This window comes from Pseudomonas sp. REP124 (assembly GCF_020164475.1).
Taxonomy (GTDB): domain Bacteria; phylum Pseudomonadota; class Gammaproteobacteria; order Pseudomonadales; family Pseudomonadaceae; genus Aquipseudomonas.
Map to the genome: position 1 here is coordinate 1 of NZ_JAIQWX010000021.1, position 57,671 is coordinate 57,671.

Genomic DNA, 57,671 nt, shown 5'->3' on the forward strand with positions numbered 1-57,671 from the left:
CACGCTGAACCTGTAGGAGCGAGGCTTGCCCGCGAAGGCGTCCTCTCAGACAACATATCCCCCCTCGCTCTACGCCTGACGGTATATCCCCGCTATACTCATCGGCTTTTCCGAAATATTTGCCTATTAGGGTCCCGCCGCGCATGGATAAGACCTACCAGCCGCACGCCATTGAAACTTCCTGGTACAACACCTGGGAGTCCGAGAACTATTTCGCCCCGCAAGGCGCGGGCGAGTCCTACACCATCATGATCCCGCCGCCGAACGTCACCGGCAGCCTGCACATGGGTCATGGCTTCAACAACGCGATCATGGACGCCCTGATCCGTTTCCGCCGCATGCAGGGTCGCAACACCCTGTGGCAGCCGGGCACCGACCACGCCGGTATCGCCACGCAGATGCTGGTGGAGCGTCAACTCGAAGCCCAGGGCCAGAATCGCCACGATCTGGGCCGCGACAAATTCCTCGAGAAAGTCTGGGAGTGGAAGGATCAGTCCGGCGGCAACATCAGCCGTCAGATCCGCCGCCTCGGTTCGTCCGTGGACTGGAGCCGCGAGCGCTTCACCATGGACGACGGCCTTTCCGAAGCCGTTAAGGAAGCCTTCGTACGCCTGCACGAAGACGGCCTGATCTACCGCGGCAAGCGCCTGGTCAACTGGGACACCAAGCTGCACACGGCGATTTCCGACCTCGAAGTGGAAAACCACGACGAGAAAGGTTTCCTGTGGAACCTCAAATACCCGCTGGCCGACGGCGCCAAGACCGCTGAAGGCAACGACTTCCTGATCGTCGCGACCACCCGTCCGGAAACCATGCTCGGCGACTCCGCCGTCGCGGTGAACCCGAACGACGAACGCTACAAAGCCCTGATCGGCAAATTCGTCGAGCTGCCGCTTGTCGGCCGCCGCATCCCGATCATCGCCGACGATTACTGCGACCCTGAATTCGGCACCGGCTGCGTGAAAATCACCCCGGCCCACGATTTCAACGACTACGAAGTCGGTAAGCGCCACAACCTGCCGCTGCTGAATATCTTCGACAAGAACGCCAACGTTCTGCCGGCTGCTCAGGCATTCAACCTGGACGGCACGCTGAACGAGAGCATCGACGGCAAGATCCCGGCCGAATACGCCGGTCTCGAACGTTTCGAAGCGCGCAAGCAGATCGTTGCCGCCTTCGACGCCGCGGGCCTGTTGGTCAGCGTCGACGATCACAACCTGAAAGTGCCGAAGGGCGACCGTTCCGGCACCGTCATCGAGCCTTGGCTGACCGACCAGTGGTACGTGTCCACCAAGCCTTTGGCCGAGCCTGCGATTGCTGCCGTTGAAGACGGCCGCATCCAGTTCGTGCCCAAGCAATACGAAAACATGTACTTCTCGTGGATGCGTGACATCCAGGACTGGTGCATCAGCCGTCAGCTGTGGTGGGGCCACCGGATTCCGGCCTGGTACGACGAGTCGGGCAAGGTCTACGTCGGTCGCGACGAAGCCGAAGTGCGCGCCAAGCACAACCTCGGTGCCGACATCGCGCTGCAGCAGGACAACGATGTTCTCGACACCTGGTTCAGTTCCGGTCTGTGGACTTTCTCCACCCTGGGCTGGCCGGAAAAGACCGAGTTCCTGAAGAAATTCCACTCCACCGACGTACTGGTCACCGGCTTCGACATCATTTTCTTCTGGGTCGCCCGGATGATCATGCTGACCATGCACCTGATCAAGAACGAGGACGGCACCCCGCAGGTTCCGTTCAAGACCGTCTACGTGCACGGTCTGGTGCGTGATGGCCAGGGCCAGAAGATGTCCAAGTCCAAGGGCAACGTCCTGGACCCGCTGGACATCATCGACGGCATCGAGCTGGAAACCCTGGTGCAGAAGCGCACCTCGGGCCTGATGCAGCCGAAACTGGCGAAGAAGATCGAGAAAGCCACCCGCGACGAATTCGCCGAAGGTATCGCCAGCTACGGCACCGACGCCCTGCGCTTCACCTTCTGCTCGCTGGCGTCCACCGGTCGCGACATCAAGTTCGACATGGGCCGCGTCGAAGGCTATCGCAACTTCTGCAACAAGATCTGGAACGCCGCGCGCTACGTGCTGGACAAGGGCGAAGACTGCGGCCAGAACGGCGAAGCCTACGAGCTGTCGCTGGCCGACCGCTGGATCATTTCGCAGCTGCAACGCACCGAAGCCGAAGTGACCCGCCAACTGGATCAGTTCCGTTTCGACCTGGCCGCACAAGCCCTGTACGAGTTCATCTGGAACCAGTATTGCGACTGGTACCTGGAGCTTTCCAAGCCTGTGCTGTGGGACGAGAACGCACCGGTCGAGCGCCAGCGCGGCACCCGTCGCACCCTGGTTCGCGTGCTGGAAGTGGCCCTGCGCCTGGCGCATCCGTTCATGCCGTTCATCACCGAAGAAATCTGGCAGCGCATCGCGCCGCTGGCCGGTATCGAAGGCAAGACGATCATGCTGCAACCTTGGCCGGTGGCCAACGAAGAGCGCATCGATCAGGCAGCCGAAGACGACATCGAATGGCTCAAGGGCCTGATGCTCGGCACCCGTAATATCCGTGGCGAAATGAACATCGGCCCGGGCAAACCGCTGCCGCTGTTCCTGAAGAACGTCAGTGCAGAAGATCAGCGTCGCCTCACCGAAAACGAAGCGCTGCTGAAGAAACTGGCACGCCTGGAATCGATCACCGTGCTGACCGCAGGTCAGGAAGCACCACTGTCCGCGACCGCGCTGGTTGGCGAGATGGAAGTGCTGGTGCCGATGGCCGGCCTGATCGACAAGGGCGCCGAGCTTGCGCGTCTGGACAAGGAAATCCAGCGTCTGCAAGGCGAAGTGCAGCGTGTGGGCGGCAAGCTGTCCAACGCCGGTTTCGTCGACAAGGCCCCGGCTGAAGTCATCGAGAAAGAACGCGCCAAACTGGCCGAAGCCGAACAGGCTCTGGGCAAGTTGGCCGAGCAGCATGCGCGGATTGCCAGCCTGTAACGGCAGATCGCAATGAAAAAGGGAGGCCCGCAAAGGCCTCCCTTTTTTGTGGCTGCCATTTTTCTCATTACCGACACAGAACCCTGTGGGAGCGGGCTTGCTCGCGAAGGCGGAGTGTCAGATATCAATGATGTGACTGACACACCGCATTAGCGAGCAAGCCCGCTCCCACAGGGGATTTGTGTTGTCTTTGCAATTGGGTTCACACCCACAGGATGTGGGACAATGCCCGCCACTTTCAGCCATGCCCGAATCAACCGCCCATGACCACCCCTCGTACACCCAAACCCGCGCGCAAGAAGCCTGACACCAAGGCCCCGGCCAAGGCCGTGGAGCCTCGGGAGAAGGCCAGCCTGCATCCGCGCAACCGTCACCAGGGTCGCTACGACTTCCCGGCGCTGATCAAGAGCACGCCGGAGCTGGGCAAGTTCGTGATCATCAATCCGTACGGCAAGGAAAGCATCGACTTCGCCAGCCCCGAAGCGGTGCGGGTGTTCAATCGGGCGCTGCTCAAGGCGTTCTACGGCATCGCCCACTGGGACATTCCCGCCGACTACCTGTGTCCGCCGGTGCCGGGGCGTGCCGATTATGTGCACTTTCTTGCCGACCTGCTGGCCGAAGGCAATGAAGGCGTGATCCCCCGTGGCGCCGCGGTGAAGGTGCTGGACGTCGGCACCGGAGCCAACTGCGTGTACCCGCTGATCGGCCATAGCGATTACCGCTGGCACTTCCTCGGCTCGGACATCGATGCCACCGCCATTGCCGCGGCCAAGACCATCATTGCCGCCAACCGCCTGAACAAGGCGATCCAGATTCGCCAGCAGGCCAACCGCAAGCAGATCCTGCTGGGCCTGTTGGAGAGTGATGAGCGCTTCGACCTGACGATGTGCAACCCGCCCTTCCATTCCTCTCTTGAGGAAGCCACCCGTGGCAGCAGCCGTAAATGGCGGGCGCTGGGCAAGGCCGATCCGAAGCGCAAGCTGCCGGTGCTGAATTTCGGCGGTCAGGCGGCGGAGCTGTGGTGCGAGGGGGGCGAGGTGCGCTTCGTCACGCAACTGATCGGCGAGAGCGCGCAGGTGGGTCAGCAGGTGTTGTGGTTCAGCACCCTGGTGTCCAAGGCCTCGAACCTGCCGGCGATGCAGACTGCGTTGAAGAAGGCCGGTGCGCTGGAGAGCCGTGTGGTTGAGATGTCGCAGGGGCAGAAGCAGAGCCGGTTCGTGGCGTGGACGTTTCAGACGCCGGAGCAGCAGCAGGCGTGGCGCCAGCGCTGGAAATCCTGAACACTGTCCACTGTAGGAGCGAGCATGCTCGCGATGAACGTCCAGACAACGCTGGCAACCTGATGCCCCGCGTCATCGTTGACGACCATCGCGAGCATGCTCGCTCCTACAGTTGGTGCGCTGAAATTCAATAAATCGCAGACACAAAAAAACCGTGCCCGGATAGCTCCGTCGCACGGTTTTTTTATCGCTGCGTCTTACTTGTTCACAGCGTCGGTCAGGCCTTTGGCCACAACCAGCTTGATCACTTTCTTGGCAGGGATTTCGATGGCTGCGCCAGTCGAAGGGTTACGGCCGGTACGGGCAGGACGCTCAGTCACTTTCAGTTTGCCGATGCCTGGCAGGGTGATTTCGCCGCCGTTTTCCAGCTGATCGGCAACGATTTGGCCCAGTTGGTCCAGAGCGTTACGCGCGGTGGTTTTTGGCGCGTCGATGGCTTCAGCGATGTCGGCGATCAGTTGGTCTTTAGTAAGAGCCATTTAGTGTTCCTTCCCTATCAAATTTCATATGGATTGCAGAGTGCAGTGTCAGCCATCGAGCCCGATCTTCTGGATCTGGCACCCTCGGCGATAACCGCGACGAGTCGGGTTATAGATACCGAAATCAGGGTTTGGTTCGACCTGACATTTGCTGACTGCACGCTTAACGCAGTGACTACGCGTAAGACCGGGCAAAACTAGCACAGAGACGGGGAAATATCCGCCTCCGGCTGCCCTTTTGGTCAGCTTTATTGCTCTAAATCGGGAAAAAACAGCATATGCACCGTCGGTCGCCGTGCAATTGCCCTTCGAGCCGCGCCAAAAGCAGCGGTTGCGGTACACTGGGCGCTTTTTCGGGGAGCGGCGCTGCTCTCTGCAACCGCCGCTCAACAAGCCGCTCCAACCAGCCGAGAAGCCCATGCCGATCCGTCATTGCATCGTCCACCTGATCGACAAAAAACCCGATGGCACGCCTGCGGTTCTCCATGCCCGCGACTCGGAACTGGCCGAGTCCGCCGCCATCGAGAACATGCTGGCCGACCTCAATGAAAGCTATAACGCCAAACAGGGCAAAGCCTGGGGTCTGTTTCATCCGGAGTCTGGCGCCTTTCCGTTCAGCGGCTGGCTGAAGGAATACCTCGACGGCGGCCAGGACTTCACCGCGTTCAGTCGCGTGGCGGTTGAGCATCTGCAAAAACTGATGGAAGAATCCAACCTTTCGGTCGGCGGCCACGTGCTGTTCGCCCACTATCAGCAAGGCATGACCGACTACCTGGCCATCGCCCTCTTGCACCACAGCGAAGGCGTGGCGGTGACCGACGAGCTGGACGTGACCCCGTCCCGCCACCTGGACCTGGGCCAGTTGCACCTGGCGGCGCGGATCAACGTTTCCGAGTGGCAGAACAACAAGCAATCCAAGCAGTACATTTCGTTCATCAAGGGCAAGAACGGCAAGAAGGTCTCGGAGTACTTCCGCGACTTCATCGGCTGCCAGGAAGGCGTCGACGGCCCGGGCGAAACCCGCACCCTGCTCAAGGCGTTCAGTGACTTCGTCGAAAGCGAAGACCTGCCGGAAGATTCCGCTCGCGAGAAAACCAAGACATTGGTGGACTACGCCAGCAGCCAGGCCAAGCTCGGCGAGCCGATGGGCCTGGAAGAGCTGTCGGAGCTGATCGACGAAGAGCGCCCGAAAGCCTTCTACGATCACATCCGCAACAAGGACTACGGCCTGTCGCCGGAGATCCCGGCCGACAAGCGCACCCTGAACCAGTTCCGCCGCTTCACCGGCCGCGCCGAAGGCCTGTCCATCAGCTTCGAAGCGCACCTGCTGGGCTCGAAGATCGAGTACGACGAAGAAGCCGGCACCCTGATCATCAAAGGCCTGCCGACCTCGCTGACCGACCAGCTCAAGCGTCGTAACTGATGCTGGGCAGTGTGCTGAAGAAGGTTGCACTGGTCCTGCTGGTGGTTGTGGTCTATCAGAACTGGGGCAAGATCGAGCGGGTGTTCAACCCTTCGCAGATGGTGTCGGAGCAGACTCGCGCCAATGCCCGGGTCGTGCTGTACGCCACCGAATGGTGTGGCTACTGCAAACAGACCCGGCGCTTTCTCGATCAGAAAGGCATTCCGTACAGGGAATTCGATATCGAGAAAGACGCCGAGGCGCGCAAGGCCTACGAAGCGCTGGGCGGTGGCGGGATTCCGTTCGTAGACGTGAACGGCACGCTGATTCGCAAGTATGACCCGGAGGCGATCCTCGCCGCCCTGAAATAAACCCACCCCCCTGTAGGAGCGAGCATGCTCGCGATGGTCGTCAACGATAACGCTGGGTACCTGATACCCCGCGGTGTTCCGTCTACCATCGCGAGCATGCTCGCTCCTACAGGGAGCAGGTAGCGTCAGTGCCCTTCGAGGCGGAAGCCGAATCGCGGCACATGCACATGCACCACCCCGCCCCGCTCATCCTCACGCCGCACGATCAACTCCTCACTTCCTGCAAACACCAACTCCCCCGCCACCGGATCGCAGCCGTAGTCCGTCGCCGCAACGATCACCTGCTGCCCCACCTCAAACCCGTTCGGCTCCTCGAACTGCTCATCCGGCAACGCCGCCGGCGTAGCGTTACGCGCAACCTCCAATGCCTCCTCCGACGTCATCTCACTCGACGCCCCATGCCCAAACCCCAACACCCGCGCCAGCCACGCGGCAACCGCCGGGTAGTTATCCACAAGCGGCGCCGTCACAGGCGTGGCCTTGAGGAACCACATTGGATGGGCCAAGGCGAAGTCGGCGATCGACGGCTCACCGAACAGGTAATCGCCCTCCTCGCGCTGCAGCTGTTGCTCGAGCCGCGCCATGATCGTCGGCCATTGATGCTTCGCCTGCTCGGCACTCAACCGCGTGGAGCTGCCGCCGCTGAACAAACCGGCGCGATCTGCGAGGAACGCTTTGATCGCCTCCTGCGGCAGCTTGCCGAAACGCACGGCGATCGACTCCGGTTGAAACACCAGACTCACCGCATGCTGAAACATCACCGAATCGGCCCACGCGGCGAAAGCGGCGACGACCATTTCCTGGCCTTCAGGGAAAAACGCCGGCAGGGCCTTTTCCTGCTCCAGACGGCGGGCGATCAACGCGGTGTCGCAATAAATATCCGCGCCGATCTGCAGCACCGGCGTCTTGCGATAACCACCAGTCAATGCAGTGAGGTCAGGTTTCGGCATCACCGGCGAGATGTTTACCGAGCGCCAGGACAGGCCCTTGAAGCCCAGCAGCAAGCGCGCCTTTTCGGCGAATGGGGAGGTCGGGTAATGATGCAGGATCAACTCGGACATGCTCGGCTCCGCCGCACAAATATGAACTTGCAGCTTAGCGCGCAATGAACCGGCGGCCTACGGATCTGCCTGATAGGAACTTATCAGTCAGAGTGATGCTTGCGCGGCGAAGCTCGCCACCAGACATTCCTTGGCGCTTTTTCTGAGCTTCTTGATCAGCCGTTCCTGACGCAGCGCTTCGCTTTTGTCGCGGCAGACTTCGGTGTAGACCAGCGCCATGGCCGGGCTGGAAAGAAAGAACCGCGCGCCCTTGCCACTCTGGTGCTTGGCAAAGCGGCGCGCCGGGTCGTCACTGATGCCGCAGTACAGCGAGCCGTTTTCCGCGCGCACCAGGTACACATACCAGGGCTTGCTGACCGGCAACGGTTCAACGGTAATGACGGGGGATGGGCTTGAGGTGCTCACGTAACGATCAAGGCTTGGAGGAAACAAGCCGCGATCTTATCAGCGACCGGCCTGAAATGCCTTCAGCCCCTTCAACGCCTGGCCGCGAACGGCGTTTCTCACCACCGGTGTCCAGCCCAGCAGCAAACCCTTGAAGCCCAGCGCCTGGCGCGACCAGGTCCACAAATCGAAGCTGTCGTGGTGCTCGCAGATCTTGCCGTCGCGAAACACGAAGCGCGCCTGAATGTCGTTGACCACGGTGTTGCCGGTCTGGCTGAACAGATAGGTCGCGACCCAATGCGCGCCACCGCCGCGCTCGTCGCTACGCACGTTATCGAAGGTGAGGGAGAAGTCCTTGGCGCGGGTGGTGAGCATCCGCCACATGTCGCCGGCATCGCGCCCGCGCAATTCGCCGAACGCCGGATCGCTGAACACCACGTCATCGGTGTAGCAAGCCGCCATGGCCTCGGCATCCAGCCGCTGGAAAGCCTGGTAGAAGCGGGTGATCAGGGCGTTGTGGGCATCACTCATGGGCAGGCTCCGTGAAATCTTCATTAGGCCAGCACGATAGTCTGCGGGTGGGAGAATGACTATGGCCATTCACTATTTAAATAGTGGCACCGTCGCTTTCCGTGCCACTCGCCAAGCCATGCCCGGCGGGATTACAGGTAGACGATGTCCAGGGTGGCGCTGCCGTCCAGTGCGGTCTCGGCGGTGAGGACCCTCGGCTTGTTGATGGTTGTTGTCACCACGACATCAGTCGTGAATTTCTGCATGGCAATTGGCGCGTAGTCATGACCCGGTGCGTTGATTGTCCTCATCCAGCCGGGCTGCCAGATATGACCGGGGGATATCACGAACCAGCTGCGACCATCGAACGACTCCACGATGGGATGCACCACACCGTCAGCCAGCGCATTGGCCATCGACAATTGATAGATCCCGAGCTTGTGATTATTTTCACCCAGGCCCAAGCCAAAGGAAGAACGGCTGTTATCCGATTGGGTTCCCTCGCGGTTGTCGGTGACTTTGACTGCGAAAAAAGTCGATGCATCGCAATTGACGCTCAATTGAACGGCCACCGGTTGCAGCGGTTTGCTGGTGACATCCTTGATTGAAATTTTCCCGTAATCAACCACACCACCATTGGACAACTGCGGCACACAGGCCGATGGCGTGATTTTTCCAGTCACCGACAAGTCTGTACTGGACGCAGCATTAACGTTCGTGGAACCGAGAATAAGCAGGGCAGTAGCGATACAACTTGAACGCTTGTTCATTGATTTATATTCCATGAGTTACTTGGCTAATTGCGGTCGCTACAGGGGTATTCAAATATTAAATTCGAACCCTGTTTCCGACCGCCCCCTATGGGCGCCGCAATTTAAGCTCGCGGAAAAGCATGAAGAAATACAACTAATACGAAACTCGCCCTGTTTCAGATTTATCGAACAAACAGCGAAACCTAGTGCAGCATCCCGCTCTCACGGGCGTAGGCGAACAGGTCCACATCCGTGGAAATACCCAGGCGCTGCATGGCCATGATTTTCTGTTTGCTGATGGTCGAGACGCTGCGTTTGAAGTGTTCGGCAATCTGGCTGACGGTCATGCCGCTGGCGAGCATCCTCACCACTTCGTGCTCCTTGGCCGACAGCGAGGGGGTGCCCGACTGGGCTTCGGCGTCGGCCTGGGCCAGCACCGTCTGCAACGAATCGCTGATGAAGCGCCGGCCCTCGCGGACGCACTTGATCGCCATTGGCAGCTCCTTGGCCGAGCCGTCCTTGGCGATGATCGCCATCACGCCCTCGGCAAACGCGGCCTTGAGCGTGGTGACGTTGGCCAGCACCGTGACCAGGATGATCGACATCGCCGGGTGATGCCTTCGCACCATGCTGAGCATTTTCAAGCCATCGGCCTGGACGTTGCCCGGCATGCAGAAGTCGGTGATCAGAAGATCACAGGGGGTGGTCGACAGCAGGTTCAGCAGGCTGTCCGGCCCGTCGGCTTCCCCTACGATTACACAGGTGCCGCTCAGGTCGGTGAGCATTCGCAGACCGATTCGAACGACAGGATGGTCGTCAGCAATGATTACGCGCATTGTCGGATTAATCCTGTTGGGTGACTGAATGGTCGAAAAATAGCGCCATCTTCGTGCCATCACAACGGCAAAAATCCTGCAAAAAAACACTGCGCCCAATGTATTCGGGGGTGAAGTTCTTTGTCCTATAAAACAATAAGAAGCGCCCTACACCCCAAGTGTTAAATGGACCACATAAAGGGACTACAGATATTACTTTCAAGCAATACAAACTGTAGTTGCTTACACAGTTTCCTACATCACACCACCCGTTTTCGTATTAGTTGCATTCCTCATGGCGAATCTGATCGATAGATTTCGCCCCACCCACTCAGGGCAAGTACCAGCGCCGGACGATGCGCAGCCCGGGAAACTTTCAGACAACAAGTGGGCGCTTTTCGTATTTGTTGCATTTCGCCCCATGACCTCGATCGATAGATTGCGCCCTGCCCAAAAACGGGCACTCCCGACCATCCTTCTCAAGGAGAAGTGAACAATGGACAGACGTTCTCTTGCTCTATCAGGCGCCCTGCTGCTGGCCTTTACCCCTGCGGTATTGGCCGCCAGCAGCGCCGACCTGAGCGTCACCGGCTCAATCACGCCAAGCGCCTGCGCACCGACCCTGTCGGGCGGCGGCATCATCGATCACGGCAAGCTGACCTCGAAAAATCTGGCGCAGACCCTGCCGACCCGGCTGCCGCCAGGCGAAATGCAACTGCAGGTGGTCTGCGAAGGCCCGACGCTGTTCACCCTGACCACCCTGGACAACCGCTCCGGCACCTCGGCGGTCAACCCCAACTACCACGGCCTGGGCACCGTCAACGAAGATCAGAACCTGGGCAGCGTGGGCCTCGGCGTGTTCGAGCCACGGGCGGACAACAACCCGGTGATCACCATCATGTCCAGGGACAACGGCGCCAACTGGGCGCCTTCGTCCTATCTGGGGCACTCGGGCCTGACGGCGTTCGCCACCGCCGCCGATCCGCGCACGCCCATCCCCCTGCAGAACCTGAGTGCCCGCCTGCGCGCCAACACCATCATCGCGCCGGCCAAGGACCTGACCCTGCTGGACGAGTTGGCCATCGACGGGCACGTGACGCTGCAGATCACCTACTGACAGGCGCCGGGCCTTCAACTGATTTCAATAAAGGAGCTACACCGTGAAAACGACTTTCAACACCCTCTTCGGCGCCATGCTGCTGGCCGGCAGCGCCAGCGCTTTTGCCGCTTCCAGCGTCGATCTGACCGTGACCGGGATGATCACCCCGAGTGCCTGTGAGCCGACTCTGTCTCAAGGCGGGTTGGTGGATTACGGCAAGATTTCGGCGAAGGATTTGTATGCTGATCGGCCTACTCAGCTGCCTACGCAAGCGTTGCAACTGACGCTCACCTGCGACGCAGCGACCCTGGCAGCCATTGAAGCCAAAGACAACCGCGAAGGTTCGGCCCACGTCGGCGGCGACGCGGATTTGTTTGGCCTTGGGTTGATCAACGGCAACGAAAAACTGGGCGCCATGCACTTGAGACTGCTGTCACCGGTCGCCGATGGCGTAACCGTCAGAACCATCGACTCGGTAGATGGTGGTTCAACCTGGAACGCGAACACCTTCATGGCGACGAACAGCATTACTTCAGTAGCCGACGCCAGCACTCTTGCCCCCATCCCGTTCCAAACGTGGAGTTCCAGTCTGGAAATAATGCCGCGCATCGCCCCAACCAACTCCCTGACCCTCACCAACGAAGCCGCCATCGACGGCTCCGTCACCCTGTCCGTGCTCTCACCCAAACGTGCTGACAAGGACTTCAGACCTTTATGAAACACGCAACTTCACACCTCTTCGTCCTGCTGTGCCTGCTGAGTTTGAAACAACAGGCCATGGCCGCCACCGAGGTCGAACTGAATGTGGTGGGCCAGATCACGCCCAACGCCTGCGACGTGCTGCTGTCGGACAACGGCATCGTCGACCACGGCAAGGTGCCGGCCCGCACCCTCAATCAATACGAACTCAGCCCCTTGCCCGGCCGGCAACTGGACCTGAGCGTGAGTTGCAACGAAGCCCTGCTGTTCGTGCTGGTCGGTCGCGACAACCGCGCCGACTCGTCGCTCGGGCCGGGGTTTTATTACGGTCTGGGCTGGAACGTGAACGCACCGGATGAACGCCTGGGCGCGGTGAGCCTGGCCTTTCGCGGTGCGGTGGCAGACGGTCAGCCAGCGCTGGTGCTGGCCTCGAGCAACCTGGGCCTGACCTGGTTCCCGGAAAACAACATCTACCCGAACAACTACATGGGCTTCGCCAAGCCCGGCACGCTGGTGCCCGAACCCCATCGCCTGTTGACGGCCACGCTGAGCATCAACACCTCGATCAACGCAGCGAGTTTCCTGACCCTCAATCAGGAGGTGCCGCTGGACGGCGCCATCGTCCTCGACCTGAGATACCTCTAGCCATGTCGACTCTCTCCAATTCCCCTTTCATACAGGGCCTGAACATGAAATTTTCCAACGGCGCTCGCTGCCTGAGCCTGTACCTGGGCACCCTGGCCTTTCTGCTGTGCGGCCACGCTCTGGCCGACGGCATGGTGCCGGACACTTCAGTGGTGATCGTCAACGAAGCCGACGGCGAAGCCTCGGTGTCGGTGACCAACACCGACGCGACCCTGGCCCTGCTCCACGTCACCCTCGAAGACATCCCCGAGGACAAGGAACCGCTGCTGTTCGTCACGCCACCACTGGCCCGGGTCGAACCGTCCAAGAGCCAACTGGTGCGTTTCATCATGCAGTCCTCCACGCCGCTGACCACCCAACGCCTGAAGCGGGTGATTTTCGAAGGCATGCCCCAGGACCGTCCGCCGGCGCAGGCCGGACACGCGCGGGTCGGTGTGACGGTGCGCCAGAACCTGCCGGTGATCCTCCATCCCAAGGGCCTGGCGCCCAATCGCACACCGTGGACGGGACTGGCCTGGAGCCTGAAAAACGATCAGCTCAGCGTGCACAACCCATCGCCTTACGTGGTGCGCCTGGCCCAGGAACTGACGCTGCTGCCGGGTAACGGTCCGGCCTTGCTGCCACGTACTTACGTGTTGCCGGGGGAAACCCTGAGCGTCGCGGTCAACGGCGCCACCGGCACCCGCGTGCGCATGCAGCCGGCCACGGTGTACGGCTTTGCGGTGCCGCATTACGAGGCGCCGATCGAGTCCTGACATCCACTACCACCGCGCGACGAAGGAACGCCAAGCGCCGAGCTTCCAGGCCACGGTTTTTCAGCCGTAGCCACGGCGTGGCTGACCCGCAACCCAAGGTCAGCACGCCGGCATAACCCCAAGTGAATCCCATGAACACAGTATCGATTTACCGTGATGGCGAAGCCATGCCCGCTGTTCGGCCAACCGCCCATCCGCTGTTGCGACGCGCTCTGGTGCTGGCCCTGCTGCTGACCAACGCGCTGGTGGTGCTCGACGCCCACGGTGATGAGTTATTGCTGGCGCAATTCGACGTCAGCACCCTGCGCCAGCGCGGCATCGACCCGGCCCTGGCGACCATGATGATGAAAGCGCCGCGCTTCAACGCCGGCCGGCATTCGGTGACGCTGACCGTCAATGGCCAGCGTCACGGTCGCGTCGACGTGGCCTTCGACCGTTCCGGAGCGCTGTGCTTCGATCGCACCCTGCTCGACAAGGCCAACCTGATCGTCCCGGAACGGACTCTGGACGATGGCCGCTGCTACGACTTTCTCGGCAGCTCGCCGCAAACCGCCATCGAGCAGGACCCGGCCAACCTGGCCCTGGCGTTGATCGTGCCCACCGACGCCATCCGCCCTGTGGTACGTGATGTGTCCGGCTATCAGACCGGTGGATTCGCCGCGCTGCTCAATTACGACGTGACCGGTCAGCACAGCCGTTTCGCCGGTGATTCGAGCCGCTATTCCTCGGCCAATACCGAGCTTGGGTTCAACGCCGGCGACTGGATTGTGCGCAGCCGCCAGGTGCAAACCTGGCAGGACGACGTGTCTCGCACCACGCATATCGCTGCTTATGCCCAACGCACTTTCGCCAGCCATGAAGCGGTGCTGCAGGCCGGGCAGATCAACCTATACAACCCGGTGCTGGCCGGCGCGCAGATCACCGGCGTGCAGGTGCTCAACGAACAGGCGCTGCAAGTCGAAGGGCAAAGCGCGGTCATCGAAGGCATCGCCAACAGCCAGGCCCAGGTCGAGGTGCGGCAGAACGGTTCGCTGATCTATTCCACGGTGGTGCCCGCCGGGCCCTTTGCCCTGACCAACGTGCGTCGTCTGAACAACCGTTCCGACGTCGACGTCACGGTCAAGGAAGAAGACGGCAGCCAGCGCACTTTCACCGTGCCCGCCGCCATGCTCGGCATTGGTCTGCCGGCCGCGGGCTTCTCGCTGGCGGCAGGTACGGTGCGCAGTGTCGGCAATGACGAGAGTGGCGATCCGTGGGTGATCAGCGGCGGCTGGAGCGGCGCGTTGCATCCGCAGGTGCTGCTCAGCGCAGGTCTCACCGGTGCCGAAGACTACCGCGCGGCAGGCGCCGGCCTTGGCTTGTTGCCTTCGCCGGAAACCCAGATTCAAGCCACGCTGACCGGAGCCGACGCCAGCGGCCGCCAGTCGAGCCAGGGACTTCAGGCGGACCTTAATGTCTCGCACCGTTTCAGCGAACGCTGGGCGTTCAATGCCGGCAGTTCCTACCGGACCCTGGGCTACCGGGAACTGGAAGACGCGGTGTTCGACACCAGCAGCGACGACCGCCAATCCCGCTACCGCGACCAGCAAAGCGCCGCATTGTCCTGGTCGCATCCCTGGGCCGGCGCCTTCAGCGGCGGCTTCAGCCAGTCGAGCTCCTTCGACGGCCAGAGCACCAGCCGCGCCCTCGCCTCCTGGGGCACCACCATTGGCGGCGTGTCGGTCTCGGCCACTGCCGAATGGCAAGTCAGCGGCGCCGACCGCAACGACGACAGCGTCTACCTCAACCTCAGCATTCCCCTGGGCGAAAACCGCCGGGCGCGGACCTGGGTGCGCAGTTCCGCCGGCGATCACCGCAGCGGCGTGGGCTTGAGCGAACAGATCAACGATCAACTGGCCTATCGGGTCGGCGTCGAACACGACACCCGCGACAGGCAGGTGCAGTCCTCAGCCGGCGTATCGCTGCTGCCGCGCTACACCCAGCTGGATCTGAACTACACCCGCAGCGACTCCGAACGTTCCAGCTATCAGGCCAGCGCCCGTGGCGGCGCGGTGCTGCACGGCGGCGGCCTGCCGCTGTCGCCGTACCCGATCAGCGACACCTTCGCCCTGCTCTCGGTGGGCGAGATGGGCGCGATCAAGGTCTCGACGCCGAGCGGTCCGGTGTGGACCGACTGGCAGGGTCAGGCGGTGATTCCGCAGCTGGCGGCCTACGGCAAGAGCCCGGTGGAAGTCGACACCAAGAGCCTGCCGCGCAACGCCGACATCAACAACGGCCTGGCGGTGCTGTCCGCCGGACGCGGCGCGGTCGACAAGGTCGAGTTCGGCGTCACCCTGACCCGCCGCGCCTTGCTGCAGGTCACCACCGCCAACGGTGCACCGCTGCCTCGCGGTGCCACCGTCAGCAGCGAAGACGGCGAGTTCGTCACCCTGGTTCAGGAAGGCGGCCAGGTTTTCCTGCCCAACGTGCTCGACAGCCGCGCGCTGTTTATCCAGGCACCCGGCGTCGAGCGTTGCGAACTGCGTTTCGAGCTGCCGGAAGACGCCGACGTCGACGCCTATTACGAAACCGCCCCCGCCAAATGCCGCGCGCTATGAGGATGACCATGAACCTGTCCCGCTTTTTACTGGCCACCCTCGCGCCTCTGGCGTTGAGCGGTTTCACGCCTCAGGCCTGGGCCTCGGCTGAAGACTGCCAGTTCAATCTCAGCCAGCCGCTGCTGGATTACGGCCTGATGAACCGGGCGATCCGCGCCGATTCGGCTGCCGAGCGCAATCTGGGCGAACGCCGCTTGAGCCTGAACCTGAGCTGCGCCGCGCCCACCGACATGAGCCTGTTCTACCGGGCCATGGCGGCGACGGCCCAGCGCTTTCACTTCGCTGACCGTGGCAGTTATCAGATTCGCGTTCGCGATGCGGTGCTCGACGGTCAGTCCGTGGAGCTCGGGCTAATTGCCGGAGCGGGCCAGCCGCCTTCGGAAACTTCTTCAAATTTGATCTGGCGCCCGGAGCACGGCGTAGTCCCGGTACGGTCCGGCGCGCCGACTCAGGGCCGCACGTTCTCGGCGCAGCTTGAGGTGACGGCCTGGGTCCAGGAACAAGGCATGCAGATTCGGGACTCCGTGACTTGGGAAGCCAACGGCGTGTTCGATGCCATCGGTGCCGACCGCAGCCGCGAGACAACCTTGCGTGCGCGCTTCGCTCCGGCCGCATGCGAACCGACGCTGTCCAATGGCGGCGTGGTCGACTTCGGCAACCTGACCATCAACGACCTCAACCCCGACAAACCCACCCGACTGCCGCCGCGCTCATTGATGTTGCGTGTCGGCTGCGATGCGCCCACCGCGTTCGCCCTGATCATGCACGACAACCGCGCAGGCTCGGCGACCGTCGACAGCGAGATCTACTACGGCCTCGGCACCGACGGGCGCAACAACAAGATCGGCCTGTACTCGGTGAATGTCGACCCGGCCGACGCCAGCGCCGACAGCTTCGCGCGCCTCTATCGGACCGACTCCACCACCGCCGGCGTGGCCTGGAGCACGTCCAGCGCCAACCCGATTTCCATCGCCAGAAACAGCTACCTGAGTTTCACCGCCAGCGCCGGCAGCAATGCCGGCCCCGAGATGATCCAGAACCTCAGCACCACGGTCACCGTCGACGCCGTGATCGCGCCCAGCAACAGCCTCGATTTGAGCAACGCCATCGACCTCGATGGCGCGGGGACGATCGAGATTATTTATCTGTAACACCAACCAAAACCCTGCCGAACCCGGGGCGAATGCCACGAGCCAGGTGGGAATACAACCAAGGAAGTGAGTCGTAAAAATGAAGAAGTACCTTGCAGCTTTGTCCGCCACTGCACTCGTCAGCATCGCGCCGCATGCGATGGCCGCGTCGAGCGCTGATCTCGCCGTCACCGGCTCTATCACGCCGACCGCTTGCACGCCGAGCCTGTCCGGTAACGGCAATGTCGACTACGGCAAGATTTCGTCGAAGGACTTGAGCCTGGACAACAACACTGAGCTGGAACAGCGCACTGTGTTCCTCACCGTCAATTGCGATGCCGCCACCCGTTTCGCGCTGCAGGGCATCGACAACCGTCTGGGCTCCAGCAATACGGTCTCGGCCTTCGGTCTTGGGAAAATCAACGGTACCCAGAATCTGGGGCGTTACATGTTGGGCATGGCCAGCGCTGTCGCAGACGGCGTGGCGGTACAGCCGATCAAATCCAAGGACGGGCAAACCGACTGGCACGGCCACATCTTCTGGATGCCCGGCGATTACGCATCGGTAGCCAGCACGGCTGACCTCACCCAGCCGATTCTGGTCAAGGACATGGACATGGAGCTGCTCATCGGCACGTTGATCTACCCGGCCAGAGGCCTGGACCTGACCAACGAGGTGAACATCGACGGTTCGGCGACGCTGGAAATGAAATACCTGTAAGGCCTGACGCTGAACTGCTCACAGCGTCATGGCGCGTGAGCGGTTCGGTCTCCATAAGAAGAACGACCTTTAATCACGGAGCTAACCAAACATGAAAAATTATCTGGCAGTACTGTCCACCACCGCATTGATCAGCTTTGCGCCGTATGCGCTGGCGGCGTCCAGTACGGATCTGAGTGTTACCGGGACGATTACACCGAGTGCTTGTGCGGTGAGTTTGTCCGGTGGCGGGAGTATCGATATAGGGAAGGTTTCGGCGAAGGATCTTAAGCCCACATCTAGCACACAAGTCGGCGTCAACCCTCTGCAACTGACCATGACCTGTGATTCAGCGACCCTTGTTGCCCTGAAATCAATCGACAACAAAGAAGGGACAGCCACGGAAGACGTCTACTTTGGATTGGGTTTGACCAACGCCGGAGAAAAGCTCGGCTTCTCCATGCTGGCGATCAACCAGACCACCGCGGATGCGCAAGTGGCTCAGGCCATTGGGTCGACCGATGGAGGGGCGACCTGGGATAGAGCACGCGTCGTAAACAAAACTCTATTGCTTTCAGTTGGCACCGCCGCCGACCCGGGTACTCCGATTCAGGTCAAAGACGTTCTTATGGACATGGAGGTCCATACCTTCATCGCCCGTGCCGACAGCCTGACCCTCACCGACGAAGTCACCATCGACGGCTCCGCCACCATCGAAGTGAAGTACCTGTAAGGCCACGCCGCTGAACTGCTCACAGCGTCGCGGCGCGTGAGCGGTTCGGTGTCGAACTTGAACCTCACACTTTCAACAGATGAGCATCCAATGAAGCAGTATTTCGCAGCACTTGCCGCCACCACATTGATAAGCCTTGCGCCGCATGCAGTGGCTTCCACCACCGACCTGACCCTCACCGGCACCATCACGCCGGCGGCCTGCACACCCAACCTGTCGGAAGGCGGCGTGGTCGACCTCGGGAAAATTTCGAAGAGCGATCTCAACCTGACCGGCAACACAGTCGTAGGCACACAGACGATGTACTTGAACGTCAGCTGTGTCTCTCCGGCCAAATTCGCCCTGCGTTCGATCGACAACAAAGCCGGAACACCGTCCAACCGAGACTGGTATGGCCTGGGCCTGACCGAAGCCGGCGAGAAGATCGGATTCCTTATCCCGATCATGAAGAGCACCCTGGCTGACGGGCAAACGGCGCAGTCGATCATTTCGTGGGACAACGGCGCGGTCTGGACCGGCCACCATCACCTGAGGCCGAACCTGCTGATATCGGCCGCGGCGCCCTCTGACCACTCCACCCCGATCCCCGTCCAGGACCTCGCGCTCGAGCTGGCGCTGACCACCTACATCGCCCGCGCCGACAGCCTCACCTTGACCGACGAGGTCAATGTCGACGGCTCGGTGACCTTTGAAATGAAGTACCTCTAACAAGTAGCTCTAATAAGTAGCTCTAAAAAGAAAACCGCTCGCACCGGGATCGGTGCGAGCGGTTCATTGAATCCGTCTAACGAAAAGGAACTTCGCGAATGAAACCTCAGTTCGCTGTATTCGCTTTATTGATCAGCACCGCGCCCCTCGCTCTCGCCGCATCGACCGTCGACCTGACCGTCAAAGGCAAAATCACTCCCATCGCCTGCACCCCGGGCCTGTCCAACAACGGCCTGGTCGACTACGGAAAAATCTCCTACAAGAGCCTGAGCGCCGACAAGCGCACGCAGTTGCACGACAAGACCCTGGACTTCACCTTGCAGTGCAACGGCCCGGCGCGTTTCGCCCTTGTGATGCGCGACAATCGCGACGGCTCGGCCATCGTCAACAGCGAGATTTACTACGGGCTCAATCACGACAACAGCGGCAACAAGATCGGCCTGTATTCGCTGAACTTCGACCCGACCCAGACCGTGGTCGATGGCTGGTCCCAGGTGTTTCGCACCGACTCCACCACCGGCGGCGTGGCGTGGAGTTCGTCCAACAGCCGCTCGATTCCGATTGGTGCCCGCAGCTACCTGGGCTTCACTGATGTGGCCGGCAGCAGCGCCGGACCGATCGCCATCCAGAGCCTGAGCAGCCGGGTGACCATCGAAACCGTCATCGCGCCCACCGCCGAGCTGGATGTCAGCACCGACATTCAACTCGACGGCTCGGCGACGCTGGACGTGGTTTACCTTTGACTCAGACCTTCTCGCTGACCACCTGGACATACAACGAACGCCCGGCGCCAAGCCCCGCACTGATGGCGCCGAGGCCGAGCACAGCGAAGATCCAGCCCACGGCGTTCCAGCCGCCGGTCCAGTCGTGGACGATGCCCACCGCGAACGGGCCCATGGACGCCAGGGTGTAACCGAAGCCCTGGGCCATGCTCGACAGGTTGGCCGCCACGTGGGAATCGCGCGATCGCAGCACGATCAGGGTCAAGGCCAGGCTGAATGTGGCGCCCTGCCCCAGGCCAAGCAGAATCGCCCAGCCCCACAGGCCTTCGATCGGTGCGTAGAGGCAACCGAACAGACCGCCGAGGGTCATTACCATGACCACCACGATGGCCGGGCGTTGATCCTTACCGCGTGTGGCCAGCCAGGGCGCGGCCAGCGAGCTGATCAACTGAACGATCACCGAACCGGACAGCACCAGACCGGCCTGGGTCGGGGTCAGGCCGCGACCGATGAGGATCGACGGCAACCAGCCGAACACGATGTAGGCCAGGGACGATTGCAGGCCCATGTACAGCGTCACCTGCCAGGCCAGCGGATCGCGCAGCAGGCCGCGCACGCGATAGGCGACCTGATGCGAGCCGTGTTTCTGACCGGTTTGCGGCAGCCAGAAAATCGCCGCGGCGAGTGCCGGAACCACCCAGAAGCCCAGGCCCAAGGCCCAGCTTTTATCGAAGTGTTCGCTCAACGGCACGGTCGCACCCGCCGCCATCGCCGCGCCCAGGCACAGGGCCATGGTGTAGACGCCGGTCATGGTGCCGGCCTGTTTCGGGAAGTCGCGCTTGACGATGCCCGGCAGCAGCACGCCGATGATGCCGATGCTCGCACCTGCCAGCACGCTGCCGGCGAACAGGCCGATCGGCCCGAAGGAACTGCGCAGGATGATGCCGCAGGCCAACGTCAGGAGAATGCCCAGCACCACGCGTTCGGCGCCGAAACGTCGCGCCAGCACCGGCGCCAGTGGCGCGAACAGGCCAAGGCAGAGCACCGGCAGAGTCGTCAGCAAACCGGCCTGGGACGCCGACAATCCGAGGCTTTTCGACACCTCGCTGAGCATCGGCGCCATGCTCGACAGCGCCGGGCGCAGGTTCAGCGCCACCAGAATCAGCCCCAGCAACAGCAGCCATGGCCGGCGCAGGACCGGATGGTTTTGCTGCACCTGCGCGTCATCGGCCTCGGCGTCGATCAGCAACTCATCGAGTTCCGCCGTGCGTTTGGAATGGGGAGTCTGGTTGCTGGACATGGTGTTCTCGGTTTCAAGGTTCATTGATCAACTGCCTCGACAAGGCTTTGGCCCGCTCGGGGTCCCGTTGCTCGACGGCATCGAGCAGTTCGATATGCAGGTCGAACACTTCCTGACGCCGCGGGGTGACATTCAGGCAGTGGCGCAATTGCTCGCCGACGACGCTGGAGAAATAGCGATACAACTCGCTGAGGGTGGGGTTGTGCGCGGCGTCGACAAGACGCCGGTGGAACACCAGATCGCAGGCGATGTAGGTGTCGAGATCACCGTGGTAGTGGCTGCCGCTGACGCCTAGCGCTTGGCGCAAGGCCACCAGGTCCTCCTCGGTCCGGCGCAAGGCTGCCAGGCCAATCGCCTCGACCTCGAGGATGTGCCGGGTCTCCCGCGCATGCTCCAACGAGCACTGTGAGAGCACTTTCACGGTATCCAGCGGATCGACCACCGCTCGCAAGTAACTGCCGTCGCCCTGACGGATCTCGATCAACCCGGAAAACGCCAACACCCGCATGGCTTCACGCACGGTGTTGCGGCTGATGCCCAGCTCGGCAGACAGCTCGGGTTCGGTGGGCAGCCGCTGGCCGACCACCCATACGCCCCGGTTGATGCGCTGTCGCAGCTGATCCAGGGCCTGGTCTACCAGGGATCGTTTTACTAGTGGAGAAAGTTCTGACATTGGATTCGCCCTTTCATCCAATCATAGGATGAATTTTCCTACAGGGTAATCAGCTCCGAGTAGGACGGCAACTGCCTACGGTCAGTGGGAGGGAAAAGAGCGGGATTTTCGATTAGTCAAAATTACCCTTTAAGGGTAATTTCAGGGACAGGGTTCAGTTTCTTATGGAAAAGAAAACACCTCATTACAACCTCGCGTTGATAAAGGCGGATGTGCGGCGTTTGGGGATAAAGGCGTTCACAAAGACGGCGAGGGGAAACGCCAGGGATCTCGGTTTCAGCATCACGGAAATGCAGGAAGCTGTCTTCGGACTGGAACGCGACATGTTGTACAAATCGATGACCACCTATGACGATCACAGAGTCTGGCAGGACGTCTATCACGCTCATACGTGTGGTCTGGAGATCTACATCAAGGTGACCTGCTGCACAGACGGCGAACCTCCGGTGATCTCTTTCAAGGAGAGAAAATCATGAAAACAAAACAATGCTTCAGTTGTGGTAGAAGTGACGGGATGACGCACTTCGAAGGTCGTGGTGAAACCATGATCGTCAAAGGCATGGAGCGTCGGCTGGATGACTTGTCTGGCTGGGAATGCCAAGCCTGCGGGGAAGTCATACACGATCCGGATTCCGCAGAGCGATATTCAGACGCATGTGATGAATTGGTCATTGCCGCCAGACGGATGATTGGCAACGAAATGAAGCAGATCCGCCGCAAGCTGAATTTGTCGCAAAAGGAAGCAGTCCTGCTGCTTTCCGGCGGCGGGCATAACGCGTTTTCCCGTTATGAACGCGGCGAGGTGCTAGCGCCGAAGACGTTGGTATTGCTGATGCGCCTGCTCGATCGGTATCCGCACTTACTGGTCGATGCGAAATCCCTGGCTGAAGGTGCGGATTTGCGGGGTTCGAAAAGCATCGTGCATAAAGAACACGAAACCCTCACCACCTGACACCGTCACCTGTAGGAGCGAGCATGCTCGCGATGGTCGTCAACGAAGACGCTGGGCACCTGACACCCCGCAGTGTTCCGAATTGCATCGCGAGCATGCTCGCTCCTACAGGGTTCTGCGTATTCGTCAGGCAAAAATAAACCCGGACCAGGTCCGGGTTTATTTCGTTACCAGCTTCGTTACCAAATGCCGATCAATGCAGAATCTGGCTCAGGAACAACTTGGTGCGATCGTTCTGCGGGTTGTCGAAGAAGTCGTTCGGCGCGGCCTGTTCGACGATTTCGCCCTTGTCCATGAAGATCACGCGGTTGGCCACGGTGCGGGCGAAGCCCATTTCGTGGGTCACGCAGAGCATGGTCATGCCGTCTTCGGCCAGGCCGATCATGGTGTCCAGAACCTCTTTCACCATCTCCGGGTCGAGCGCCGACGTCGGTTCGTCGAACAGCATGATTTTCGGTTTCATGCACAGCGCGCGCGCGATCGCCACACGCTGCTGCTGACCGCCGGACAGTTGCCCCGGGTACTTGTGCGCCTGCTCCGGAATGCGTACGCGTTCCAGGTAATGCATGGCGATTTCCTCGGCCTTGCGCTTGGGCATCTTGCGTACCCACATCGGCGCCAGAGTGCAGTTCTGCAGAATGGTCAGGTGCGGGAACAGGTTGAAGTGCTGGAACACCATGCCGACTTCACGGCGGATCGCTTCGATCTGCTTGAGGTCGTTGGTCAGCTCCACGCCATCGACCACGATGCGGCCCTGCTGGTGCTCTTCCAGGCGGTTGAGGCAGCGGATGGTGGTGGACTTGCCCGAACCCGACGGACCGCACAGCACGATACGCTCGCCCTGCTTGACGTTGAGGTTGATGTCTTTCAACACGTGGAACTGGCCGTACCACTTGTTCACGCCCTGCATCTGAATAATGCCTTCAGGGCCCACAGGCTTCTTGATTGCTTCGCTCATCGGAAAACTTCCTAAATTAGGTAGCGACTTAGCGCTTGTGGCCTGTGTCGAGCTTGCGTTCCAGATGCATGGAATAGCGCGACATACCAAAACAGAAAATCCAGAACACCAAGGCGGCGAACACGTAGCCTTCGGTGGCCATGCCCAGCCATTTCGGGTCGGCGGCGGCTTGCTTGACGCTGTTGAGCAGGTCGAACAGGCCGATGATGATCACCAGGCTCGTGTCCTTGAACAGCGCGATGAAGGTGTTGACGATGCCCGGGATCACCAGCTTCAGGGCTTGCGGCAGGATCACCAGACCCATGCTGCGCCAGTAACCCAGGCCCATCGCCGCGGCCGCTTCGTACTGCCCTTTCGGAATCGCCTGCAGACCGCCGCGCACCACCTCGGCCACGTAGGCCGACTGGAACATGATCACGCCGATCAGCGCCCGCAGCAGCTTGTCGAAGTTCATGCCTTCAGGCAGGAACAGCGGCAGCATCACCGAGGACATGAACAGCACCGTGATCAACGGCACGCCGCGCCAGAATTCGATGAAGGTCACGCAGACCACTCGAATCGCCGGCATGTTCGAACGACGACCCAGCGCCAGAACGATCCCCAGCGGCAACGCACCGGCGATACCGACGGTGGCGATCACCAGGGTCAGCATCAGGCCGCCCCATTGGCTGGTCGCGACTTGAGGCATGCCGAACACGCCACCGTGCAACAGACACCAGGCGATGATCGGGTACAGCACCAGGAAGCACAGGCCGTACACCGCTTTGCGCGGGAAGCGCGAGATGAACAGCGGTGCCGCACCGAGGACCGCCAGCCACACGGTCAGGTCCACGCGCCAGCGCAGTTCCGGCGGGTAGTAGCCGTACATGAACTGGCCGAAACGCTGCTGGATGAACACCCAGCAGGCGCCTTCCTTGGTGCAGTCGGCGCGAGTGGTGCCGACCCAGTTGGCATCGAGGATCGCCCACTGGATGATTGGCGGAACCACCAGGTAGATCAGATAGAACGCGAACAGAGTCAGCAGGGTGTTGAGCCAGCTGGAGAACATGTTCGCGCGCATCCACGCCACGATACCGATGCTACTGCTCGGTGGCGGCATGTCAGGTTTGAAAGTATGAGTGCTCATGCGCTTTTCCTTACCGCTCGATCAGCGCAATGCGCTTGTTGTACCAGTTCATCAGCAGGGAAATGCTGATACTGATTGCCAGGTACACGCTCATGGTGATCGCAATCACCTCGATCGCCTGCCCGGTCTGGTTCAGCACGGTACCGGCGAACAGCGAGACCATTTCCGGATAACCGATACCGGCGGCCAGGGAGGAGTTTTTCACCAGGTTCAGGTACTGGCTGGTCAACGGCGGAATGATCACGCGCAGGGCTTGCGGGATGATCACCTTGCGCAGGGTCGGACCGTTGCGCAGGCCGAGCGAGTGCGCCGCTTCGGTCTGGCCGTGGCTGACGGACTTGATGCCCGAACGCACGATCTCGGCGATGAACGCCGCGGTGTACACGGTCAGCGCCAGGGTCAGTGCCAGCAGTTCCGGGATCAGGACCCAGCCACCGACGAAGTTGAAGCCCTTGAGCTCAGGCATTTCCCAGTGAACGGGCGAACCGAAGACCAGGGCGCACAGTGCCGGGATCACCAGGAACAACGCCAGGCCGACCCAGAACTTGTGGAACGGCTCGCCGGTCGCTTCGAAGCGCTTGTTGGCCCAGCGGCTCATCAGCACGATGGCGACGATAGCCACCACGACGCTGATCACGAACGGCCAGAAACCGTCGGCTGCCACTGCGGCCGGCATGTTCAGGCCACGGGCGCTGACGAAGAAGGTGTCACCGAAGTTGTGGCTGTTGCGCGGTCCCGGCATGGTCAGGAACACCGCGAAGTACCAGAACAGGATCTGCAGCAGCGGCGGGATGTTTCGGAAAACCTCCACATAGACGGTCGCCAGCTTGGCGATGATCCAGTTTTTCGAAAGACGGGCCACGCCGATGATGAAGCCCAGGATGGTCGCCAGAATCACGCCAATGAAGCTCACCAGCAAGGTGTTGAGCAGGCCGATGACGAACACGCGGGCATAGCTGTCCGCTTCGGTGTAGTCGATCAGGTGTTGAGCGATGCCGAAACCGGCACTGCGCTCCAGAAAGTCGAAACCGGAGGTGATGCCCCGGTGCTGAAGGTTGGTCTGGGTGTTGTCGAAAAGGTACCAGCCCATCGAGACCACCGCGACAATGGTGATGATCTGGAAGAGCCACGCACGCACTTTAGGATCGCTGAGGCTGAGCCTCTGCTTTGGTGCGCCGATTGAATTTTGCATGAAGTGCCCCGGTAATAATGGAACAGAACATCACCCGGCAGTTGGCCTGCCGGGTGATAGAACCATCAGCGCACTGGTGGTGCGTATTGAATGCCGCCAGCGTTCCACAGCGCGTTCAGGCCGCGGTCGATTTCCAGCGGAGTGCTCTTGCCGAGGTTTTTCTCGAACACTTCACCGTAGTTGCCGACCTGCTTGACGATCTGCACAACCCAGTCTTTCTTCACTTTCAGGTCTTTGCCGTATTCACCGTCGGCACCCAGCAGACGAGCGACGTCCGGGTTCTTGGTGGACTTGGCTTCGGCTTCCACGTTCTTGGAAGTGATGCCTGCCTCTTCAGCGTTGAGCATGGCGTAGCCAACCCAGCGCACGATGGCCAGCCACTCGTCGTCGCCGTTACGCACGACCGGGCCCAGAGGCTCCTTGGAAATGGTTTCCGGCAGAACCACGTAGTCCTTCGGCGCGGCCAGCTTGCTGCGCTGGGCGAACAGTTGGGACTTGTCGGAGGTCAGCACGTCGCAACGACCGGATTCCAGCGACTTGGCGCTTTCATCGGAGGTGTCGAAAGTGATCGGGGTGTATTTCAGACCGTTGCCACGGAAGTAGTCGGAAACGTTCAGCTCGGTGGTGGTACCGGCCTGGATGCAGATGGTCGCGCCGTCCAGTTCCTTGGCGCTCTTCACGCCCAGCTTGTTGTTCACCAGGAAGCCGATACCGTCGTAGTAGGTAATCATGCCCGGGAATTTCAGACCCATGCCGGCGTCGCGGGAGCTGGTCATGGTGGTGTTACGCGACAGGATGTCGATCTCGCCCGACTGCAGGGCGGTGAAACGCTCTTTGGCGTTCAACTGGCTGAACTTGACCTTGGTCGCATCGCCGAACACGGCAGCGGCCACAGCGCGGCAGTAGTCAGCATCGATACCGACGATCTTGCCGGTGGAGTCCGGAACCGAGAAGCCTGGCAGACCATCGCTGACGCCACACTGCACGAAACCTTTCTTCTGCACTGCATCCAGGGTTGCACCCGCCTGAGCGAACCCGCTGACACCGAGTACTGTTGCTGCAGTCACGATGGCCAGGGTGGATTTCAACATCTTCATTCAAAACCTCCAGTTTTGCTCTTGTTGTGTCGGAGCGTGAGTCCTGCCGCACCCTTTTGAGGCGTTGTCGACCCGTGTTGGCTTGTTGTTGGGTCAACCGACGTAGAGACCGTAGCTATGAGTCTAGTAGGAGAAAATCCACATAATGGACAACTCACTTCTCACCAATCGGCCGAACGGGCTGTAGCCCTTTCACGTTCGCGAAGCCCGTAGCGGCCTGTGGCGAACATCCATCACCGGATTCTTTGCTATCCCACCGCCAAAAATGGCCTGATAGTGTTACCGCCAGATGTGGGATCTTCGTACCAGCTCCCCTATAGCAAGGCCCGTACCACACCGACCATTTAAGCGGGAAAGCGACAGGTCAATAGCAAAACTTGTAACCTTGCGACATCTTCGTAACTGATCAACCAGACGCGCCCTCGAGCCCCGCACTTAATGAGAGCGCACGCACACAATTGGAGCAGACATGTCCGAGCCCTTGATTCTTCACCCCGCCAAGACAGAAGACGCCTGCGTCATCTGGCTGCACGGCCTGGGCGCCGATCGCTACGACTTCCTGCCGGTGGCCGAAGCCCTGCAGGAAACCCTGACCACCACCCGCTTCGTATTGCCCCAGGCACCGACCCGCGCCGTGACCATCAACGGCGGTTACGAGATGCCGAGCTGGTACGACATTTTGGCCATGAGCCCGGCGCGGGCGATCGACCGTGATCAGCTGGAAGCCTCCGCCGATCGCATCATCGAATTGATCGAACAACAGCGAGCCAGCGGAATAGACGCCTCGCGGATTTTTCTGGCAGGTTTTTCCCAGGGCGGCGCGGTGGTGTTACACACCGCGTTTCTGAAATGGCAGGGCCCGCTCGGTGGCGTACTTGCCCTCTCCACCTACGCCCCGACCTTCAGCGATGAGCTGGAACTGTCCGCCAGCCAGCAGCGTATTCCGGTGCTGTCGCTGCACGGTCAATACGACGACGTGGTGCAAAACTCGATGGGGCGCACCGCTTATGAGTATTTGAAGTCCCATGGTGTCACCGTGACATGGCAGGAGTACCCAATGGCCCACGAAGTGTTACCCGAGGAAATTCGCGACATCGGTGTGTGGCTTGCTGAACGTTTGCGCTAAACGTTTTACCGGCGTTTTTGTGTTTAAAAGCGCCCTTTGATCCACCCCACTACGCCGCGCCCGTTTCTTGCATTACACTGGCCGGCGTACATTCCTTAACCAATTGATGAGATGACCGTGCTCAAAGCACTCAAGAAAATGTTCGGTAAAAGCGAGACTGAGCAACTCGCGCCAGCCCCCAGCGCTCCGTCTCACCAGCCCAGCCACCGCACCGACGGTAATCAGCCTGGCCGGACCGCTCCTGCAGCGGCACCGAAAGACGAACCGCAACGTGAGCCAAAGCGTCCTCCAGCCGCCCAACCTGCGGCAAGCACTGCCCCCGAGCAGCCACGCAGCGAAACGCCGAAACCCGCCAAACCACGCCGCGAACCGAAGCCCAAGGCCCCGGTGATCCCTTGGAAACTCGAAGATTTCGTCGTCGAGCCCCAGGAAGGCAAGACCCGCTTCCACGACTTCAAGCTCTCCCCGGAACTGATGCATGCCATCCAGGACCTGGGCTTTCCTTATTGCACGCCGATCCAGGCGCAGGTGCTGGGCTTCACCCTCGCCGGCAAAGACGCCATCGGCCGCGCCCAGACGGGCACCGGCAAGACCGCCGCGTTCCTGATTTCGATCATCACCCAGCTGCTGCAGACTCCGCCGCCGAAAGAGCGCTACATGGGCGAGCCACGGGCGCTGATCATCGCGCCGACCCGCGAGCTGGTAGTGCAGATCGCCAAGGACGCCGCGGACCTGACCAAGTACACGGGCCTGAACGTCATGACGTTCGTCGGCGGCATGGATTTCGACAAGCAGCTCAAGCACCTCGAAGCGCGTCACTGCGACATCCTCGTGGCCACGCCTGGCCGCCTGCTGGACTTCAACCAGCGCGGCGACGTGCACCTGGACATGGTCGAAGTGATGGTGTTGGACGAAGCCGACCGCATGCTCGACATGGGTTTCATCCCGCAAGTGCGCCAGATCATTCGCCAGACGCCGCCGAAGTCCGAACGCCAGACGCTGCTGTTCTCCGCGACCTTCACCGAAGACGTGATGAACCTGGCCAAGCAGTGGACCACCGATCCTGCCATCGTCGAGATCGAAGCCACCAATGTTGCCAGCGACAACGTCGAGCAGCACATCTATGCGGTGGCCGGTGCCGACAAGTACAAACTGCTCTACAACCTGGTCAACGACAATGGCTGGGAGCGGGTCATCGTGTTCGCCAACCGCAAGGATGAAGTGCGGCGCATCGAGGAACGCCTGGTGCGCGACGGCATCAACGCCGCGCAACTGTCGGGCGACGTGCCGCAGCACAAGCGCATCAAGACTCTGGAAGGTTTCCGCGAAGGCAAGATCCGCGTGCTGGTGGCTACCGACGTGGCGGGTCGCGGGATCCACATCGACGGCATCAGCCACGTGATCAACTTCACCCTGCCGGAAGTGCCGGACGATTACGTGCACCGTATCGGCCGGACCGGTCGTGCGGGTGCCGACGGTGTTTCCATCAGCTTTGCCGGTGAAGACGACTCCTACCAGCTACCGGCCATCGAAGAGATGCTGGGCAAGAAGATCAGCTGCGAAATGCCGCCGACCCATCTGTTGCGGGCGGTTGAGCGCAAACGTCCATAACGGACACGGTGTAAAAAGAGGCGCAGACCGGAAACGGACTGCGCTTTTTTTTCGCCCGGATATTGCGAGACAGATCTAAAAGTCCATAATGGACAAATTAGTTTATAAACCGCTTCCGGAGTCGACCATGTCCAGCACCCCCTACGTGATCACCCAACCTCAGGCCCGCGAGTTGCTGGCCCAGGTCGACGTGCCTCAGATCCTGCGCAAACTGTTCCGCGACCTGGCCGCCGGGCAAGCGGTGCAGCCGGCGCAGCAACTGGTGGAGTTTCCACAAGGGGCTGGCGACTTCATCAATTACTTGGGCGTGCTGGCGGAAGATGGCGTGTACGGGGTCAAGACTTCGCCTTACATCGTCCGCGAACAGGGGCCATTGGTGACGGCCTGGACTTTGTTGATGTCGATGCAGACGGGCCAGCCGCTGTTGTTGTGCGATGCCGGTGAGCTGACCATAGCGCGCACCGCCGCGACCACTGCCGTGGCCATCGATGCCCTGGCACCACTGAAGGCCTCGCGCCTGGCAATCATCGGCAGCGGCAAAGTGGCCCAGGCCCATGTGCATTATGTGAAGGGTCTGCGTGACTGGCAGAGCATCAGCATTTACTCGCCGGGGCTGAGCGAGAGCAGCGCCGAGGAGCAGACGCAGATCAGAAACCTCGATCCGCGTTTGAATATCGTCGACAGTCGTGAAGTGGCGATGGCCGATGCGGATGTGATCATGCTGTGCACCTCGTCCGCAGGACCGGTGATCGACCCGTCCATTTTGAGCAAGCCAGCGCTGATTACTTCCATCAGCACCAACGCCCCGCGCGCCCACGAAGTACCGCCGCAGAGCCTCAACGACATGCAGGTGTTCTGCGACTACCGCGTGACTACCCCGGGCTCGGCCGGGGAAATGCTGATTGCCGGCGAACAGCATGGCTGGAACAAGAGCGCGATCCTCGGCGATCTGCCGGATTTGCTCAGCGAAAAAGTGCAGCGCCCGGCTTATGACCGGCATGTGTTCTTTCGCTCCATTGGTTTGGGGCTGGAAGATATTGCGTTGGCGAATGCCATTTACCGTTTGCAGCGCTAAACAGATACCTACTGCAGGCATACATCCTTGTGGCGAGGGGGCTTGCCCCCGCTGGGTGGCGAAGCCGCCCCAAAACCTGCCAACTCGTTTTTTCAGGTACACCGCGTTTTTCGGTTTTGCGACGGCTCCGCCGCCGAACGGGGGCAAGCCCCCTCGCCACAAAGGCCGCGCCCTCACCCGGGAAATGTTCATAATTTTGGCATCACGCCCCATCAGGAGACGTTCATGAGCCAGGCAGACTTCATCATCATCGGCGGCGGGATTGCCGGCGCTTCCACCGGTTTCTGGCTGTCGCAGCACGGGCGCGTGGTTGTGCTCGAGCGCGAGTCGCACCCGGCCTATCACTCCACCGGGCGCTCGGCGGCGCTGTTCACCGCAGCCTACGGCACACCCCAGGTACGCGCCCTGACCCTGGCCAGCCGTGATTTCTTCGACACCCCGCCCAGCGGTTTCTGCGAGCACCCGCTGCTGACCCCACGCGGTGAGATGACCGTGGACTTCACCGGCGATCCGGACGAGCTGAACAGCCAATACCAAAGCGCCAAGTCCACAGTGCCCGAGATGCAACTACTCAGCGTCGACGAGGCCTGCGAGCTGGTACCGATCCTGCGTCGGGAGAAAGTCCACGGCGCGCTCTACGATCCGACCGCCAGCGACATCGATACCGATGCCCTGCATCAGGGCTACCTGCGTGGCATCCGCCGCAACAAAAGCGAAGTGCATACCGACTGCGAAGTGCAGGGTTTGTCCCGCAATACCGAAGGCCTGTGGCAGGTGCAGACCTCCACTGGCACCTTCAGCGCGAAGATCATCATCAACGCCGCCGGCGCCTGGGCCGACAAGATCGGCGAACTCGCCGGCGCCCGCCCGCTGGGCCTGCAACCCAAGCGTCGCGCGGCCTTCATCTTCGCCGGCCCCGAGGGAGTGGACATTCACCATTGGCCGATGCTGGTCAGCCTCGACGAGTCCTTCTATATGAAGCCAGACGCCGGCATGTTTCTCGGCTCACCGGCCAACGCCGACCCGGTCGAGCCTCACGACGTGCAGCCTGAAGAGCTGGACATCGCCATGGGCATCTACCAGATCGAAGAAGCCACCACCCTGACCATCCGCCGTCCGACCCGCACCTGGGCCGGGTTGCGCAGCTTCGTCAGTGACGGCGACCTGCTGTCCGGTTTCGATCCACAGGTGCCGGGCCTGTTCTGGGTCGCGGCGCAAGGCGGCTACGGCATCCAGACCTCGCCAGCCATGGGCCAGGCCAGCGCAGCTTTGGTTCGCGGTGATGCGCTGCCTGAGCAACTGACCCGTTTCGGCCTGAACGCCGAGATGCTCTCCCCTGCTCGCCTGGGCTGATCGCTACCCACCTGAGCCAGCCTCGCGTGACGCGCCGACACGATTGCGGCACACTTTCAGAGCCCCGTTCCACGGGGCGCTGATGCTGCCCGGAGCCCCCTGCATGAACGCACCCGAAAAAGACCCGGCCTTGAGCGACGCCGCCCTGGATAACTTCCGGGCTATCGCCGATGCCATCGCCACTCTGTTCTTTCCCCACGCCGAGGTGGTGCTGCACGACCTGCGCACGCAGAAGGTCGACTACATCGCCAACAACCTGTCCAAGCGGGTGATCGGCGACGATTCGGCGCTGGAAGACATGCTCAGCGACGATGTCGACGAACGAAACATCGGGCCGTACGAAAAGCTCAACTGGGATGGTCAGAACATTCGCAGCGTCAGCACCGTGCTGCGCGACAGCGAAGGTCATCCGCTGGGCGTGCTGTGCATCAATCTGAATATTTCGCTGTTCGAGAATGCCAAGGCCGCGCTGGACCTGTTCCTGTCACCGACCAAGCTGATCCCGCAACCGGACGCGCTGTTTCGCGATGACTGGCAGGAGCGGATCAACACCTTCCTCCACGCCTGGCTGCGCGAACGCCAACTGAGCCTGAACCTGCTGACCCGCGATCACAAACGCGAACTGGTGCTGGCCCTGCATGCCGAAGGGGCGTTCAAGGGTAAAAGCTCGTCGAACTATGTGGCCAATGTGCTGAACATGGGGCGGGCGACGGTGTACAAGCATTTGAAGGAATTGAAGGGCTGAAGATCAAAAGATCGCAGCCTGCGGCAGCTCCTACATTTGTCCCGTGTCGGACACAAAATTTGTGTACACACAGATCACCTGTGGGAGCGGGCTTGCTCGCGAAGAGGCCGGCACATCCAACATCAATGTCGCCTGACACACCGTTTTCGCGGGCAAGCCTCGCTCCTACAGGTCACGCTTGCCCGCGAAGACTGACGATCAATCGCCGTAGATATCGGACTTGAAGTACTTCTCGGAAATCTTCTGGTACTCGCCATTCGCGCGAATGCCATCGATGGCCGTGTTCAACTGGCTGACCAGTTCGGCATTCCCCTTGCGCACCGCAATCCCGGCGCCCTCGCCCACGTATTTCGGATCCTTGAGCTCAGGCCCGACAAACGCGTAACCCTTGCCACGCGGCATCGACAGGAAGTCGTTGAGCGGAATGGTGTCGGCGAAAACCGCGTCCAGGCGACCGGCCGCCAGGTCCATGTAGATCTCTTCGTTGTTGCCGTAACGCTTGACGATGACGCCCTTGGGCTCGAACACCTCGGTAGCGTAGCGATCAGTGGTGGTCGCGCGCTGCACGCCGACGGTCTTGCCCTTGAGGCTGGCGTACTGGTCATCCACCACCGCGCCTTCCTTCATCACCAGGCGCGAGGACGTGAAGTAGTACTTGTGGGTGAAATCCACCGACTTCTTGCGGTCGTCGTTGATGGTCATCGACGACAGGGCCATGTCGATCTTCTTCACTTTCAGCGAAGGAATCAGGCCGTCGAACTCACCTTCGACCCACACGCACTTGACCTTCATCTCGGCGCACAGGGCGTTGCCGATGTCGTAGTCGAAACCGACGATCTCGCCCTTGTCGGTCTTGGAAGCAAACGGTGGATAAGCGGCCTCGATACCGATACGCAGGGTTTTCTCGGCGGCATACAGGCTGGAGCACGCCAACAGGCTCAGGGCCAGACCGGTGATGAGGGGGAACTTCTTCATATTCGTTCTCTCGCGGGTTGTTGTTGGTTTTGCAAGACAGAAGAAAAAGCGGAAACGGGGATAGATCTTTTTTTGTACTTATAAATCCATACTGGACTTTTATGTACAAACCGTCAATTGGAGAAAACGAAGATGTGCCGGCCGGTGGTCGGGCATTCAGAAAGGAATGTGTGAAGCGGATGGCCTCATCGCGGGCAAGCCCGCTCCCACAAGGTTCGCGTCGTACACAACCTACGCGACCGGCACAAATCCTGTGGGAGCGGGCTTGCCCGCGATGACGTACTCAAGAGCGAAACCGAGATTACTGCTTCCAGCGATCCGCCGCCGCATGATCGCTGTCGCGCCCCTCGACCCAGCGCGAGCCTTCGGGGGTGTTCTCTTTTTTCCAGAACGGCGCGCGGGTTTTCAGGTAGTCCATGACAAAGGCGCAGGCATCGAAGGCGGCCTGGCGATGGGCGCTGGCGGCGCCGACGAAGACGATCGGCTCGCCGGGTTCCAGCGCGCCGATGCGATGCAGCACTTCGAGCTTGAGCAACGGCCAGCGCTGCTCGGCCTCGGTGGCGATCTTGCCGAGGGCTTTTTCGGTCATGCCCGGATAATGTTCGAGGAACATCCCGGCCACATCGAGTCCGTCATTGAAGTCGCGCACGTAACCGACAAAACTCACCACCGCACCCACGCCAACGTTGGCGGCGTGCATGGCGTTCACCTCAACCCCTGGATCGAACGGCTCGGGCTGGACACGGATCGCCATGGTTTCAGCCCCCGGTCACGGTCGGAAAAAACGCCACTTCATCGCCATCGGCCACCGGCTCGTCGAGCTGGCACAGGTCTTCGTTGCGCGCACACATCAGGTTTTGCTCGCTCAGCACTTCGGCGCCTTCACGCTGGGCCAGCAACGCGCGCACGTCGTCAACCGTGGCGAACGGGCCCTGGACCTCAAGCGAATCCATACCCAGGGCTTCACGATAGCGGGCGAAAAACTTCACGGTAACGTTCATGGCTGCTCCGCCTGGAAGTGACCGCTCTTGCCGCCGAGCTTTTCCAGCAGCTTGACGTTTTCGATGGTCATGCCGCGATCCACGGCCTTGCACATGTCATAGATGGTCAGGGCCGCGACGCTGGCGGCGGTCAGGGCTTCCATCTCCACCCCGGTCTGCCCGGACAGCTTGCAGCGCGCGACGATACGGACGCTGTCGTCGCCTTCGGCACTGAGTTCGACCTTGACCCCGGTCAGCATCAGCGGATGGCATAGCGGAATCAGATCACTGGTTTTCTTCGCCGCCTGGATGCCAGCGATGCGCGCCACGGCAAACACATCACCCTTGGGGTGACCGCCGCTGACGATCATCTGCAGGGTTTCGGGCAGCATGCGCACCAGCGCTTGGGCAGTCGCCTCACGGAACGTCACGTCTTTGTCGGTGACGTCGACCATGTTGGCGCGACCTTGGGAATCGAGATGAGTCAGCACGGGGTTACTCCTGATCAGGAGCGTCGATTGTAAACCTGCGGGTCAAAATTGCGCACGCACGAATATTCAGGCACAGCCCATCCACCTGTAGGAGCGAGGCTTGCCCGCGAAGCTCTTCGGCGCACTTGAAGACGCCTTCGCGGGCAAGCCTCGCTCCTACAAAGGCGCAATAAAAAACCGGGCGGCTTTTGGGCCGCCCGGTTCTGGTCAAACGGTTACAGATGCGATTCGGCGTATTCGGCCAGAATCGAGCGAGGCACCCCTTGCAGGGTGATGTGCACGCCGTTCGGGAAGTCCTTGAAGCGTTCGGTCAGGTAGGTCAGCCCGGAGCTGGTCGCGGACAGGTAAGGGGTGTCGATCTGTGCCAGGTTGCCCAGGCACACCACTTTGGAACCGGCGCCGGCACGGGTGATGATGGTTTTCATCTGGTGCGGCGTGAGGTTCTGGCATTCGTCGATCAGGATCAGGCTTTGCTGGAAGCTGCGGCCTCGAATGTAGTTGAGGGATTTGAACTGCAACGGCACTTTGCTGAGGATGTAGTCAACGCTGCCATGGGTGCTTTCGTCATCCATGTGCAAGGCTTCGAGGTTGTCGGTGATGGCGCCCAGCCAAGGCTCCATTTTTTCCGCTTCGGTGCCGGGCAAAAAGCCGATTTCCTGGTCCAGGCCCTGCACGCTGCGGGTGGCAATGATGCGGCGATAACGCTTGCTGACCATGGTCTGCTCGATCGCAGCGGCCAGGGCCAGAATGGTTTTACCGGAACCGGCGGCGCCGGACAGGTTGACCAGATGGATGTCCGGATCGAGCAAGGCGAACAGCGCCAGGCTCTGGTAGATGTCGCGAGGCTTGAGCCCCCAGGCTTCCTGGTGCAGCAGCGGCTCCTGATGCAGATCGAGGATCAGCAGCTGATCGTTCTCGATCTCCTTGATCCAGCCGACGAAGCCCTGCTCATCAATGATGAACTCGTTGATGTGCACCGCCGGCAGGTTGTCGATCATTTTCACCTGATGCCAGGTGCGACCATGACCCTGACGGGTTTCGACCTTGCTCACCAGATCCCAGAACGACCCCTTCATCTCGTGATAACCATTAGGCAGCAACGAAACGTCGTCTACCAGTTGGTCAGTGCTGTAGTCCTCGGCCGCGATCCCGCACGCGCGGGCCTTGAGGCGCATGTTGATGTCTTTGGTCACCAGCACCACCGACTTCTTCAGGTGGCGCGCCTGCAGGTCGATCAGCTGGTTGATGATGATGTTGTCGTTAAGGTGCTCGGGCAGAATGATGCTCGGCTCGGCGCGCTTGCTCATCAGAATTGACAGCAAGCCTTTCGGGCCACCCTTGCCCCGCTGGATCGGCACACCCTGTTCCACATCTTCGGGCGTGGCGTCGCCCAGGGTCTTGTCGATCAGCCGGATGGCCTGGCGGCATTCGGCGGCGACGCTGTGATGCCCGCTCTTGAGCTTGTCGAGCTCCTCAAGCACGGTCATTGGGAGGGCGACGTGGTGTTCTTCGAAATTGAGCAGCGCGTTTGGATCGTGAATCAATACGTTGGTATCGAGTACATAAAGGATTGGCTGGTTGGAAGAAGAGCTACGTCCGTGATCATCCATACTCGGTCACCTTTGTGGGAGCCATTGGACGCAATACCTTGACGGTTATGCGCCTCGAAGTGACTGCCGAATTCACCTGCGGGGACTCAAGTGAACTGCGCACGAGTAGGGTCTTGGAGGACGCCACCTGTGCTGCAGGTTTCGGCTGTCTGTCTTCGTAATACTCCAAAACCCATGACAGGAAAAAGCACTTTGACGCTTTTTTGAAGTTTATTTTGCAGAGTGACGAAAAGCCCTTGGCGGACTGCCATCATCCGTTTACAGTCGGAAATCAACCTGCTGCAAAATCCCTCCGAAAATCGCCCCGAACCCAATGTTTACGGGCTTTTCCTGTTTTCAGCGAAAACCGTCCTGGCAATCCTCCCAACCGATCCCGCTCTGCGACGTTTGCGTCAGCAGCCAGGGCAACGCGGTTTTCAGCCCGTCCTGCTTCACATTGAAATTGATCACGCCATGACGCCACAGCAGCATCAGGGTCAGCACCCGTTGTGCGCTCTGCGGGCCCTTGAGTTTGCCGGCGCCGTCCTGGGCATCGATGTCCCACAGGGCCACCTGCAGGCCCTGGGACTTGAAGAACGGCTCGGCGTCCGAGCGGCGCTGGCCATCGGGTGGACGGAACAGCGGCACGTAGTTCTCCGGCAGTTTGCCTTTGACCAGATCGACGCTGCGCCGGACCGAGTCCTGCCAGTCCTGCCAATGGCTGTGGGAGCGGAATTCCCAGCCCTGCACGCCGACACACTGGGTCGAAAAGGTTGATTGCAGATTGGCCACCGAGCCTTGAGCCAGACGCGTCTGAATGTCCTTGCCGAGGACGAAGAAGGTGCCGCTCATGTTCGCCTTGCGCAGGTAATCGGCCACCCAGTCGGTGTTGTCGGGCGCGGCATTGGCGGCGCTGTCGAAGGTCAGCAGGAACAGACGGTCATGCATGCCGTCGCCATTGCGTTCGTAGTCGCCGAATTGATCGACTTCGCTGGTGGTCTGCGGAAACAGCGCAGCCTTGCGCAGCTGTTCGTCCAGGTACTGGGCATGGAACAGGCGGCTGGGTTCGGCCCACTTGATGTAGTAGCTGTCTTCGCCGATCTGGAATTTGCCGGCTTGCTCACGCAGGGTCGGCATGTCCTCCACCAGGAAGCAGAACGACGCATCCTGATCGCAGCTCCGCTGGGCGAAATTGAAGCTGGTCAGCAAGCGTTGCCACATCCGTTCGCGTACGCGGTTGACCGACTCCATGTTGACCGTGCGCAGGCCCAGCCGCTGGGCCAGTGCGGGCTCATCCAGTGCTTCGCTGTCCTGCAGTCCGTGGGCGAACATGAGGATTTCGGCGCGCGAGGCCACGTCGAACAGCGTCGGATTGGTGAGTTTTTCCGGCCAGGTGCCGCGATCGAGCGTCGCCACCTCGCCCGGCGCCGCCATGGCGCCGAAGCTCAGGAGCCAGGCCGTGAATAGAAAAGCGATACGCAATGGGATGTCTCCATAACAAAACCCGCGCCGCACTATATCGCGGGAAGATCAAAAGATCGCATGACACCACCGATCACCTATCACACCGATAGCTGGAGTCATCACGGACAACCCCCTAGAATCGCCCCCACGATTAAAGGAGACGACTTCATGCTGATGGTGATTTCACCCGCCAAGACCCTCGATTACGAAACACCGCCGGCGACCCAGCGCTTTACCCAGCCGCAATACCTGGACCATTCCCAGGAGCTGATCCTGCAACTGCGCGACCTGACGCCGGCGCAGATCAGTGAGTTGATGCACGTCTCCGACAAGATCGGCGGGCTCAACGCCGCGCGTTTCGGCAGCTGGACCCCGGCATTCACCCCGGAAAACGCCAAGCAGGCGTTGCTGGCATTCAAGGGCGATGTGTACACCGGGTTGAACGCGCAAACCTTCAGCGAAGCCGATTTCGATTACGCCCAAAAGCATCTGCGCATGCTCTCCGGCCTCTATGGCCTGCTGCGCCCGCTGGACCTGATGCAACCTTATCGCCTGGAAATGGGCACCAAGCTGGCTAACGCTCGCGGCAAGGACCTGTATGCCTTCTGGGGTTCGCGCATCAGCGAATGGCTGAACGAAGCCCTGGCCGACCAGGGTGACGATGTCCTGCTGAACCTGGCCTCCAACGAGTACTTCTCGGCGGTCAAACGCAGCGCCCTGAACGCGCGGATCATCAATACCGAGTTCAAGGACCTGAAGAACGGCCAGTACAAGATCATCAGCTTCTACGCCAAGAAGGCCCGGGGCCTGATGAGCCGATTCGTCATCGCAGAACGGATCAATAATCCCGATGCCCTCAAACAGTTCGACGTCCAGGGCTATCGCTTCTGCGCCGAGCAATCCAAACCGGACAATCTGGTTTTCCTGCGCGATCACGCACCCGAGTGATCCATTAAAAGCGGCGCAGCAGTGGAAACCCGCTCTGCGCCGCTCTACTGATACCCCCTATAATCCCCGCTCGATTCGCCATTTTTATGGCGCCAAAAACACAACAGTCAATTTTCTAACTTTACTTTCATTCGACTTCGATCATTTTTTTCAGTAGTGGCACTGAAAATTTTTATCGGTACTGGCAAAAAACTATCCCCTGCGATTATCCGCCTATATATAAAGGGCGAAACGGCAAGTGCTATCAATATGAAAGCAGTGCCATCTTTCTCAATATTTCAAGAAATTTCAGAAATCACGATGGCCGGATCGGAACTATGTCCGAATGCACTGCTCGAACCACCGGTAACGAATTTCTTCGAGATTGTGAGAAATAACTTACGCAGAACAGAGATCCATGTAGCGAAGTTATCCCTGTAACTTCCACAGACTTATCTCTGATTTGGGCAATATTGAACGGACAGCGAAGACCCCTCTATGGCTATTTCCAACAGAGCCTGGGCAGCGCATCTATAGCGTGCTCAGCAGAGCACCCAAATACTTGATTTTCATGGCTTTCGCCTGACATCAAGGGCACGGAAAGGTTGCACGAATATCTTCTGAGCAGAGGATTGGCTGCATTACAGGGCACGCCAAACAATAAGCCCTGACGACGCACACCTTGAGTGCACTTATTTAGACACTCGTAACTTACATGCCACCACGAGGCATTGTTGCGCCTGTGCGCCGCACTTTCGAGTGCACTTAAAACGCTGAAAACGATGAACTATGACCATCTAATGGTTGAAGTTATTACAGGCTTGATAATAGAGAGGTAATTGCGATGCGCATCAGCATATTTGGTTTGGGTTACGTTGGCGCAGTGTGTGCCGGTTGCCTGTCTGCACGGGGTCATGACGTCGTTGGCGTCGATGTTGCCAAAGACAAGATCGATATGATCAATGCCGGCAAATCGCCGATCGTTGAACCGGGCCTGGGCGAGCTTCTGGCACAGGGTATCCAGACCGGTCGCCTGCGTGGCACCACCAACTTCTCCGAAGCGATCCGTGACACTGACCTGTCGATGATCTGCGTCGGTACGCCGAGCAAGAAGAACGGCGACCTGGAACTGAACTACATCGAGGCCGTGTGCCGCGAAATCGGTTTTGTCCTGCGTGAAAAATCCACCCGTCACACCATCGTGGTGCGCAGCACCGTGTTGCCGGGCACCGTGGCCAACGTGGTCATCCCGATCCTGGAAGACTGCTCCGGCAAGAAGGCGGGCGTCGATTTCGGCGTCGCCGTGAACCCTGAGTTCCTGCGCGAAAGCACCGCCATCGCCGACTACGACCAGCCGCCAATGACCGTCATCGGCGAGTTCGACAAGGCTTCGGGCGACGTCCTGCAATCGCTGTACGAAGAACTCGACGCGCCGATCATCCGCAAGGACATCGCCGTCGCCGAGATGATCAAGTACACCTGCAACGTGTGGCACGCCGCCAAGGTGACCTTCGCCAACGAGATCGGCAACATCGCCAAGGCCGTCGGCGTCGACGGTCGTGAAGTGATGGACGTAGTCTGCCAGGACAAGACCCTGAACCTGTCCCAGTACTACATGCGTCCGGGCTTCGCCTTCGGTGGCTCCTGCCTGCCGAAAGACGTGCGCGCCCTGACCTACCGCGCCAGCTCCCTGGACGTAGAAGCGCCGCTGCTCAACTCGCTGATGCGCAGCAACGAATCCCAGGTGCAGAACGCCTTCGATATCGTTTCCAACCACGACAAGCGCAAAGTCGCCCTGCTGGGCCTGAGCTTCAAGGCCGGCACCGACGACCTGCGTGAAAGCCCGCTGGTTGATCTGGCCGAAATGCTGATCGGCAAGGGTTACGACCTGAGCATCTACGACAGCAACGTCGAGTACGCCCGTGTCCACGGCGCGAACAAGGACTACATCGAGTCGAAAATCCCTCACGTGTCCTCGTTGCTCAACTCCGACTTCGACGAAGTGATCAACAACTCCGACGTGATCATCCTGGGCAACCGTGACGAGAAATTCCGCGCCCTGGTGCAGGACGTTCCGCACGGCAAGCAAGTGATCGACCTGGTGGGCTTCATGTCTCAGGCCACCAGCGCGCAAAGCCGAGCTGAAGGCATCTGCTGGTAAGGCAGCCTTCCTGTAGGAGCGAGCACGCTCGCGATGAACGCAAGAACACCGCGGGGTATCAGGTACCCAGCGTCATCGTTGGCGACCATCGCGAGCATGCTCGCTCCTACAGGTTCTACGGATCGAGACGGATGCAAATTATGCTCAGGCTAAAGCACGGCCTGCTCCAGGCCGCCGGTTGGCTGTTTTATCTAAGTCTGTTGATGGGCATCGCCGTTGCGCTGCCTGTGTCCACATTCGACCCCGAGTCGAAGGACTTCATTTTCCTGATCGGTATCGTCGGTATCTGGCGCTACTCGATGGGGGCCACGCACTTTGTGCGCGGCATGCTGTTTCTGTACGTGGTCTACCCGCACCTGCGGCGCAAAGTGCGCAAGCTGGGCAAGGCGGCGGACCCGTCCCACGTATTTCTGATGGTCACCAGTTTCCGGATCGATGCGCTGACCACCGCGCAGGTCTACAGCTCGGTGATCCGCGAAGCCATCGACTGCGAGCTGCCGACCACCGTGGTCTGTTCCATCGTGGAAATGTCCGATGAGCTTCTGGTCAAGAGCCTGTGGAAGCGGATGAACCCGCCTGCCCGGGTCAAGCTCGACTTCGTACGCATTCCCGGCACCGGCAAGCGCGACGGCCTGGCCTACGGTTTCCGCGCCATCTCCCGTCACCTGCCGGACGACCGCGCCGTGGTGGCGGTGATCGACGGCGACACCGTGCTCGGCGAAGGCGTAGTGCGCAAGACCGTGCCGTGGTTCCAGATGTTCGGCAACGTCGGCGGCCTGACCACCAACGAATTCTGCGAAGTGCGCGGCGGCTACATCATGAGCGAATGGCACAAGCTGCGCTTCGCCCAGCGTCACATCAACATGTGCTCGATGGCCCTGTCCAAGCGCGTGCTGACCATGACCGGGCGGATGTCGGTGTTCCGCGCGACCGTGGTGACCAACCCGGAATTCATCGCCGACGTGGAAAGCGACTCGCTGCAACACTGGCGCCTGGGCCGCTTCAAGTTCCTGACCGGCGACGACAAGTCCAGCTGGTTCAGCCTGATGCGCCTGGGCTACGACACCTTCTACGTGCCGGATGCCGCGATCAACACCGTCGAGCACCCGCCGGAAAAGAGCTTCATCAAGGCCAGTCGCAAGCTGATGTTCCGCTGGTACGGCAACAACCTGCGTCAGAACTCCCGTGCCCTGGGCCTGGGGATCCGGCGCCTGGGTGCGTTCACGTCCGTGGTGCTGTTCGATCAGCGCGTGTCGATGTGGACGTCGCTTCTGGGCCTGACCGTGGCACTGCTCGCCAGCTTCAAGTACGGCACCGCGTTCATCCTGGTGTACCTGCTGTGGATCGGCATCACCCGTCTGATCCTGACCCTGTTGCTGTCCTGCTCCGGCCACCGGATCGGGCCCGCTTACCCGGCGATTCTCTATTACAACCAGATCGTTGGCGCGCTGGTGAAGATCTACGTGTTCTTCCGCCTCGACCAACAGTCCTGGACTCGCCAGCCCACTTCTCTGTCCCGTGATCTCGCCAGCTTTCAACGTTGGTTCAACACCTGGTCGTCTCGGACCATGACCTTCTCCGCCGGCAGCATTTTCGTCGCCGTGCTGCTGATGATGGTCTGACCGAACTCGCCTGAATTAACTAGGAAAACGCCCCTTATGAATACCGCCGTCAACGCCAACGTAGTGCACGAATCCGAAGCCCAGCGCCAGCACGCCCGGGTCAAAATCCCGGCCAAGCTGCGGTTCTTCGGCCCAGACCGTACGCCGGTCGAAGCACGAGTGATCGACCTGTCCGCCGGTGGCCTGGCCTTCAACGCCGGTCAGCTGCCGCTCAAGGCTGGCGACGTGTACAAGGCCCGCCTGCAATTTGTCATCGACAACCTCGGCCTGGCCATGGACGTCGAATTGCAGGTGCGTTCCTACGATCGCCAGACCGGTCGCGCCGGTTGCCAGTTCCAGAACCTGGAGCCGCAGGACATCTCGACCCTGCGCCACCTGATCACTTCGCACCTGGCGGGCGATCTCGTCAGCATCGGCGAAATGCTCGCGACCCTGCAGCGCGACAACTTCACCAAGGCGCGCAAGAACAAGGACGGCGGCCATGGCATGAGCGCGTTCGGGCGCCTGAAAGCCGTGACGTTCAGCCTGGGGGTTTTCGTCGTCGGCGTGGCGGCGTTCGGTTTCATTTTCAAATCGGTGTACGGCATGTACTTCGTCAGCCACGCCCAGGCCGGTCTGGTCAGCGTGCCGGGCATCAACATCACCATGCCGCGCGACGGCACCGTGCAGAGCCTGGTCAAAGCCGACGGCGTGGCGGCCAAGGGCGCACCGCTGGCGACCTTCAGCACCAGCATGCTCGACGTGCTCAAGGGCCACCTGGAAGGCGATCAACTGGCGCCGGCCAAGGTCGAGGAACTGTTCGGCAAGCAAATGACCGGCACCCTGACTTCGCCGTGCGATTGCACCGTGGGCCAGCAACTGGTTGCCAACGGTCAGTACGCCAGCAAGGGCGATGTGATCTTCCAGCTGGTGCCGCGCAACACCGAAGCCAATGTCGAGGCGCGCTTCTCCTATCGCCAGTTCGGCGACGTGCTGCCAGGCACCGCCGTGCGCTTCCAGATCGCCGGTGAAGACAAGACCCGCACCGGCAAGATCGTCAGCAGCACCAGCCTGAAAAGCGCCGACCTGTCCTCCGACATCCGCGTGCTGATCCAGCCTGACGAAGCCCTGGACAGCACCCTCGCCGGCCGCCCGGTGGAAGTGAACAGCGACCGCGGCCCGAACCTGAACTGGCTGATCGACAAAGCCATGGCTGCTGGTCTGTAACCGGAGGACATGCCTGTGACTTCTATCCAAAGAACACCACAGTCCCTGTGGGAGCTGGCTTGCCAGCGATTGGATCAACTCGGTTTGTCTGATGCACCGCGGTGCCTGAATCGCTGGCAAGCCAGCTCCCACAAGGGCCATGCGTTGTGTGCACTGGCGCTTGCCGTCAGCCTCACCGGCTGCGCCGGCCTGCCCGACCAGCGCCTGGCCAACGAAGCCCTCAAGCGTGGCGACACCGCCACCGCCGCGGCGAACTACCAGCAGCTCGCAGACCTGGGCTACAGCGAAGCCCAGGTCGGTCTGGCCGATATCCAGGTGGACAGCCGTGACCCGGCGCAGATGAAGCAGGCCGAGGCCACTTACCGCGCCGCCGCCAGCGTCTCGCCCCGTGCCCAGGCACGCCTGGGTCGTCTGCTGGTGGCCAAGCCCGGCTCCACCGAAGCCGAACAGCACGAAGCCGAAGGCCTGTTGAAAAAGGCCTCGGCCGCCGGTGAAGGCAACACCCTGATTCCGCTGGCCATGCTGTACCTGCAATACCCGCACAGCTTTCCCAATGTGAATGCGCAGCAGCAGATCAGCCAATGGCGCGCCGAAGGCAAGCCGGAAGCGGGCCTGGCGCAAGTGCTGCTGTATCGCACCCAGGGCACCTACGACCAGCATCTGGATGACGTGGAAAAGATCTGCAAAGCCGCGATCAACACCACCGACATCTGCTACGTCGAACTGGCCACGGTCTATCAGAAAAAGGCCCAGCCGGAACAGCAGGCCGAGTTGATCAAGCAAATGCAGGCGGCCCACAGCCGCGGCACCGTCTCTGCTCAGCGCGTGGACAGCGTCGCTCGCGTGCTGGCCGATCCGACCCTGGGCAAGACCGACGAGAAAACCGCGCAGTCGCTGCTCGAACCGATCGCGCCGGGCTACCCGGCCTCGTGGGTGACACTCGCGCAACTGATCTACGACTTCCCGGAACTGGGCGACGTCGACCAGATGATGAAGTACCTGGACAACGGCCGCGCCGCCGACCAACCCCGCGCCGAGCTGTTGCTGGGCAAGCTGTACTACGAAGGGAAAATGGTCCCGGCCGACGCCAAGGTCGCCGAGGAACACTTCCAAAAAGCCGTCGGCCGTGAGGTCGCCGCCGATTACTACCTCGGCCAGATCTATCGCCGCGGTTACCTGGGCAAGGTCTATCCGCAGAAGGCTCTCGACCATCTGCTGACCGCTGCGCGCAACGGCCAGAACAGCGCCGACTTCGCCATCGCCCAGCTGTTTTCCCAAGGCAAGGGCACCAAACCCGACCCGCTCAACGCTTACGTCTTCAGCCAGTTGGCCAAGGCCCAGAACACTCCGCAGGCCACCGAGCTTGCGCAAACCATCGAAGCCCAGTTGCCGCCTGCGCAACTTGCCGAGGCCCAGCGCCTGTTGAAACAGGAACAGGCCAGTCGCGGTGCCTTGAGTCAGAACACGCTGCAACTGCACGCCCTGCAAGAAGAGGACGGCGAGGAAACCCTATGAAGTTGAATCCATTCGTACAAGCCGGTATCGGCCTGACATTCGCCGTGTTGTGGTCCTGCCCGACACTGGCGGCCATGACTGAAGAGCCGAAGAACTTCGGCCTGGACGTGAAAATCACCGGTCAGTCCGAAGACGACCGCGACCTGGGCACCCAGAGCGGCGGCGACGTCAATGGCGTGGGCCTGGATCTGCGTCCATGGATCTATGGCGAAAGCGGCGCGTGGAGCGCCTACGCCATGGGTCAGGCGGTGACCTCCACCGACATCATCGAGACCGACACCCTGCAACAGGCCGACGGCACCGAGACCACCGACAACGGCGATCGCAAGGCCAAGAAAAACTACCTGGCGATGCGCGAGTTCTGGGTCGGCTACAGCGGCTTCACGCCATACCCCGGCGAGATCCTCAAGTTCGGTCGCCAGCGCCTGCGCAACGACGACGGCCAATGGCGCGACACCAACATCGAAGCCCTGAACTGGACCTTCGACACCACCTTGCTGCGCGCCAACGCCGGTATCGCCGAACGTTTCAGCGAGTACCGCACCGACCTCAAGGAACTGTCGCCACAGGACAAGGACCGCCTGCACGCCTACGCCGATGCCGCGTACCAGTGGACCCCGGGCAACTGGGTCGGCATTCGCGGTCATCACACCCACGATGACGGCAAGCTCGACTACCCGACACCGGGTGAACCGGCCGACACCCTGGACAAGAAACAGAACGGCGACATCAGCTGGCTGGGCCTTACCGCCGACAGCGACGCCTACAACTGGCGCAACACTAACCAGCTCAATTACTGGGGCAGCATCACCGGCATGAGCGGCGACCGCGACACGGTCAACCCGCTGAACGCCGATGGCACCGCGCCCGCCCAAGCCAAGCGCAGCGGCGATGTCGACGGCTGGGCCACCGACCTGGGCGTGCGCCTGCGTCTGGATCCGCAATGGCAAGTCGGTGCGGCCTACGCCCGTGCCAGCGCCGATTACGAACAGAACGGCCTGGAAAGCAACCGCTCGAACTTCACCGGTACCCGCTCGCGAGTCCATCGTTTCGGCGAGGCCTTCCGTGGCGAAATGAACAACCTGCAAACCGCCACGCTGTTCGGTTCGTGGATGCTCAACGACGAATACGACGCCAGCCTGATCTACCACAAGTTCTGGCGTGTCGACGGCAACAAGCCGGTGGGCAGCAACGGTATCGACGCGGTGCAGAACAACACCGACGACGTGACCGGCGCCGTGCTCTCCAGCACTTCGCTGCCGCTCAACGACGGTGAAAAAGACATGGGTCAGGAAATGGACCTGGTGGTCACCAAGTACTTCAAGCAAGGGCTGCTGCCGGCCTCGCTGAGCCAGGCGGTGGACGAGCCTTCGGCGCTGGTGCGTTTCCGTGGTGGCGTGTTCAAGCCGGGTGATGCCTACGGCAAAGAAGTCGATTCGTACATGCACCGCGCGTTCATCGACGTGATCTGGCGCTTCTGATGCACATTGCGAAGGGAGTCTCCCAGATGAATCATCAAGCCTTCAAAGGCTCGATCAGCCTGTTGGCCGGCGCGATGCTGCTGGCCAGCATGAGTGCCTTCGCCAATGTGGAGCCGGCCTCTCAACCAGGCAAACCGGCAACCATGGCCAAAGAGCTGCAACAGGCCAAGACCTACACCGTCACCAGCGCACCCACTGCGCCGCTGGAAATGAGTGCGCCGAAACTGCCGGACCTTTCGGGCTACACCGCCGAGGCCATCGCCGCCAAAGTGGTGCGCAGCAAGGCCGGCAAGATCAGCGTGCGCCGGATGATGCAGGAAGACGCCCTGAAAGACTTCATTGGCGGCGACAACAAGATGGCCGAATGGGTGGTGCGTCAGCACGGCATCCCTCAGGCGATCTTCGTCGACGACGGCTACATGAACCTCAAGGACCTGGCGAAGAAACTGCCCAAGCAGTATTTCAGCGAAACCTCGCCGGGGGTGTTCCTGGCCAAATTGCCGATCGTGGTCGGTCAGCACGGCATCCTCGAAATCGACAAGCAGACTCAGGAATTGCGCCTGTCCCAGGAGGCCGGCTCGTTCCTGGTCAACGACGGTCAGCTGTTTGTGCGTGACACCAAAATCACCGGCTGGCGCGAGAAGGAAAACGGTCCGGCGACATTCCGTTCGCCCAAGGAATTTCGCCCGTTCCTGCTGGCCTGGGGTGGTACCGAGACCTACATCGCCAACAGCAAGATGGCCAGCTTCGGCTACGCCAACAGTAAGTCCTACGGCGTGAGTATTTCCCAGTACACGCCGAACATGGCCAAGGTGCTCAAGCGCCCTGAACCGACCGGCTGGATCGTCGGCTCCGAGTTCTCGGACATGTGGTACGGCTTCTACTGCTACGAGACCACGGGCTTTGTGGTCAAGGGCAACACCTACAAGGACAACATCGTCTACGGCATCGACCCCCACGACCGTTCCCACGGTCTGATCATTGCCGAGAACACGGTGTACGGAACGAAGAAGAAGCACGGGATCATCATCTCCCGCGAGGTCAACGACAGCTTCATCTTCAACAACCGCACCTACGACAACAAGCTGTCGGGCATCGTGATCGACCGTAACAGCGTCAACAACGTGATTGCCCACAACGAGGTCTATCAGAACCACACCGACGGCATCACCCTCTACGAGAGTGCCGACAACCTGCTGTGGGGCAACAAGGTGCTGAGCAACCGCCGTCACGGCATCCGCATTCGTAACAGCGTGAACATTCGCCTCTACGAAAACGTCGCCATGGCCAACGGCCTGACCGGTGTCTACGGGCACATCAAGGACCTGACCGACACCGACCGTGACATCAAGCTCGACCCGTTCGACGCCCAGGTCTCGCTGATCGTGGTCGGCGGCGAATTGGCGGCCAACGGCAGCGGCCCTCTGTCCATCGACTCGCCGTTGAGCGTGGAGCTGTATCGCGTGTCCATGCTCGCGCCGACCAAATCCAGCGGCATCAGCTTCAACGGGATTCTCGGCGAGCGCCAGGATGAAATTCTCGACCTGCTGGTGCGCCAGCAGAAAGCCGTGCTGATCGACCCTGTCGAACGCCAGACCGAAATGCGGGACTGAGGATAATTTTATGCACCCACACCTGATCAAATTACTCAGCCTGTCGGCCCTGACCGCCGGCATTCTCGCCGCCAGCACTGGTGCTCGTGCGGATGAAGCTGCCGGTAACATAAGCCCGCCGAAGTTCTCTGCAGAACCGTGCTGCAGCCTGTGCCCCGCCGCCCACGATGCGAAGAACTACACCACCCGCTACCAGCAGAACTTCACCACGCTGGTGCAGGCCCAGGGCGACTGGCTGTTCCGGACTCAGGAAGACTTGCGCACCGAATTCGACACCACACCTGCCGGCTACAAGCGCATGAAGCAGCTGCACGATGCGTTCAAGAGCAAGGGTGTGGAACTGGTGGTCGTCTACCAGCCGACCCGTGGCCTGGTGAACCGCAACAAGCTGAACCCGGCCGAGAAAGCCAGCTTCGATTTCGACAAGGCGCTGCGCAACTACAAGACCATGCTCGGCCGTTTCGCCGCCATGGGCTACGTGGTGCCGGACCTCTCGCCGCTGACCAATGAGCAACTGCCGGACACCCTGCCCGCCCACGACTTCTACTTCCGCGGCGACCAGCACTGGACTCCGTACGGCGCCCAACGCACTGCGAAGATCGTCGCCGAAAAGGTCAAGCAGCTGCCTGAGTTCGCCGACATTCCAAAGCGTGAATTCGAGACCCACAAGTCGGGTCGCATGGGCAAGACCGGAACATTGCACAACATGGCCGGTCAACTCTGTGGCACCAGCTACGCGATCCAGTACATGGATCAGTTCACCACCGAGCCCAAGGGCGAGGCAGGCGACGGCGATCTGTTCGGCGATTCCGGCAACCCGCAGATCACCCTCGTGGGCACCTCCCACAGTGGCAAGAACTACAACTTCGCCGGCTTCCTCGAAGAGGCCATCGGCGCCGACATTCTCAACGTGGCGTTCCCCGGCGGCGGCCTGGAAGGTTCGATGCTGCAGTACCTGGGCAGCGACGAGTTCCAGAAGAACCCGCCGAAGATTCTCATCTGGGAATTCTCGCCGCTCTACCGCCTGGACCAGGAAACCATCTACCGCCAGATGATGGCGCTGCTGGACAACGGTTGCGAAGGCAAGGATGCACAGATGTCCGGCAGCACCACGCTTAAGCCGGGCAAGAACGAACTGATGGTCAACAGCAAAAACCTGAACCTGCAGAACAGCAGTCACCAGGTCGACATCCGCTTCGCCGACACCTCGGTGAAAACCCTGCAAGCCACCCTCTGGTACATGAACGGGCGCCACGAGGACATCAAGATCGAGAAACCGGAAACCTCCGAAACCGACGGGCGTTTCGCCTTCGAGTTGCGTACCGACGAAGACTGGGCCTCGCAGAACCTGCTGGCCGTTGAAGTCCAGGGCCCGGAAGCGGGCGCCGCGCCACAGAAGGTCGAAGCGAAAATCTGCAAACGCAACGTATTCCCCGGCGCCGAGCAGCGCACTGCTTCAGTCGGGCAATGAGGTCTGCCATGCGAAATCCGAAACTTGCCAATCTGTTGGCACCGACCCTGCTGAGCCTGGCGATGTTCGCCGGGGCGACCCAGGCGGCCGCGCCCTTGCGTCCGCCACAGGGTTACTTTGCGCCTATCGAGAAGGTCAAAACCGGCGACGGCGGCGAAGGCTGCGAAGCCATGCCGACGCCGTATACCGGCTCGCTGCAATTTCGCAGCAAGTACGAAGGCTCGGACAAGGCCCGAGCGACCCTGAACGTGCAATCGGAAAAAGCCTTCCGCGACAGCACCGCCGACATCACCAAGGTCGAGCGCGGCACCGCCAAGCGAGTGATGCAGTTCATGCGCGACGGTCGTCCGGAGCAACTGGAGTGCACGCTCACCTGGCTCACCGCCTGGGCCCAGGCCGATGCGTTGATGTCCAAGGACTTCAATCACACCGGCAAGTCGATGCGCAAATGGGCGCTGGGCAGCATGGCGTCGTCGTACCTTCGCCTGAAGTTCTCCGACTCCCATCCGCTGGCCAACCATCAGCAGCAGGCGCAGTTGATCGAAGCCTGGTTCAGCAAGATGGCCGATCAGGTGGTCAGCGACTGGGACAACCTGCCGCTGGAGAAAACCAACAACCATTCGTACTGGGCCGCCTGGTCGGTGATGGCAACGTCCATCGCCACCGATCGTCGCGACCTGTTCGATTGGGCGGTGAAGGAGTTCAAGGTCGGCGCCAACCAGATCGACGCCCAGGGTTACTTGCCCAACGAACTCAAGCGCCAGCAACGCGCCCTCGCCTACCACAACTACGCCTTGCCGCCGCTGGCGATGATCGCCAGCTTCGCTCAGGTCAACGGTGTGGACCTGCGCCAGGAAAACAACGGCGCGCTGAAACGCTTGGGTGATCGCGTACTTGCCGGGGTTAAAGACCCGGATGAATTCGAGCAGAAGAACGGCAAGAAACAGGACATGACCGACCTGAAAGAGGACATGAAATTCGCCTGGCTCGAACCGTTCTGCAGCCTCTACAGCTGCTCGGCGGATGTGCTGGAGAAGAAGCATGAAATGCAACCGTTCAAGACCTTCCGCCTGGGTGGGGACCTGACCAAGGTTTATGACCCTTCACGCGAGAAGGGAAACAAAGGTTCGTAGGAGCGAGGCTTGCCCGCGAAGAACGATGACACGGTTCATCAGTTTCACCGCGTGATGGCTTTCGCAGGCAAGCCTTGCTCCTACAAAGGCTGTATCGAGTTTGAGTATGTGAGTTACCCCCCGATTTTCTGTGGGGGGTTTGGGGGGGCCGTGGGCCCTTGACTGTTGGTTAAACAAGGAGAGATCGGGATGGTTTTCTCATCCAACGTGTTCCTGTTTCTGTTCTTGCCGATCTTTCTCGGCTTGTACTACCTGAGCGGGCAACGCTATCGCAATCTGCTGCTGCTGATTGCCAGCTACGTGTTCTATGCCTGGTGGCGTGTGGACTTTTTGGCGCTGTTCGCAGCCGTCACATTGTGGAACTACTGGATCGGCCTGAAAGTCGGTGCCGCAGGAGTGCGCACCAAACCGGCGCAGCGCTGGCTGCTGCTCGGCGTGGCCGTCGACCTGTGCATCCTGGGCTACTTCAAGTACGCCAACTTCGGCGTCGACAGCATCAACGCGATGATGACGTCGGTGGGCCTGGAGCCGTTCATCCTGACCCACGTGCTGCTGCCGATCGGTATCTCGTTCTACATCTTCGAGTCCATCAGCTACATCATCGACGTCTACCGTGGCGACACTCCGGCGACCCGCAACCTGATCGACTTCGCGGCGTTCGTGGCGATCTTCCCGCACCTGATCGCCGGCCCCGTGCTGCGTTTCCGCGACCTGGCCGATCAGTTCAACAACCGCACCCATACCCTCGACAAGTTCTCCGAGGGCTGCACGCGGTTCATGCAGGGTTTCATCAAGAAGGTCTTCATCGCCGACACCCTCGCGGTGGTGGCCGACCATTGCTTCGCCCTGCAAAACCCGACCACGGGCGATGCCTGGCTCGGCGCCCTGGCGTACACCGCGCAGCTGTATTTCGACTTCTCCGGCTACAGCGACATGGCGATCGGTCTGGGTCTGATGATGGGTTTCCGCTTCATGGAAAACTTCAAGCAGCCCTACATCAGCCAGTCGATCACCGAGTTCTGGCGCCGCTGGCACATCAGCCTGTCGACCTGGCTGCGCGACTACCTCTACATCACTCTGGGCGGTAATCGCAAAGGCACGCTGACCACCTATCGCAACCTGTTCCTGACCATGCTGCTCGGTGGTCTGTGGCACGGCGCGAACATCACCTACATCGTCTGGGGTGCGTGGCACGGCATGTGGCTGGCGATCGAGAAAGCCATCGGCCTGAACACCTCGCCGCGCAGCTTCAACCCGATCCGCTGGGCGCTGACTTTCCTGCTGGTGGTGATGGGCTGGGTGATCTTCCGTGCCGAGAACCTGCACGTCGCCGGCCGCATGTACGGCGCGATGTTCAGCTTCGGCGACTGGAATCTGTCGGAACTCAATCAGGCCAGCCTCACCGGTCTGCAAGTCGCGACCCTGATCGTGGCCTACGTGACCCTGGCGTTCTTCGGTCTGCGCGATTTCTACAGCAACCAGCCACCGGTCAAGACCAAGCCTGAAGTGAATGTCGATGCCGACGGCCCGGCTGCCGCAACCGCCGGCACCATCAAGGCCGTGCCTGGGGATAACCCGACCAGCATCCATCAGCCTGGCTACACCGTTGGCGTCGAAGCCCAGGTGCAACCGGCCTATTGGACTGCGGACTGGTCGCGCTACGTGATGCGCGCCCTGGTGTTGCTGCTGTTCATCGCCTCGATTCTCAAACTCTCGGCGCAAAGCTTCTCGCCGTTCCTTTACTTCCAGTTCTGAGGGATCTGACCATGACCCGCTCATTACGCATCTTCTACATCGCCCTGTTCCTGGTGACCCTGCTCGCCCTGGGCCTGTGGTCGGTTCGCAGCTTCCTGGGCTTCAGCACCAATGCTGACGCGACGGTGCTCAACGGCCGCTGGACCAAGGCGGTGGAGACCCACTACGACGACGAGTTTCCGATCAAGCGCCTGGGTACCAACCTCTGGGCGGCGCTGGACTTCAAGCTGTTCAACGAAGGTCGTCCGGGTGTGGTGCTCGGCCGCGACCAGTGGCTGTACAGCGATGAGGAATTCCACCCGAGCGTCAACGAAGAGCTGAACCTGCAAGGCAACTACGCGCTGGTCGAAGGCGTGCGCCAGACCCTCAAAGCAAAAGGTATCCAGTTGGTGATGGCAGTGGTGCCGGCCAAGGTGCGCCTGTACCCGGAACATCTGGGCGAGGTGAAACCGGCGAGCATTCACGCCAACCTCTACCAGGATTTCCACAAGCGTCTGGCCGCCGATCGTATCCCGGCACCTGACCTGCTCGGCCCGCTGCAATCGGCCAAGCAGAACGGCAAGCAGGTGTTCCTGCGCACCGACACCCACTGGACTCCGGAAGGCGCCGAGATCGCCGCCAACCGCCTGGCCAGGACCATCGCCGACAAGTACCCGCTGAGCGGCGAACCGCAGAACTTCGTTACCGAACCTGCGGAGAAGGTCACGCACAAGGGCGACCTGCGCCTGTTCCTGCCGCTGGACCCGCTGTTCGAAAACATGATGCCGGCGCAGGAATCCCTGCAGAAGCGCAACACCGTGGCGGCTGAAGGCCAACCGGCCGGCGACGACGCGCTGTTCGCCAACACCGAAGTGCCTGTCGCGCTGGTCGGCACCAGCTACAGCGCCAACCCGAACTGGAACTTCGTCGGCGCGCTCAAGCAGGCCCTGCACAGCGACGTGGTCAGTTACGCCGAAGACGGCCACGGTCCGATTCTGCCGATGCTCAGTTACCTGAAAAGTGATGCCTTCAAGAACAGCCCGCCTCAGGTGCTGATCTGGGAGTTCCCTGAACGTTATCTGCCTGTGAACAACGAAATCGGCGACGCCGACCCGCAGTGGGTCGCAGAGCTCAAGCAAGCCGGCGCGCGCCAACAGAACGTAGCTGTAAACACTAAATCCGAGACGCCCGACCGGGCGCAAAACTGAAAGAGAGAGGTACTACCATGACTTTCAAAACTACTCCTCGTCGTCTCGCCAAGACCTTTGCACTGGTTGCTGGTATGAGTGTGCTCTCGATGCAGGCCTTCGCCGGTGGCGATGCGGCGCTGTACGGCCCGACCGCGCCGAAAGGCTCGTCCTTCGTGCGTATCTACAACGCCAGCAACAGTGAGGTCAGCGCCACCGTGGGCAGCACCAACCTGAGCGATGTCGCGCCGCTGTCGAGCAGTGACTTCAGCTTCATGCCCGGCGGCGACTACAGCGCCAAGGTCGGCAGCCAGACCGTACCGGTGAAACTGGCCAGCGATCACTATTACACCCTGGTCAACAACGCCAGCGGCGCGCCGCAACTGATCGAAGAGCCGCCGTTCAAGAACAAACAGAAATCGTTGGTACGCGTGCAGAACCTCAGCGACAAGGCGCTGACCCTGAAGACCGCCGACGGCAAGACCGACGTGGTGCCGAACGTCGCGGCCAAAGGCCGTGGCGAACGTGAAATCAACCCGGTGAAAGTCAGCCTGGCGCTATACGATGGCGCAACGAAAGTCGGCGACGTGAAACCGGTCGCCCTGGAACGCGGTGAAGCCGCCGTGCTGTACGTCACCGGCAGCGGCAGCAGCCTGTCGCCGGTCTGGGTAAAACGCCCGGTGTCGACGCGCTAATCAATTTTCACGGCTTGACAACGCTCCTGTAGGAGCACGGCTTGCCGGCGAAGGGGCCCTTGAGACCGCCTTCGCAGGCAAGCCTGGCTCCAACAGGGACGGGGTGTCAGGCCGGACACAGTACAAAAACCAGAGTGCAACGACCCAATGCTCGTCGCTCTGACCAAACGATTTTCAAGGAGTAACAACATGATTCCGGTGATTTTGTCAGGTGGTAGCGGTTCCCGTCTCTGGCCGCTGTCGCGCAAGCAATTCCCGAAACAGTTCCTGGCCCTGACCGGCGAGCACACCCTGTTCCAGCAGACCCTGGAACGCCTGGTGTTCGAAGGCATGGACGCGCCGATCGTGGTCTGCAACAAGGACCACCGCTTCATCGTCAACGAGCAGCTGGCCGCCCGCAAACTGGAAACCCAGCGCATCCTGATGGAGCCGTTCGGGCGCAACACCGCGCCAGCGGTCGCGCTGACCGCGATGATGCTGGTCAATGAAGGTCGCGACGAGCTGATGCTGGTGCTGCCGGCCGACCACGTGCTGGACGATCAGAAAGCCCTGCAACGCGCCCTGGCCCTGGCCACCGTCGCCGCCGAGAACGGCGAAATGGTGCTGTTCGGCGTGCCGGCCACCAAACCGGAAACCGGCTACGGCTACATCAAGTCGACCAACGATTCGCTGCTGCCCGAAGGCGTCAGCCGCGTCTCGCACTTCGTCGAGAAACCTGACGTGAAGCGTGCCACCGAGTTCGTCCAGTCCGGCGGTTATTTCTGGAACAGCGGCATGTTCCTGTTCCGCGCCAGTCGCTTCCTGGAAGAGCTGAAAAAACACGATCCGGACATCTACGACAACTGCCTGCTGACCCTGGAACGCAGCGAGCAGGACATGGACACCGTGAGCTTCGACGAAGCCACCTTCGCCTGCTGCCCGGACAACTCCATCGACTACTCGGTGATGGAAAAGACCCAGCGCGCCTGCGTGGTGCCGCTGACCGCCGGCTGGAGCGATGTCGGCTGCTGGTCGTCGCTGTGGGAAGTCAATGAGAAAGACGCCAACGGCAATGTCACCAAGGGCGATGTGGTGGTGCAGGACAGCAAGAACTGCATGATCCACGGCAACGGCAAACTGGTGTCGGTGATCGGCCTGGAAAACATCGTGGTGGTCGAAACCAAGGACGCCATGATGATCGCGCACAAGGACAAGGTCCAAGGCGTGAAACAGATGGTCAACACCCTCAACGAGCAGGGTCGCAGCGAAACCCAGAACCACTGCGAAGTCTATCGTCCGTGGGGTTCCTACGACTCGGTGGACATGGGCGGCCGCTTCCAGGTCAAGCACATCTCGGTCAAGCCGGGCGCGTGCCTGTCGCTGCAGATGCATCATCACCGTGCCGAGCACTGGATCGTCGTCAGCGGCACCGCCGAAGTGACCTGCGATGAAAACGTGTTCCTGCTGACCGAAAACCAGTCGACCTACATCCCGATCGCCTCGGTCCACCGCCTGCGCAACCCGGGCAAGATCCCGCTGGAAATCATCGAAGTGCAATCGGGCAGCTACCTAGGCGAGGACGATATCGAGCGGTTCGAAGACATCTACGGGCGCTCGACGCCGATTGAGCGTGGTGTGTCGGTGAAGACGATCGCGCAGTAAGTTTCGGCAAGACCTTGAGCCCCTGACCGGCCTGCCGCGTTCCCTATCCGCGGTGGGTTGGTCAGGGGATTTTTTTGGCCTCAGTTTTTGTGTTGTCTGTCAGGGCCTCATCGCGGGCAAGCCCGCTCCCACAGGGTTCTGTTGGGGGACATGGATTGCATTCACACCGCAGATCCTTGTGGGAGCGGGCTTGCCCGCGATGAGTCCCTCACATCCACCACAAAAAAACAGCCCATCGCCAACCCCACCCACCCTTAGGTAGGATGGCCTTCTTCTTCCCCGAGGTCTGTGCGACATGCTCATCGGCATCCTGCTGGTCATCACCTGGGTGATCCTGTTGCTGCGCTATCCGGCAAAGGCCTTGCCGGTTTCCCTGGCGGCCGCGATCGGCCTGGGCCTGGTCGCCACCTGGGTGGTCTGGATGGATCACCGCGAACTCAAGCAATTGCAACGCCTGGAGCTGCGCATCAGCTACGCGCCGCAACAATGCCCCGCCGACCGTCCGCTGAAACTCACCATGAAAAACGGCAACGACGTACCGCTAACCGAGTTGCGCTGGAGGGTGGCGGCCTACGCGCCGGGCGACACCGTCAACCTCGCCGATAACCAATACACCGCCCCACGCTACCGTGGCCCCGGCGAATTGCAGGCCGGTGATAGCTGGGACGACTGCCTGCCGCTGCCACCGCTGCGCGCCGGCTACCGTGCGGAAACCCTGGAGTTTCGCGCCGAGCGTTTGCAAGGCA

The 57,671-nt window shown here is 60.8% G+C and carries 53 protein-coding genes (1 of these 53 running past the window's edge); 35 read left to right on the forward strand and 18 right to left on the reverse strand.

The genetic code is table 11. From position 1 onward, the window contains the following. Positions 1–143: 143 nt before the first annotated feature. On the forward strand, positions 144–2,990 hold the full coding sequence (locus K9857_RS07605) for a valine--tRNA ligase (protein ID WP_224534371.1): 2,847 nt from the start codon (positions 144–146) through the stop codon (positions 2,988–2,990). A 263-nt stretch (positions 2,991–3,253) separates the two neighbouring features. Further along, positions 3,254–4,270, forward strand: a complete 1,017-nt coding sequence (rlmF, locus tag K9857_RS07610; protein WP_224534373.1) for a 23S rRNA (adenine(1618)-N(6))-methyltransferase RlmF — start codon at positions 3,254–3,256, stop codon at positions 4,268–4,270. Positions 4,271–4,467: 197 nt separating this feature from the next. Here the strand turns inward: rlmF and K9857_RS07615 are convergent, their stop codons facing one another. Then, positions 4,468–4,749 (reverse strand): HU family DNA-binding protein, encoded by a 282-nt coding sequence (locus K9857_RS07615; RefSeq protein ID WP_003221909.1) that lies wholly within the window; start codon positions 4,747–4,749, stop codon positions 4,468–4,470. A 418-nt stretch (positions 4,750–5,167) separates the two neighbouring features. On the opposite strand from K9857_RS07615, the gene yejK reads away from it, so the two are divergent. Further along, a complete protein-coding gene (gene yejK, locus K9857_RS07620) occupies positions 5,168–6,172 on the forward strand; it encodes a nucleoid-associated protein YejK (RefSeq protein WP_175377889.1) in 1,005 nt (334 codons plus the stop codon). After that, a complete protein-coding gene (locus K9857_RS07625) occupies positions 6,172–6,522 on the forward strand; it encodes a glutaredoxin family protein (protein WP_224534374.1) in 351 nt (116 codons plus the stop codon). The genes yejK and K9857_RS07625 overlap by 1 nt, the downstream gene beginning before the upstream one ends. A gap of 125 nt (positions 6,523–6,647) precedes the next feature. Here the strand turns inward: K9857_RS07625 and K9857_RS07630 are convergent, their stop codons facing one another. The 5 genes from K9857_RS07630 to K9857_RS07650 all read right to left on the reverse strand — a co-directional run bounded on the left by K9857_RS07630 (position 6,648) and on the right by K9857_RS07650 (position 10,065). Further along, entirely contained in the window at positions 6,648–7,583 is a 936-nt protein-coding gene (locus K9857_RS07630; protein WP_224534376.1) for a glutathione S-transferase family protein, read from the reverse strand. Between the two features lie 87 nt (positions 7,584–7,670). Continuing rightward, the gene (locus K9857_RS07635) at positions 7,671–7,988 is read right to left on the reverse strand and encodes a GIY-YIG nuclease family protein (protein WP_224534377.1); all 318 of its coding nucleotides are present in this window, start codon (positions 7,986–7,988) and stop codon (positions 7,671–7,673) included. A gap of 39 nt (positions 7,989–8,027) precedes the next feature. Then, positions 8,028–8,498: a nuclear transport factor 2 family protein gene (locus tag K9857_RS07640; RefSeq protein WP_224534379.1), complete on the reverse strand. Its 471-nt coding sequence runs from the start codon at positions 8,496–8,498 to the stop codon at positions 8,028–8,030. A gap of 131 nt (positions 8,499–8,629) precedes the next feature. Further along, entirely contained in the window at positions 8,630–9,247 is a 618-nt protein-coding gene (locus K9857_RS07645; protein ID WP_224534381.1) for a DUF1120 domain-containing protein, read from the reverse strand. A 185-nt stretch (positions 9,248–9,432) separates the two neighbouring features. After that, the gene (locus K9857_RS07650; protein WP_224534383.1) at positions 9,433–10,065 is read right to left on the reverse strand and encodes a response regulator; all 633 of its coding nucleotides are present in this window, start codon (positions 10,063–10,065) and stop codon (positions 9,433–9,435) included. A gap of 475 nt (positions 10,066–10,540) precedes the next feature. On the opposite strand from K9857_RS07650, the gene K9857_RS07655 reads away from it, so the two are divergent. The 10 genes from K9857_RS07655 to K9857_RS07700 all read left to right on the forward strand — a co-directional run bounded on the left by K9857_RS07655 (position 10,541) and on the right by K9857_RS07700 (position 19,853). Further along, on the forward strand, positions 10,541–11,161 hold the full coding sequence (locus tag K9857_RS07655) for a DUF1120 domain-containing protein (protein ID WP_224534384.1): 621 nt from the start codon (positions 10,541–10,543) through the stop codon (positions 11,159–11,161). 76 nt (positions 11,162–11,237) lie between these two features. Further along, complete coding sequence (locus tag K9857_RS07660; protein WP_263487802.1) at positions 11,238–11,861, forward strand: DUF1120 domain-containing protein; 624 nt, start codon at positions 11,238–11,240, stop codon at positions 11,859–11,861. Beyond that, complete coding sequence (locus tag K9857_RS07665) at positions 11,858–12,487, forward strand: DUF1120 domain-containing protein (RefSeq protein ID WP_224534396.1); 630 nt, start codon at positions 11,858–11,860, stop codon at positions 12,485–12,487. The genes K9857_RS07660 and K9857_RS07665 overlap by 4 nt, the downstream gene beginning before the upstream one ends. Before the next feature lie 44 nt (positions 12,488–12,531). Continuing rightward, entirely contained in the window at positions 12,532–13,242 is a 711-nt protein-coding gene (locus tag K9857_RS07670) for a fimbria/pilus chaperone family protein (RefSeq protein ID WP_224534399.1), read from the forward strand. Between the two features lie 131 nt (positions 13,243–13,373). After that, positions 13,374–15,839: a fimbria/pilus outer membrane usher protein gene (locus K9857_RS07675; RefSeq protein WP_224534401.1), complete on the forward strand. Its 2,466-nt coding sequence runs from the start codon at positions 13,374–13,376 to the stop codon at positions 15,837–15,839. 8 nt (positions 15,840–15,847) lie between these two features. After that, positions 15,848–16,990, forward strand: a complete 1,143-nt coding sequence (locus K9857_RS07680) for a DUF1120 domain-containing protein (protein ID WP_224534403.1) — start codon at positions 15,848–15,850, stop codon at positions 16,988–16,990. Positions 16,991–17,069: 79 nt separating this feature from the next. Continuing rightward, entirely contained in the window at positions 17,070–17,690 is a 621-nt protein-coding gene (locus tag K9857_RS07685) for a DUF1120 domain-containing protein (protein ID WP_224534405.1), read from the forward strand. A gap of 91 nt (positions 17,691–17,781) precedes the next feature. After that, positions 17,782–18,402 (forward strand): DUF1120 domain-containing protein, encoded by a 621-nt coding sequence (locus K9857_RS07690; protein WP_224534406.1) that lies wholly within the window; start codon positions 17,782–17,784, stop codon positions 18,400–18,402. Positions 18,403–18,492: 90 nt separating this feature from the next. After that, positions 18,493–19,110, forward strand: coding sequence for a DUF1120 domain-containing protein (locus tag K9857_RS07695; RefSeq protein ID WP_224534408.1), 618 nt, complete (start codon positions 18,493–18,495; stop codon positions 19,108–19,110). 98 nt (positions 19,111–19,208) lie between these two features. Continuing rightward, the gene (locus K9857_RS07700) at positions 19,209–19,853 is read left to right on the forward strand and encodes a DUF1120 domain-containing protein (RefSeq protein WP_224534410.1); all 645 of its coding nucleotides are present in this window, start codon (positions 19,209–19,211) and stop codon (positions 19,851–19,853) included. A gap of 1 nt (position 19,854) precedes the next feature. On the opposite strand, the gene K9857_RS07705 is transcribed toward K9857_RS07700, so the two are convergent. Together K9857_RS07705 and K9857_RS07710 are read right to left on the reverse strand one after the other, a co-directional pair. After that, positions 19,855–21,156, reverse strand: a complete 1,302-nt coding sequence (locus tag K9857_RS07705; RefSeq protein WP_224534412.1) for a CynX/NimT family MFS transporter — start codon at positions 21,154–21,156, stop codon at positions 19,855–19,857. Beyond that, a complete protein-coding gene (locus K9857_RS07710) occupies positions 21,146–21,805 on the reverse strand; it encodes a FadR/GntR family transcriptional regulator (RefSeq protein WP_224534414.1) in 660 nt (219 codons plus the stop codon). The genes K9857_RS07705 and K9857_RS07710 overlap by 11 nt, the downstream gene beginning before the upstream one ends. Before the next feature lie 164 nt (positions 21,806–21,969). Between K9857_RS07710 and K9857_RS07715 the strand changes: the two genes are divergently transcribed. Further along, entirely contained in the window at positions 21,970–22,281 is a 312-nt protein-coding gene (locus K9857_RS07715; RefSeq protein ID WP_224534416.1) for a type II toxin-antitoxin system MqsR family toxin, read from the forward strand. Continuing rightward, on the forward strand, positions 22,278–22,757 hold the full coding sequence (locus K9857_RS07720; protein ID WP_224534417.1) for a type II toxin-antitoxin system MqsA family antitoxin: 480 nt from the start codon (positions 22,278–22,280) through the stop codon (positions 22,755–22,757). Before K9857_RS07715 ends, K9857_RS07720 begins: the two co-directional genes overlap by 4 nt. A 193-nt stretch (positions 22,758–22,950) precedes the next feature. On the opposite strand, the gene K9857_RS07725 is transcribed toward K9857_RS07720, so the two are convergent. The 4 genes from K9857_RS07725 to K9857_RS07740 all read right to left on the reverse strand — a co-directional run bounded on the left by K9857_RS07725 (position 22,951) and on the right by K9857_RS07740 (position 27,130). After that, positions 22,951–23,715 carry an amino acid ABC transporter ATP-binding protein gene (locus K9857_RS07725; protein ID WP_016771581.1) on the reverse strand — a complete coding sequence of 255 codons (765 nt, stop codon included), beginning with the start codon at positions 23,713–23,715 and terminating at the stop codon, positions 22,951–22,953. Positions 23,716–23,743: 28 nt separating this feature from the next. Then, complete coding sequence (locus tag K9857_RS07730; protein ID WP_224534419.1) at positions 23,744–24,841, reverse strand: amino acid ABC transporter permease; 1,098 nt, start codon at positions 24,839–24,841, stop codon at positions 23,744–23,746. Between the two features lie 10 nt (positions 24,842–24,851). Beyond that, positions 24,852–26,033 (reverse strand): amino acid ABC transporter permease, encoded by a 1,182-nt coding sequence (locus K9857_RS07735; protein ID WP_224534430.1) that lies wholly within the window; start codon positions 26,031–26,033, stop codon positions 24,852–24,854. A 65-nt stretch (positions 26,034–26,098) separates the two neighbouring features. Continuing rightward, positions 26,099–27,130, reverse strand: a complete 1,032-nt coding sequence (locus K9857_RS07740) for an amino acid ABC transporter substrate-binding protein (protein WP_224534432.1) — start codon at positions 27,128–27,130, stop codon at positions 26,099–26,101. Between the two features lie 469 nt (positions 27,131–27,599). Between K9857_RS07740 and K9857_RS07745 the strand changes: the two genes are divergently transcribed. The 5 genes from K9857_RS07745 (at position 27,600) to K9857_RS07765 (ending at position 33,040) form a co-directional block, all read left to right on the forward strand. Continuing rightward, positions 27,600–28,256: an alpha/beta hydrolase gene (locus K9857_RS07745; protein WP_224534433.1), complete on the forward strand. Its 657-nt coding sequence runs from the start codon at positions 27,600–27,602 to the stop codon at positions 28,254–28,256. 111 nt (positions 28,257–28,367) lie between these two features. Next, a complete protein-coding gene (gene rhlB / locus K9857_RS07750) occupies positions 28,368–29,867 on the forward strand; it encodes an ATP-dependent RNA helicase RhlB (RefSeq protein WP_224534442.1) in 1,500 nt (499 codons plus the stop codon). 127 nt (positions 29,868–29,994) lie between these two features. Continuing rightward, entirely contained in the window at positions 29,995–30,942 is a 948-nt protein-coding gene (locus K9857_RS07755; protein ID WP_224534452.1) for an ornithine cyclodeaminase family protein, read from the forward strand. 225 nt (positions 30,943–31,167) lie between these two features. Beyond that, a complete protein-coding gene (locus tag K9857_RS07760) occupies positions 31,168–32,295 on the forward strand; it encodes an NAD(P)/FAD-dependent oxidoreductase (protein ID WP_224534454.1) in 1,128 nt (375 codons plus the stop codon). A gap of 103 nt (positions 32,296–32,398) precedes the next feature. Continuing rightward, entirely contained in the window at positions 32,399–33,040 is a 642-nt protein-coding gene (locus K9857_RS07765; protein ID WP_224534456.1) for a transcriptional regulator, read from the forward strand. Positions 33,041–33,238: 198 nt separating this feature from the next. Here K9857_RS07765 and K9857_RS07770 read toward each other — a convergent pair whose 3' ends face one another. The 6 genes from K9857_RS07770 to K9857_RS07795 form a co-directional block, all read right to left on the reverse strand. Next, entirely contained in the window at positions 33,239–34,015 is a 777-nt protein-coding gene (locus K9857_RS07770; protein ID WP_224534458.1) for an ABC transporter substrate-binding protein, read from the reverse strand. A gap of 301 nt (positions 34,016–34,316) precedes the next feature. After that, positions 34,317–34,769 (reverse strand): molybdopterin synthase catalytic subunit MoaE, encoded by a 453-nt coding sequence (gene moaE, locus K9857_RS07775; RefSeq protein WP_224534461.1) that lies wholly within the window; start codon positions 34,767–34,769, stop codon positions 34,317–34,319. 4 nt (positions 34,770–34,773) lie between these two features. Continuing rightward, complete coding sequence (moaD, locus tag K9857_RS07780) at positions 34,774–35,016, reverse strand: molybdopterin converting factor subunit 1 (protein ID WP_175377919.1); 243 nt, start codon at positions 35,014–35,016, stop codon at positions 34,774–34,776. Continuing rightward, positions 35,013–35,486, reverse strand: a complete 474-nt coding sequence (gene moaC / locus K9857_RS07785; RefSeq protein ID WP_224534470.1) for a cyclic pyranopterin monophosphate synthase MoaC — start codon at positions 35,484–35,486, stop codon at positions 35,013–35,015. The genes moaD and moaC overlap by 4 nt, the downstream gene beginning before the upstream one ends. 215 nt (positions 35,487–35,701) lie before the next feature. Further along, positions 35,702–37,096: a PhoH family protein gene (locus K9857_RS07790; RefSeq protein WP_224534471.1), complete on the reverse strand. Its 1,395-nt coding sequence runs from the start codon at positions 37,094–37,096 to the stop codon at positions 35,702–35,704. A gap of 336 nt (positions 37,097–37,432) precedes the next feature. Then, positions 37,433–38,557, reverse strand: coding sequence for a polysaccharide deacetylase family protein (locus K9857_RS07795; RefSeq protein ID WP_224534473.1), 1,125 nt, complete (start codon positions 38,555–38,557; stop codon positions 37,433–37,435). Positions 38,558–38,707: 150 nt separating this feature from the next. Between K9857_RS07795 and yaaA the strand changes: the two genes are divergently transcribed. The 14 genes from yaaA to K9857_RS07865 all read left to right on the forward strand — a co-directional run. Further along, the gene (yaaA, locus tag K9857_RS07800; protein ID WP_224534475.1) at positions 38,708–39,487 is read left to right on the forward strand and encodes a peroxide stress protein YaaA; all 780 of its coding nucleotides are present in this window, start codon (positions 38,708–38,710) and stop codon (positions 39,485–39,487) included. Positions 39,488–40,310: 823 nt separating this feature from the next. Further along, entirely contained in the window at positions 40,311–41,627 is a 1,317-nt protein-coding gene (locus K9857_RS07805; RefSeq protein WP_224534477.1) for a nucleotide sugar dehydrogenase, read from the forward strand. Between the two features lie 140 nt (positions 41,628–41,767). Beyond that, positions 41,768–43,249, forward strand: coding sequence for a mannuronan synthase (alg8, locus tag K9857_RS07810; RefSeq protein WP_411961550.1), 1,482 nt, complete (start codon positions 41,768–41,770; stop codon positions 43,247–43,249). Between the two features lie 36 nt (positions 43,250–43,285). Continuing rightward, a complete protein-coding gene (locus tag K9857_RS07815) occupies positions 43,286–44,455 on the forward strand; it encodes an alginate biosynthesis protein Alg44 (protein ID WP_175377925.1) in 1,170 nt (389 codons plus the stop codon). Between the two features lie 9 nt (positions 44,456–44,464). Beyond that, positions 44,465–45,970: an alginate biosynthesis TPR repeat lipoprotein AlgK gene (gene algK / locus K9857_RS07820; RefSeq protein WP_224534480.1), complete on the forward strand. Its 1,506-nt coding sequence runs from the start codon at positions 44,465–44,467 to the stop codon at positions 45,968–45,970. Further along, the gene (locus K9857_RS07825) at positions 45,967–47,451 is read left to right on the forward strand and encodes an alginate export family protein (protein ID WP_224534482.1); all 1,485 of its coding nucleotides are present in this window, start codon (positions 45,967–45,969) and stop codon (positions 47,449–47,451) included. The genes algK and K9857_RS07825 overlap by 4 nt, the downstream gene beginning before the upstream one ends. 26 nt (positions 47,452–47,477) lie before the next feature. After that, positions 47,478–49,064: a mannuronan 5-epimerase AlgG gene (gene algG / locus K9857_RS07830; RefSeq protein ID WP_224534484.1), complete on the forward strand. Its 1,587-nt coding sequence runs from the start codon at positions 47,478–47,480 to the stop codon at positions 49,062–49,064. Between the two features lie 10 nt (positions 49,065–49,074). Continuing rightward, a complete protein-coding gene (locus K9857_RS07835; protein WP_224534495.1) occupies positions 49,075–50,535 on the forward strand; it encodes an alginate O-acetyltransferase in 1,461 nt (486 codons plus the stop codon). A gap of 8 nt (positions 50,536–50,543) precedes the next feature. After that, the gene (locus tag K9857_RS07840; RefSeq protein ID WP_224534497.1) at positions 50,544–51,668 is read left to right on the forward strand and encodes a mannuronate-specific alginate lyase; all 1,125 of its coding nucleotides are present in this window, start codon (positions 50,544–50,546) and stop codon (positions 51,666–51,668) included. 189 nt (positions 51,669–51,857) lie between these two features. Next, positions 51,858–53,423: an MBOAT family O-acyltransferase gene (locus K9857_RS07845; protein WP_224534499.1), complete on the forward strand. Its 1,566-nt coding sequence runs from the start codon at positions 51,858–51,860 to the stop codon at positions 53,421–53,423. Between the two features lie 11 nt (positions 53,424–53,434). Continuing rightward, on the forward strand, positions 53,435–54,610 hold the full coding sequence (locus K9857_RS07850; RefSeq protein ID WP_224534501.1) for an alginate O-acetyltransferase: 1,176 nt from the start codon (positions 53,435–53,437) through the stop codon (positions 54,608–54,610). A gap of 17 nt (positions 54,611–54,627) precedes the next feature. After that, positions 54,628–55,284: an alginate O-acetyltransferase AlgF gene (locus K9857_RS07855; protein ID WP_224534514.1), complete on the forward strand. Its 657-nt coding sequence runs from the start codon at positions 54,628–54,630 to the stop codon at positions 55,282–55,284. A 189-nt stretch (positions 55,285–55,473) separates the two neighbouring features. Beyond that, complete coding sequence (locus K9857_RS07860; protein WP_224534516.1) at positions 55,474–56,925, forward strand: mannose-1-phosphate guanylyltransferase/mannose-6-phosphate isomerase; 1,452 nt, start codon at positions 55,474–55,476, stop codon at positions 56,923–56,925. 295 nt (positions 56,926–57,220) lie between these two features. Further along, positions 57,221–57,671, forward strand: partial view of a multidrug transporter gene (locus K9857_RS07865; RefSeq protein WP_224534518.1) — the 5' portion only. The gene runs 14 nt beyond the window's last position; 451 of the gene's 465 nt are visible here — the first part of the coding sequence; its start codon is at positions 57,221–57,223; the stop codon falls past the right edge of the window.

Bases quoted from the DNA above. Each gene is read 5' to 3' on its own strand.
- K9857_RS07605 (WP_224534371.1), top strand. From the start codon at position 144: ATGGATAAGACCTACCAGCCGCACGCCATTGAAACTTCCTGGTACAAC.
- rlmF (WP_224534373.1), top strand. From the start codon at position 3,254: ATGACCACCCCTCGTACACCCAAACCCGCGCGCAAGAAGCCTGACACC.
- K9857_RS07615 (WP_003221909.1), bottom strand. From the start codon at position 4,749: ATGGCTCTTACTAAAGACCAACTGATCGCCGACATCGCTGAAGCCATC.
- yejK (WP_175377889.1), top strand. From the start codon at position 5,168: ATGCCGATCCGTCATTGCATCGTCCACCTGATCGACAAAAAACCCGAT.
- K9857_RS07625 (WP_224534374.1), top strand. From the start codon at position 6,172: ATGCTGGGCAGTGTGCTGAAGAAGGTTGCACTGGTCCTGCTGGTGGTT.
- K9857_RS07630 (WP_224534376.1), bottom strand. From the start codon at position 7,583: ATGTCCGAGTTGATCCTGCATCATTACCCGACCTCCCCATTCGCCGAA.
- K9857_RS07640 (WP_224534379.1), bottom strand. From the start codon at position 8,498: ATGAGTGATGCCCACAACGCCCTGATCACCCGCTTCTACCAGGCTTTC.
- K9857_RS07645 (WP_224534381.1), bottom strand. From the start codon at position 9,247: ATGAACAAGCGTTCAAGTTGTATCGCTACTGCCCTGCTTATTCTCGGT.
- K9857_RS07650 (WP_224534383.1), bottom strand. From the start codon at position 10,065: ATGCGCGTAATCATTGCTGACGACCATCCTGTCGTTCGAATCGGTCTG.
- K9857_RS07655 (WP_224534384.1), top strand. From the start codon at position 10,541: ATGGACAGACGTTCTCTTGCTCTATCAGGCGCCCTGCTGCTGGCCTTT.
- K9857_RS07660 (WP_263487802.1), top strand. From the start codon at position 11,238: ATGCTGCTGGCCGGCAGCGCCAGCGCTTTTGCCGCTTCCAGCGTCGAT.
- K9857_RS07665 (WP_224534396.1), top strand. From the start codon at position 11,858: ATGAAACACGCAACTTCACACCTCTTCGTCCTGCTGTGCCTGCTGAGT.
- K9857_RS07670 (WP_224534399.1), top strand. From the start codon at position 12,532: ATGAAATTTTCCAACGGCGCTCGCTGCCTGAGCCTGTACCTGGGCACC.
- K9857_RS07675 (WP_224534401.1), top strand. From the start codon at position 13,374: ATGAACACAGTATCGATTTACCGTGATGGCGAAGCCATGCCCGCTGTT.
- K9857_RS07680 (WP_224534403.1), top strand. From the start codon at position 15,848: ATGAACCTGTCCCGCTTTTTACTGGCCACCCTCGCGCCTCTGGCGTTG.
- K9857_RS07685 (WP_224534405.1), top strand. From the start codon at position 17,070: ATGAAGAAGTACCTTGCAGCTTTGTCCGCCACTGCACTCGTCAGCATC.
- K9857_RS07690 (WP_224534406.1), top strand. From the start codon at position 17,782: ATGAAAAATTATCTGGCAGTACTGTCCACCACCGCATTGATCAGCTTT.
- K9857_RS07695 (WP_224534408.1), top strand. From the start codon at position 18,493: ATGAAGCAGTATTTCGCAGCACTTGCCGCCACCACATTGATAAGCCTT.
- K9857_RS07700 (WP_224534410.1), top strand. From the start codon at position 19,209: ATGAAACCTCAGTTCGCTGTATTCGCTTTATTGATCAGCACCGCGCCC.
- K9857_RS07705 (WP_224534412.1), bottom strand. From the start codon at position 21,156: ATGAACCTTGAAACCGAGAACACCATGTCCAGCAACCAGACTCCCCAT.
- K9857_RS07710 (WP_224534414.1), bottom strand. From the start codon at position 21,805: ATGTCAGAACTTTCTCCACTAGTAAAACGATCCCTGGTAGACCAGGCC.
- K9857_RS07715 (WP_224534416.1), top strand. From the start codon at position 21,970: ATGGAAAAGAAAACACCTCATTACAACCTCGCGTTGATAAAGGCGGAT.
- K9857_RS07720 (WP_224534417.1), top strand. From the start codon at position 22,278: ATGAAAACAAAACAATGCTTCAGTTGTGGTAGAAGTGACGGGATGACG.
- K9857_RS07725 (WP_016771581.1), bottom strand. From the start codon at position 23,715: ATGAGCGAAGCAATCAAGAAGCCTGTGGGCCCTGAAGGCATTATTCAG.
- K9857_RS07730 (WP_224534419.1), bottom strand. From the start codon at position 24,841: ATGAGCACTCATACTTTCAAACCTGACATGCCGCCACCGAGCAGTAGC.
- K9857_RS07735 (WP_224534430.1), bottom strand. From the start codon at position 26,033: ATGCAAAATTCAATCGGCGCACCAAAGCAGAGGCTCAGCCTCAGCGAT.
- K9857_RS07740 (WP_224534432.1), bottom strand. From the start codon at position 27,130: ATGAAGATGTTGAAATCCACCCTGGCCATCGTGACTGCAGCAACAGTA.
- K9857_RS07745 (WP_224534433.1), top strand. From the start codon at position 27,600: ATGTCCGAGCCCTTGATTCTTCACCCCGCCAAGACAGAAGACGCCTGC.
- rhlB (WP_224534442.1), top strand. From the start codon at position 28,368: ATGACCGTGCTCAAAGCACTCAAGAAAATGTTCGGTAAAAGCGAGACT.
- K9857_RS07755 (WP_224534452.1), top strand. From the start codon at position 29,995: ATGTCCAGCACCCCCTACGTGATCACCCAACCTCAGGCCCGCGAGTTG.
- K9857_RS07760 (WP_224534454.1), top strand. From the start codon at position 31,168: ATGAGCCAGGCAGACTTCATCATCATCGGCGGCGGGATTGCCGGCGCT.
- K9857_RS07765 (WP_224534456.1), top strand. From the start codon at position 32,399: ATGAACGCACCCGAAAAAGACCCGGCCTTGAGCGACGCCGCCCTGGAT.
- K9857_RS07770 (WP_224534458.1), bottom strand. From the start codon at position 34,015: ATGAAGAAGTTCCCCCTCATCACCGGTCTGGCCCTGAGCCTGTTGGCG.
- moaE (WP_224534461.1), bottom strand. From the start codon at position 34,769: ATGGCGATCCGTGTCCAGCCCGAGCCGTTCGATCCAGGGGTTGAGGTG.
- moaD (WP_175377919.1), bottom strand. From the start codon at position 35,016: ATGAACGTTACCGTGAAGTTTTTCGCCCGCTATCGTGAAGCCCTGGGT.
- K9857_RS07790 (WP_224534471.1), bottom strand. From the start codon at position 37,096: ATGGATGATCACGGACGTAGCTCTTCTTCCAACCAGCCAATCCTTTAT.
- yaaA (WP_224534475.1), top strand. From the start codon at position 38,708: ATGCTGATGGTGATTTCACCCGCCAAGACCCTCGATTACGAAACACCG.
- K9857_RS07805 (WP_224534477.1), top strand. From the start codon at position 40,311: ATGCGCATCAGCATATTTGGTTTGGGTTACGTTGGCGCAGTGTGTGCC.
- alg8 (WP_411961550.1), top strand. From the start codon at position 41,768: ATGCTCAGGCTAAAGCACGGCCTGCTCCAGGCCGCCGGTTGGCTGTTT.
- K9857_RS07815 (WP_175377925.1), top strand. From the start codon at position 43,286: ATGAATACCGCCGTCAACGCCAACGTAGTGCACGAATCCGAAGCCCAG.
- algK (WP_224534480.1), top strand. From the start codon at position 44,465: ATGCCTGTGACTTCTATCCAAAGAACACCACAGTCCCTGTGGGAGCTG.
- K9857_RS07825 (WP_224534482.1), top strand. From the start codon at position 45,967: ATGAAGTTGAATCCATTCGTACAAGCCGGTATCGGCCTGACATTCGCC.
- algG (WP_224534484.1), top strand. From the start codon at position 47,478: ATGAATCATCAAGCCTTCAAAGGCTCGATCAGCCTGTTGGCCGGCGCG.
- K9857_RS07835 (WP_224534495.1), top strand. From the start codon at position 49,075: ATGCACCCACACCTGATCAAATTACTCAGCCTGTCGGCCCTGACCGCC.
- K9857_RS07840 (WP_224534497.1), top strand. From the start codon at position 50,544: ATGCGAAATCCGAAACTTGCCAATCTGTTGGCACCGACCCTGCTGAGC.
- K9857_RS07845 (WP_224534499.1), top strand. From the start codon at position 51,858: ATGGTTTTCTCATCCAACGTGTTCCTGTTTCTGTTCTTGCCGATCTTT.
- K9857_RS07850 (WP_224534501.1), top strand. From the start codon at position 53,435: ATGACCCGCTCATTACGCATCTTCTACATCGCCCTGTTCCTGGTGACC.
- K9857_RS07855 (WP_224534514.1), top strand. From the start codon at position 54,628: ATGACTTTCAAAACTACTCCTCGTCGTCTCGCCAAGACCTTTGCACTG.
- K9857_RS07860 (WP_224534516.1), top strand. From the start codon at position 55,474: ATGATTCCGGTGATTTTGTCAGGTGGTAGCGGTTCCCGTCTCTGGCCG.